This window comes from Variovorax sp. GW458-11-26-14-LB1 (genome assembly GCF_059423965.1).
In genome coordinates this window covers 1-53,389 of the sequence record NZ_JBWKYW010000028.1, presented here as the reverse complement: position 1 = coordinate 53,389, position 53,389 = coordinate 1, and the positions used below count along the sequence as shown (strand labels likewise).

General features: G+C 70.1%; 55 protein-coding genes and 1 pseudogene (1 of these 56 cut by a window edge). 31 read left to right on the top strand and 25 right to left on the bottom strand.

The window, feature by feature from the left end; all coding sequences use genetic code 11:
• The 6 genes in view from AC07YS_RS18905 to AC07YS_RS18880 are tightly spaced (at most 54 nt apart) and all read left to right on the top strand, a layout consistent with a single transcriptional unit that may run on beyond the window.
• Window positions 1–1,006 carry the 3' portion of a Tm-1-like ATP-binding domain-containing protein gene (locus AC07YS_RS18905; RefSeq protein ID WP_495268916.1) on the top strand. 239 nt of this gene lie to the left of the window's left edge, so only the last 1,006 of its 1,245 coding nucleotides appear in the window; the start codon falls outside the window, past its left edge; the stop codon is at window positions 1,004–1,006.
• Window positions 1,003–1,671 (top strand): HAD-IA family hydrolase, encoded by a 669-nt coding sequence (locus AC07YS_RS18900; RefSeq protein ID WP_390347080.1) that lies wholly within the window; start codon window positions 1,003–1,005, stop codon window positions 1,669–1,671. The genes AC07YS_RS18905 and AC07YS_RS18900 overlap by 4 nt, the downstream gene beginning before the upstream one ends.
• 11 nt (window positions 1,672–1,682) lie before the next feature.
• The gene (locus AC07YS_RS18895; protein WP_495268915.1) at window positions 1,683–3,074 is read left to right on the top strand and encodes a transaminase; all 1,392 of its coding nucleotides are present in this window, start codon (window positions 1,683–1,685) and stop codon (window positions 3,072–3,074) included.
• The gene (locus tag AC07YS_RS18890; protein ID WP_369644957.1) at window positions 3,071–3,868 is read left to right on the top strand and encodes an SDR family oxidoreductase; all 798 of its coding nucleotides are present in this window, start codon (window positions 3,071–3,073) and stop codon (window positions 3,866–3,868) included. The genes AC07YS_RS18895 and AC07YS_RS18890 overlap by 4 nt, the downstream gene beginning before the upstream one ends.
• Window positions 3,865–4,635, top strand: a complete 771-nt coding sequence (locus AC07YS_RS18885; RefSeq protein ID WP_495268914.1) for an SDR family NAD(P)-dependent oxidoreductase — start codon at window positions 3,865–3,867, stop codon at window positions 4,633–4,635. Before AC07YS_RS18890 ends, AC07YS_RS18885 begins: the two co-directional genes overlap by 4 nt.
• Window positions 4,636–4,689: 54 nt before the next feature.
• A complete protein-coding gene (locus tag AC07YS_RS18880) occupies window positions 4,690–5,109 on the top strand; it encodes a hypothetical protein (RefSeq protein WP_062479768.1) in 420 nt (139 codons plus the stop codon).
• A 19-nt stretch (window positions 5,110–5,128) separates the two neighbouring features.
• Here AC07YS_RS18880 and AC07YS_RS18875 read toward each other — a convergent pair whose 3' ends face one another.
• Both AC07YS_RS18875 and AC07YS_RS18870 read right to left on the bottom strand, forming a co-directional pair.
• The gene (locus AC07YS_RS18875) at window positions 5,129–6,214 is read right to left on the bottom strand and encodes an ABC transporter substrate-binding protein (RefSeq protein WP_495268913.1); all 1,086 of its coding nucleotides are present in this window, start codon (window positions 6,212–6,214) and stop codon (window positions 5,129–5,131) included.
• Between the two features lie 137 nt (window positions 6,215–6,351).
• On the bottom strand, window positions 6,352–7,842 hold the full coding sequence (locus AC07YS_RS18870) for a DHA2 family efflux MFS transporter permease subunit (protein ID WP_495268912.1): 1,491 nt from the start codon (window positions 7,840–7,842) through the stop codon (window positions 6,352–6,354).
• Window positions 7,843–7,973: 131 nt separating this feature from the next.
• Between AC07YS_RS18870 and AC07YS_RS18865 the strand changes: the two genes are divergently transcribed.
• Window positions 7,974–9,296, top strand: coding sequence for a zinc-binding metallopeptidase family protein (locus AC07YS_RS18865; protein ID WP_495268911.1), 1,323 nt, complete (start codon window positions 7,974–7,976; stop codon window positions 9,294–9,296).
• On the opposite strand, the gene AC07YS_RS18860 is transcribed toward AC07YS_RS18865, so the two are convergent.
• From AC07YS_RS18860 to AC07YS_RS18840, 5 genes are all read right to left on the bottom strand, one after another.
• The gene (locus AC07YS_RS18860; protein WP_495268910.1) at window positions 9,287–9,505 is read right to left on the bottom strand and encodes a cysteine-rich CWC family protein; all 219 of its coding nucleotides are present in this window, start codon (window positions 9,503–9,505) and stop codon (window positions 9,287–9,289) included. The genes AC07YS_RS18865 and AC07YS_RS18860 overlap by 10 nt on opposite strands.
• On the bottom strand, window positions 9,502–10,758 hold the full coding sequence (locus AC07YS_RS18855) for a 6-phosphofructokinase (protein WP_495268909.1): 1,257 nt from the start codon (window positions 10,756–10,758) through the stop codon (window positions 9,502–9,504). The genes AC07YS_RS18860 and AC07YS_RS18855 overlap by 4 nt, the downstream gene beginning before the upstream one ends.
• Window positions 10,759–10,816: 58 nt before the next feature.
• The gene (locus AC07YS_RS18850) at window positions 10,817–11,974 is read right to left on the bottom strand and encodes an acyl-CoA dehydrogenase family protein (protein WP_095743339.1); all 1,158 of its coding nucleotides are present in this window, start codon (window positions 11,972–11,974) and stop codon (window positions 10,817–10,819) included.
• A 7-nt stretch (window positions 11,975–11,981) separates the two neighbouring features.
• On the bottom strand, window positions 11,982–12,800 hold the full coding sequence (locus AC07YS_RS18845) for an enoyl-CoA hydratase-related protein (protein ID WP_495268908.1): 819 nt from the start codon (window positions 12,798–12,800) through the stop codon (window positions 11,982–11,984).
• 165 nt (window positions 12,801–12,965) lie between these two features.
• Window positions 12,966–13,322 carry a DUF2917 domain-containing protein gene (locus AC07YS_RS18840; protein WP_495268907.1) on the bottom strand — a complete coding sequence of 119 codons (357 nt, stop codon included), beginning with the start codon at window positions 13,320–13,322 and terminating at the stop codon, window positions 12,966–12,968.
• Window positions 13,323–13,404: 82 nt separating this feature from the next.
• Between AC07YS_RS18840 and AC07YS_RS18835 the strand changes: the two genes are divergently transcribed.
• Window positions 13,405–14,331 carry a LysR substrate-binding domain-containing protein gene (locus AC07YS_RS18835; RefSeq protein ID WP_495268906.1) on the top strand — a complete coding sequence of 309 codons (927 nt, stop codon included), beginning with the start codon at window positions 13,405–13,407 and terminating at the stop codon, window positions 14,329–14,331.
• A 1-nt stretch (window position 14,332) separates the two neighbouring features.
• Here the strand turns inward: AC07YS_RS18835 and AC07YS_RS18830 are convergent, their stop codons facing one another.
• Window positions 14,333–14,902, bottom strand: coding sequence for a fasciclin domain-containing protein (locus AC07YS_RS18830; RefSeq protein WP_495268905.1), 570 nt, complete (start codon window positions 14,900–14,902; stop codon window positions 14,333–14,335).
• A gap of 396 nt (window positions 14,903–15,298) precedes the next feature.
• Between AC07YS_RS18830 and AC07YS_RS18825 the strand changes: the two genes are divergently transcribed.
• The 3 genes from AC07YS_RS18825 to AC07YS_RS18815 all read left to right on the top strand — a co-directional run bounded on the left by AC07YS_RS18825 (window position 15,299) and on the right by AC07YS_RS18815 (window position 16,811).
• The gene (locus AC07YS_RS18825) at window positions 15,299–15,526 is read left to right on the top strand and encodes a hypothetical protein (protein WP_062479749.1); all 228 of its coding nucleotides are present in this window, start codon (window positions 15,299–15,301) and stop codon (window positions 15,524–15,526) included.
• Window positions 15,519–16,301: a hypothetical protein gene (locus AC07YS_RS18820; protein WP_495268904.1), complete on the top strand. Its 783-nt coding sequence runs from the start codon at window positions 15,519–15,521 to the stop codon at window positions 16,299–16,301. Before AC07YS_RS18825 ends, AC07YS_RS18820 begins: the two co-directional genes overlap by 8 nt.
• 69 nt (window positions 16,302–16,370) lie before the next feature.
• Entirely contained in the window at window positions 16,371–16,811 is a 441-nt protein-coding gene (locus tag AC07YS_RS18815; RefSeq protein WP_495268903.1) for an EamA family transporter, read from the top strand.
• Here AC07YS_RS18815 and AC07YS_RS18810 read toward each other — a convergent pair.
• Both AC07YS_RS18810 and AC07YS_RS18805 read right to left on the bottom strand, forming a co-directional pair.
• Window positions 16,801–18,087 (bottom strand): MFS transporter, encoded by a 1,287-nt coding sequence (locus AC07YS_RS18810; RefSeq protein WP_307697044.1) that lies wholly within the window; start codon window positions 18,085–18,087, stop codon window positions 16,801–16,803. The two genes, AC07YS_RS18815 and AC07YS_RS18810, sit on opposite strands and share 11 nt — an antisense overlap.
• Before the next feature lie 149 nt (window positions 18,088–18,236).
• Window positions 18,237–20,411 (bottom strand): malate synthase G, encoded by a 2,175-nt coding sequence (locus AC07YS_RS18805; RefSeq protein ID WP_070063724.1) that lies wholly within the window; start codon window positions 20,409–20,411, stop codon window positions 18,237–18,239.
• 255 nt (window positions 20,412–20,666) lie between these two features.
• Between AC07YS_RS18805 and hisC the strand changes: the two are divergent.
• A pseudogene (hisC, locus tag AC07YS_RS18800) lies at window positions 20,667–21,650 on the top strand (histidinol-phosphate transaminase); the annotation flags it as partial.
• Window positions 21,651–21,696: 46 nt separating this feature from the next.
• A complete protein-coding gene (locus AC07YS_RS18795) occupies window positions 21,697–22,665 on the top strand; it encodes a Bug family tripartite tricarboxylate transporter substrate binding protein (protein ID WP_495268902.1) in 969 nt (322 codons plus the stop codon).
• 3 nt (window positions 22,666–22,668) lie between these two features.
• Here AC07YS_RS18795 and AC07YS_RS18790 read toward each other — a convergent pair whose 3' ends face one another.
• Window positions 22,669–23,409, bottom strand: a complete 741-nt coding sequence (locus tag AC07YS_RS18790) for an IclR family transcriptional regulator (protein WP_495268901.1) — start codon at window positions 23,407–23,409, stop codon at window positions 22,669–22,671.
• 89 nt (window positions 23,410–23,498) lie between these two features.
• Here AC07YS_RS18790 and AC07YS_RS18785 point away from each other — a divergent pair, with 89 nt between their 5' ends.
• From AC07YS_RS18785 to AC07YS_RS18770, 4 genes are all read left to right on the top strand, one after another.
• On the top strand, window positions 23,499–24,434 hold the full coding sequence (locus AC07YS_RS18785; RefSeq protein ID WP_495268900.1) for a hydroxymethylglutaryl-CoA lyase: 936 nt from the start codon (window positions 23,499–23,501) through the stop codon (window positions 24,432–24,434).
• Window positions 24,427–25,617 (top strand): CaiB/BaiF CoA transferase family protein, encoded by a 1,191-nt coding sequence (locus tag AC07YS_RS18780; protein WP_095743347.1) that lies wholly within the window; start codon window positions 24,427–24,429, stop codon window positions 25,615–25,617. The genes AC07YS_RS18785 and AC07YS_RS18780 overlap by 8 nt, the downstream gene beginning before the upstream one ends.
• A 41-nt stretch (window positions 25,618–25,658) precedes the next feature.
• Complete coding sequence (locus AC07YS_RS18775) at window positions 25,659–26,585, top strand: LysR family transcriptional regulator (protein ID WP_062479733.1); 927 nt, start codon at window positions 25,659–25,661, stop codon at window positions 26,583–26,585.
• Between the two features lie 64 nt (window positions 26,586–26,649).
• On the top strand, window positions 26,650–27,102 hold the full coding sequence (locus tag AC07YS_RS18770) for a DUF2214 family protein (RefSeq protein WP_056584391.1): 453 nt from the start codon (window positions 26,650–26,652) through the stop codon (window positions 27,100–27,102).
• Window positions 27,103–27,187: 85 nt separating this feature from the next.
• On the opposite strand, the gene AC07YS_RS18765 is transcribed toward AC07YS_RS18770, so the two are convergent.
• Window positions 27,188–27,553, bottom strand: coding sequence for a hypothetical protein (locus tag AC07YS_RS18765; RefSeq protein ID WP_095949699.1), 366 nt, complete (start codon window positions 27,551–27,553; stop codon window positions 27,188–27,190).
• A gap of 132 nt (window positions 27,554–27,685) precedes the next feature.
• Here AC07YS_RS18765 and argS point away from each other — a divergent pair, with 132 nt between their 5' ends.
• From argS to AC07YS_RS18730, 7 genes are all read left to right on the top strand, one after another.
• Window positions 27,686–29,371: an arginine--tRNA ligase gene (gene argS, locus AC07YS_RS18760; protein WP_495268899.1), complete on the top strand. Its 1,686-nt coding sequence runs from the start codon at window positions 27,686–27,688 to the stop codon at window positions 29,369–29,371.
• Window positions 29,372–29,385: 14 nt separating this feature from the next.
• Window positions 29,386–30,150: an SPOR domain-containing protein gene (locus AC07YS_RS18755; RefSeq protein WP_095949698.1), complete on the top strand. Its 765-nt coding sequence runs from the start codon at window positions 29,386–29,388 to the stop codon at window positions 30,148–30,150.
• Between the two features lie 155 nt (window positions 30,151–30,305).
• Window positions 30,306–30,950 carry a thiol:disulfide interchange protein DsbA/DsbL gene (locus AC07YS_RS18750; RefSeq protein ID WP_070063733.1) on the top strand — a complete coding sequence of 215 codons (645 nt, stop codon included), beginning with the start codon at window positions 30,306–30,308 and terminating at the stop codon, window positions 30,948–30,950.
• Between the two features lie 122 nt (window positions 30,951–31,072).
• Entirely contained in the window at window positions 31,073–31,792 is a 720-nt protein-coding gene (lptA, locus tag AC07YS_RS18745; protein ID WP_070063776.1) for a lipopolysaccharide transport periplasmic protein LptA, read from the top strand.
• On the top strand, window positions 31,789–32,583 hold the full coding sequence (lptB, locus tag AC07YS_RS18740) for an LPS export ABC transporter ATP-binding protein (RefSeq protein WP_070063734.1): 795 nt from the start codon (window positions 31,789–31,791) through the stop codon (window positions 32,581–32,583). The genes lptA and lptB overlap by 4 nt, the downstream gene beginning before the upstream one ends.
• A gap of 17 nt (window positions 32,584–32,600) precedes the next feature.
• Window positions 32,601–34,196 (top strand): RNA polymerase factor sigma-54, encoded by a 1,596-nt coding sequence (gene rpoN, locus AC07YS_RS18735; protein WP_495268898.1) that lies wholly within the window; start codon window positions 32,601–32,603, stop codon window positions 34,194–34,196.
• Between the two features lie 10 nt (window positions 34,197–34,206).
• Window positions 34,207–35,823, top strand: coding sequence for a phospholipase D family protein (locus AC07YS_RS18730; RefSeq protein WP_495268897.1), 1,617 nt, complete (start codon window positions 34,207–34,209; stop codon window positions 35,821–35,823).
• Window positions 35,824–35,835: 12 nt separating this feature from the next.
• Here AC07YS_RS18730 and AC07YS_RS18725 read toward each other — a convergent pair whose 3' ends face one another.
• From AC07YS_RS18725 to AC07YS_RS18705, 5 genes are all read right to left on the bottom strand, one after another.
• Entirely contained in the window at window positions 35,836–36,483 is a 648-nt protein-coding gene (locus AC07YS_RS18725; RefSeq protein WP_095743356.1) for a LysE family translocator, read from the bottom strand.
• Between the two features lie 25 nt (window positions 36,484–36,508).
• Window positions 36,509–37,141, bottom strand: a complete 633-nt coding sequence (locus tag AC07YS_RS18720) for a YceI family protein (RefSeq protein WP_495268935.1) — start codon at window positions 37,139–37,141, stop codon at window positions 36,509–36,511.
• 38 nt (window positions 37,142–37,179) lie between these two features.
• Window positions 37,180–37,764 (bottom strand): YceI family protein, encoded by a 585-nt coding sequence (locus tag AC07YS_RS18715; RefSeq protein WP_495268896.1) that lies wholly within the window; start codon window positions 37,762–37,764, stop codon window positions 37,180–37,182.
• On the bottom strand, window positions 37,761–38,372 hold the full coding sequence (locus AC07YS_RS18710) for a cytochrome b (protein ID WP_307587630.1): 612 nt from the start codon (window positions 38,370–38,372) through the stop codon (window positions 37,761–37,763). The genes AC07YS_RS18715 and AC07YS_RS18710 overlap by 4 nt, the downstream gene beginning before the upstream one ends.
• 82 nt (window positions 38,373–38,454) lie before the next feature.
• Window positions 38,455–40,293, bottom strand: coding sequence for a sensor histidine kinase (locus AC07YS_RS18705; protein WP_495273734.1), 1,839 nt, complete (start codon window positions 40,291–40,293; stop codon window positions 38,455–38,457).
• 81 nt (window positions 40,294–40,374) lie between these two features.
• On the opposite strand from AC07YS_RS18705, the gene AC07YS_RS18700 reads away from it, so the two are divergent.
• Entirely contained in the window at window positions 40,375–41,628 is a 1,254-nt protein-coding gene (locus AC07YS_RS18700; protein WP_495270217.1) for a THUMP domain-containing class I SAM-dependent RNA methyltransferase, read from the top strand.
• A 1-nt stretch (window position 41,629) separates the two neighbouring features.
• Here the strand turns inward: AC07YS_RS18700 and AC07YS_RS18695 are convergent, their stop codons facing one another.
• Both AC07YS_RS18695 and AC07YS_RS18690 read right to left on the bottom strand, forming a co-directional pair.
• Entirely contained in the window at window positions 41,630–41,944 is a 315-nt protein-coding gene (locus tag AC07YS_RS18695; protein WP_062480310.1) for a DMT family transporter, read from the bottom strand.
• Window positions 41,945–41,958: 14 nt separating this feature from the next.
• Window positions 41,959–42,891, bottom strand: a complete 933-nt coding sequence (locus AC07YS_RS18690; RefSeq protein ID WP_159278741.1) for a DMT family transporter — start codon at window positions 42,889–42,891, stop codon at window positions 41,959–41,961.
• A gap of 121 nt (window positions 42,892–43,012) precedes the next feature.
• On the opposite strand from AC07YS_RS18690, the gene AC07YS_RS18685 reads away from it, so the two are divergent.
• The gene (locus AC07YS_RS18685) at window positions 43,013–43,924 is read left to right on the top strand and encodes a LysR family transcriptional regulator (RefSeq protein ID WP_495270218.1); all 912 of its coding nucleotides are present in this window, start codon (window positions 43,013–43,015) and stop codon (window positions 43,922–43,924) included.
• 59 nt (window positions 43,925–43,983) lie between these two features.
• On the top strand, window positions 43,984–44,409 hold the full coding sequence (locus AC07YS_RS18680; protein WP_495270219.1) for a PIN domain-containing protein: 426 nt from the start codon (window positions 43,984–43,986) through the stop codon (window positions 44,407–44,409).
• Between the two features lie 16 nt (window positions 44,410–44,425).
• On the opposite strand, the gene AC07YS_RS18675 is transcribed toward AC07YS_RS18680, so the two are convergent.
• Both AC07YS_RS18675 and AC07YS_RS18670 read right to left on the bottom strand, forming a co-directional pair.
• Complete coding sequence (locus AC07YS_RS18675) at window positions 44,426–45,331, bottom strand: BUD32 family EKC/KEOPS complex subunit (RefSeq protein ID WP_095743363.1); 906 nt, start codon at window positions 45,329–45,331, stop codon at window positions 44,426–44,428.
• Window positions 45,328–47,028: an FMN-binding glutamate synthase family protein gene (locus tag AC07YS_RS18670; protein WP_495270220.1), complete on the bottom strand. Its 1,701-nt coding sequence runs from the start codon at window positions 47,026–47,028 to the stop codon at window positions 45,328–45,330. Before AC07YS_RS18670 ends, AC07YS_RS18675 begins: the two co-directional genes overlap by 4 nt.
• A gap of 69 nt (window positions 47,029–47,097) precedes the next feature.
• On the opposite strand from AC07YS_RS18670, the gene AC07YS_RS18665 reads away from it, so the two are divergent.
• Both AC07YS_RS18665 and AC07YS_RS18660 read left to right on the top strand, forming a co-directional pair.
• Complete coding sequence (locus AC07YS_RS18665; RefSeq protein ID WP_139702165.1) at window positions 47,098–47,892, top strand: YecA/YgfB family protein; 795 nt, start codon at window positions 47,098–47,100, stop codon at window positions 47,890–47,892.
• 62 nt (window positions 47,893–47,954) lie between these two features.
• A complete protein-coding gene (locus tag AC07YS_RS18660; RefSeq protein WP_495270224.1) occupies window positions 47,955–49,136 on the top strand; it encodes an MFS transporter in 1,182 nt (393 codons plus the stop codon).
• Window positions 49,137–49,241: 105 nt separating this feature from the next.
• On the opposite strand, the gene AC07YS_RS18655 is transcribed toward AC07YS_RS18660, so the two are convergent.
• A complete protein-coding gene (locus AC07YS_RS18655; protein ID WP_354347973.1) occupies window positions 49,242–49,565 on the bottom strand; it encodes a GNAT family N-acetyltransferase in 324 nt (107 codons plus the stop codon).
• Window positions 49,562–50,059, bottom strand: coding sequence for a nuclear transport factor 2 family protein (locus AC07YS_RS18650; protein WP_495270221.1), 498 nt, complete (start codon window positions 50,057–50,059; stop codon window positions 49,562–49,564). The genes AC07YS_RS18655 and AC07YS_RS18650 overlap by 4 nt, the downstream gene beginning before the upstream one ends.
• 194 nt (window positions 50,060–50,253) lie before the next feature.
• Here AC07YS_RS18650 and AC07YS_RS18645 point away from each other — a divergent pair, with 194 nt between their 5' ends.
• Window positions 50,254–51,018: a helix-turn-helix transcriptional regulator gene (locus tag AC07YS_RS18645; RefSeq protein ID WP_307636052.1), complete on the top strand. Its 765-nt coding sequence runs from the start codon at window positions 50,254–50,256 to the stop codon at window positions 51,016–51,018.
• 122 nt (window positions 51,019–51,140) lie between these two features.
• A complete protein-coding gene (locus AC07YS_RS18640) occupies window positions 51,141–52,334 on the top strand; it encodes an Acg family FMN-binding oxidoreductase (RefSeq protein WP_495270222.1) in 1,194 nt (397 codons plus the stop codon).
• 15 nt (window positions 52,335–52,349) lie between these two features.
• Here the strand turns inward: AC07YS_RS18640 and AC07YS_RS18635 are convergent, their stop codons facing one another.
• Together AC07YS_RS18635 and AC07YS_RS18630 are read right to left on the bottom strand one after the other, a co-directional pair.
• The gene (locus AC07YS_RS18635) at window positions 52,350–52,877 is read right to left on the bottom strand and encodes a CinA family protein (RefSeq protein WP_487848723.1); all 528 of its coding nucleotides are present in this window, start codon (window positions 52,875–52,877) and stop codon (window positions 52,350–52,352) included.
• A partial coding sequence (locus AC07YS_RS18630; protein ID WP_495270223.1) for a phosphatidylglycerophosphatase A family protein occupies window positions 52,871–53,389 on the bottom strand: 519 nt, incomplete at its 5' end. The genes AC07YS_RS18635 and AC07YS_RS18630, both read right to left, overlap by 7 nt.

The following is a 53,389-nucleotide window of genomic DNA, read 5'->3' as shown; positions in this document are numbered from 1 at the left end:
GGCGCGTGGCGCCGCGAAACTCGCCGCACGCTGGCAGGCCGAGGGCCGCATCGACGGCCTGCTCGCGCTGGGCGGCACCATGGGCACCGACCTCGCGCTCGACGTGGCGCAGGCGCTGCCGCTGGGCATGCCGAAGGTGCTGGTGTCGACCATCGCCTACTCGCACCTGCTGCCGCCCGAGCGCATCCCGCCCGACCTCATCATGGTGCTGTGGGCCGGCGGGCTCTACGGCCTCAACAGCCTGTGCCGCTCGGCCCTGAGCCAGGCCGCGGGTGCGGTGCTCGGCGCCTGCCGCCAGGCGTGCGTGCCGGCCTTCGAGAAGCCGCTGGTGGGCATGACCTCGCTGGGCTCCAGCGCGCTCACCTACATGAAGACGCTCAAGCCCGCGCTCGAGGCGCGCGGCTACGAAGTCGCCGTGTTCCACACCACCGGCATGGGCGGTCGCGCCTTCGAGGCACTCGCCGCCGAAGGCCGCTTCTGCGCGGTGATGGATTTCAGCCTGCAGGAGCTGGCCAACCAGCTCGGCGGCTCGTGCGTGACGGCCGGGCCTGATCGCCTGCTCGGCGCCGGCCGCGCGGGCACGCCGCAGATCGTCGCCCCCGGCGCCATCGACATGCTCGACTACCCGGCCTGGCAGGCCACGCCCGAAGGCCTGGAAGGCCGGCCCACGCACATCCACAACCGGCTGCTGGCCTCGGCCTTGAGCGCGCCCGCGTTCCGACGTGGCGTGGCCGCCGAGATCGCGCGCCGCCTCGCGCGCGCCGAGGGCGCCACCTGCCTGCTGATGCCGCTGCAAGGCATCGAAGGCTGGGACCGGCCCGGCGAGCCGCTGCACGACCCCGAAGGCCTCGCGGCCTTCACCGAAGCGCTGCGCGGCAGCGTGGACCCGGCGCGGCTCGTCGAGCTCGATGCGCACATCAACGACAGCGCCTTCTGCGACGCCGCATTGCGCGTGTTCGATGCCTGGGTGGCCGACGGCACCGTGCCCGCAGGGAGCCGCGCATGAGCCCCGCCGCGCAAGCCCTCGTGCTCGACTTCGGCGGCGTCATCAGCCGCACGCTGTTCGAGACCCACGCCCTCACCGAAGAGGCGCTGTCGCTGCCGCGCGGCACGCTCACCTGGCGCGGCCCCTTCGATCTTGCGAGCGATCCGCTGTGGCGCGACATGCAGGCCGACAAGCTCTCGGAGCGCGACTACTGGATGGCGCGCACCCGCGAGGTGGGCGCGCTGGTCGGCGAACGCTGGGACCGCATGGAGACCTTCGTGCAGCGCGCACGCGGCGCCGACCCCGAAGCCGCCATCCGCCCCGAGGCGCTCGCGGCCATCGAGGCGGCACGGCGCGCCGGCTGCCGGCTCGCCATCCTGTCGAACGAGCTCGACCTGTTCTACGGCGCGGGCTTTCGCCAGCGCCTGCCCTTCATGAGCGCCTTCGACGTGGTGGTGGACGCCACGCACACCGGCATCCTCAAGCCCGATGCGCGCGCCTACCAGCAGTGCCTGGACCAGCTCGGCCTGCCCGCCGACGCCTGCGTGTTCGTCGACGACCAACTGCGCAACATCGCCGGCGCGCAGCGCGTGGGCCTGCGCACCGTGCACTTCGACGTGATGCATCCGGGCGCGAGCTATGCGCAGGCGCTCTCGATGCTGGGCGTTTCTTCTTCTTCCCTTTGACCGAGTTTGCGATGACCCCGACCTTCGAACCCACCGTGCCGCGCGAGCGCGTGCAGGCCCTGATGCAGGCCGAACAGGCGCGCTACGCGCGCACCCACGCGCGCAGCGGCGAACGCTTTGCGCAGGGCCAGCAGGCCTGGCTCTACGGCGCGCCCTCGCACTGGATGCGCCGCTGGATCGGCGGCTGGCCCCTGTACGTGCAGGACGCGCAGCTGCCTTATGGCGCGCGCTTTGTCGACGTCGACGGCAACGGTTACGCCGACTTCTGCCTGGGCGACACCGGCGGCATGTGCGGCCACGGCCACCCGGCGGTGGTCGAGGCGCTGGCGCGGCAGGCGCGCGTGGGCAGCTCGCTGATGCTGCCGACCGACGACGCGGCCTGGGTCGGTGAAGAGCTGTCGCGCCGCTTCGGCCTGCCGTACTGGAACCTCACGACCTCGGCCTCGGACGCCAACCGCGCCTGCATCCGCCTGGCGCGCATGGTCACGGGCCGGCCGCGCGTGCTGGTGTTCTCGGGCTGCTACCACGGCTCGGTGGAAGAGGCGCACGTGGAGCTGCGGGACGGCGCCGTCGCGATGCGCAACGACATCCACCCCAACGGTTTTCCGCACGACCAGCTGTCGGCCGTGGTCGAGTTCAACGACGTGCCCGCGCTGGAGCGCGCGCTGCGCGCCGGCGACGTGGCCTGCGTGCTGGCCGAGCCGGCCATGACCAACTACGGAATGATCGCGCCCGCGCCCGGCTTCCACGACGCGCTGCGCCGCCTCACGCGCGAGACCGGCACGCTGCTGGTCATCGACGAGACGCACACCATCTCGAGCGGGCCCGGCGGCTACACGCGCGAGCACGGGCTCGAGCCCGACATGTTCGTGATCGGCAAAGCGATTGCCGGCGGCATTCCCGCCGCCGCCTTCGGCCTGAGCGCCGAGACCGCCGAGCGCGTCTGGCAGGTGCTGCCCAAGCTGCACCCGACGAAACGCCAGTCGGCGCACGCCGGCTTCGGCGGCACGCTCGCGGGCAACGCGCTCACCGTGGCCGTGATGCGCGCGGTGCTCTCGCAGGTGCTCACGCCCGAGGCCTTCGATCGCATGCTGGTGCTCGCGCAGCGCCTGGCCGAAGGTGTCAACGCCAGCATCGCCGCGGCGGGATTGCCGTGGCATGCGACGCAGGTCGGCGCGCGCGTGGAGACGCTCTTTTGCGCCGACGCGCCGCGCAACGCGAGCGACGTGCGCCGCACGCGCGACGGCGAGCTCGAAGCGCTGCTGCACCTGTACATGATGAACCGCGGCGTGCTCATCACGCCCTTCCACAACATGATGCTGTGCTGCCCCGGCACCACCGAACGCGAGGTGGACGAGCACAACGCGGCCTTCGCCGAGTTCGTGCGGGAGTGCAAGGGATGAGCACGCCCGATCTCTTCGGCCTGCAGGGCAAGGTCGCACTGATCACCGGCGGCGGGCGCGGCATCGGCGCGGCCATCGCGCAGGTGTTCGCCGAAGCCGGTGCCTCGGTGCTCATCGCCAACCGCACCGGCAGCGCGGGCGAGGCGGTGGCGGCGGAACTGTGTGCGCGTGGCTTCGCGGCGCAGGCGCTGGCCTGCGACATCGGCCGGCGCGACGAAGCCGAGCGCGCGGTGGCCGAGGCCGTGCGCGTGTTCGGCGCGCTCGACATCGTGGTCCACAACGCGGCCGTCAACCCGTGGGCCGCCATCGACGCGATGACCGACGAGCAGCTGGAGCACACGCTGGCCGTCAACCTCAAGGCCTGCTTCTGGCTCACGCAGGCCGCTGTGCCGCACTTGCGCGCGCGCGGCGGCGGGCGGCTGCTCGTCACCTCGTCGGTGACCGGCCCGCGCGTGGCCATGCCGGGCAGCGCGCACTACGCGGCCAGCAAGGCCGGCGTGAACGGTTTCATCCGCACCGCGGCGTTGGAGTACGCGCGCGAGGGCATCACCGTGAACGGCGTGGAGCCGGGCTACATCGCCAAGCAGGGCGGTTCGCTGCTGTCCGACCCGGCCAAGGCCGCGCGCATCGCGCGCCACATCCCGGCCGGCGAACTGGGCCGGCCCGAAGACATCGCCTACGCGATGCGCTTCCTGGCGAGCCCGGCGGCGCGCTACATCACGGGGCAGACGATCGTGGTCGATGGCGGCTCGACGCTGCCTGAAAGCCCCTTTTTCGCGGAGGCATCGGAATGACCGCGCGCCTGCACGGCAAGGCCTGCCTCATCGTTGGTGCAGCGACCGGCATCGGCGCCGCCGTGGCTGCACGTTTCGCGGCCGAGGGCGCGCGCGTTGCGGTGGCCGGCTGGCCGCGCCCGCAGCCGGTGGGCGAGGACCCGGCCTTCGATTGCGACGTGACCGACGACGCGGCGGTGCGCGCCACCGTGGCCGCGGTGCAGGCTGCGTTCGGGCGCATCGATGTGCTGGTGAACTGCGCCGGCATCGTCCGCAACGACGACGCGGCCGACATCGACGACGGCGACTGGCACCGCCTGCACGAGGTCAACCTCGGCGGCACCATGCGCTGCCAGCGCGCGGTGCTGCCCGGCATGGTCGCGCAGGGCGGTGGCGCCATCGTCAACATCGCCTCGGTCGCGGCGTTCAACGCGGGCGCCGGCATGGCCAGCTATGCGTCGAGCAAGGCCGGCGTGGTCGCGCTCACGCGCTCGGCCGCGCAGGCCTACGGGCCGAAGGGCGTGCGCGTGAACGCGTTGTGCCCCGGCTGGGTCGACACGCCCATGAGCCGCCAGGAGATGCGCGACCTGGCCGCCGAACGCTGCATCGACGAGGACGCCGCGCGCGCGCAGACGGTGGCGCGCATCGCGCTGGGCCGCATGGCCACGCCCGAGGAGATGGCCGCCGTGTGCCTGTTCCTGGCCAGCGACGAAGCCTCGTTCGTGACCGGCGTGGCGCTGGTGGCCGATGGCGGGGCGCGGGTGCCGGCGGCCGCACGCGCGGTGTAGGAGACGCGTCGCCCGCCCGGGCGTATGCTTGCGCGCCGCGGAGGGTTTTCAAAGATGCTTCCCATCGTCGTTGCGCTCATGGCGACCGTCATCCTGCTGGTCTGGATGGGGTTCTTCATGATGGGCTCGCTGCCCTTGCTCGTGCTCTCGCACGACACCCCGCTGGACTCGCGCTTCATCCGCGGCCTGTTCAACGTCTACTACGTGGCCGTGGTGCTCACCGCGAGCGCGGCGGCGCTCAGCTATGCGTGGTGCGGCAAGCCCTTCTTCGCGGTCGGCATGGCCTTCATCGCCGGCCTGGCCTTCGCGCTGCGCCGCTGGCTCATCATTCCGCGCATGGACCTGCTGCGCCACACGATCCCGGCCACGGACACGTCGATCGTGCAGTTCCGCAAGCTCCACATCGCGGGCATGGTGCTCAACGTGATGCAGCTGGGCACGGTGGCGTGGGCGCTCACGCAGCTGGGGTTGTGAGCAGAGCCGGCCTCTGTCTCTAGCGCAGGAAGCGCCCTTCCTTCGTCACCCGCACCATCTCGATGAAGCGAGAGCCCGTGTTGCTCGCGCCCGTGAAGTCGATCTCCATGTTGCCGATGCGCAGCTTCATCGCTTTCAGCGTGGCGTGCAGCTTTGCGCGCGTGAGGTCGCGGCCGGTGCGGCGCAGCGCCTCGATCATCACGAGCGCGTTCACATAGCCTTCGTAGCTCAGGTAGCCGATGTCGACTTTGGCGCGCTCGGCCAGCTGGCGGAACTCGCGCGCGGTGGCGTCGACCTCGCTCCAGGGGTAGGGCACGATCTGCGAAATGGCCAGGCCGCTGGTCTTGTCGCCCACGAGCTTGGCGGTGACGTCGCCCGGCACGATCGACATGCCGTAGAACATCTGGCGCCCGCCGGCGGTCCAGGCGCTCTTCATGACCTCGCCGCCGATGCCGCCGCCCAGGTACATGAGCACGGCCTGCGCCTGGCTGTCGGCCAGCGCCTTGCCCGCGGCCTCGTTGGTCGTGCCGTCGCCCTTCACGGGCACCGCCGCCACGGGCTTGAGCTTGAGCGTGTCGAGCGCCGCCTCGACCAGCCGCGCCACTTCGGCGCCGCCGGGGTTGTCCAGGTAGGCCACGGCGATGCGCGAGACGCCGATGGTGCTCAGGTGCTGCACCAGCGCCTGCGCCTCGCGCGCGAAGGTGGCGCGCACGAAATAACCCGCGCCGGCGACCTTCTCGCGCGCCGAATCCGACACGGCATAGCCGCCCACCATCGGCGCGCCGCTCTGGCCCAGCACCTTGGCCGCGGCGGCCGTGGTGCCCGAGCCCACGCAGCCGAAGAAGGCGAAGGCGCGGTGCTCGGCGAGCAGCTTCTCGTAGTTGGCGACGGCCTTCTCGGGCTTGAGCTCGTCGTCGAGCGAGACCAGCTTGAGCTTGCGGCCCGCGAGCCCGCCCTGCGCATTGACTGCGTCGAAGGCCAGCCCGGCACCGGCCATCACGACCTTGATCGGCGCGCCCAGCGGGCCGCTCAGGATGCCGGTGTGGCCGAGCACGATCTCGCCGTCGCTGACGCCGTTCTCGGCGGCCAGGGCGGTGGAAGGCAAGGAAAGGAGGGGGCCGAGTCCGGCCGTCGCCGCGGCCGAGGCGGCGAGAAAACGTCTGCGATGCATGGAACCGATTCCGCTTCTAGATACAACTGATAACAATTGAAAGCGAAAGCGAGTCCCCGCGCCGCCGGGGTTTACCCCCTGTGTTGCGCCGTGTCCTCGCCGGGCGGCTCGCGCAGCTGCCAGGCCGCGCAGACGGCCAGCGCGCACAGGCCGGCCAGCATCAGGAACACCTCGTCGAAGGCGGCCAGCCGCGCGGGCGTGCTCACCGGGTTGGCGAGCGAGTCGCCGTGCGCCGCCAGGCGCCATTCGAGAATGATGGCGCACAGGCTCACGCCCACGGCGCCGCCGAGCATGCGCACGAAGCTGATTGCGCTGGCGCCCTGCGGGATGAGCGGCTTGGCCAGCGGGCGCATCGACCCGAGGTTGAGCGAGGGCAGGATGAAGCCCAGCCCGATGCGCCCGACGATCGCGAACACCACCAGCAGCCACAGCGGGCTGTCCAGCCGCAGCACGGCCATGAGCGCGAACGACACCGCCAGCAGCGCCAGGCCGATGCTCACCAGGAGCCAGGTCGGTTGCTTGTCGGCCAGCCGGCCCACGCCGGCGATGGTGAAGGCCAGCACGATGCCGGCCGGCAGCAGGGTGGTGCCCACGTGCGAGGCCGACAGGTGCAGCCCCACCTGCATGTACACCGGCAGCAGGTAGGTCGATCCGAACAGCGCGGTGCCGTAGATGAAGGCGACCAGGCTGCCCATGGCGAACTGGCGGTAGCGAAAGAGCGCGAGGTTCATGAGCGGCGCGCCGCCCGAGGTCATGAGCCGGCGCTGCCACCACACGAAGGCGGCGAAGGCGACGAGCGCGCCGGCCAGCAGCAGCGCGGCCTGCAGCGGCGAATCGCCGCGCAGCTCGACCAGCCCGTTCAGCAGGCACAGCGTGCCCACGGTGCCCAGCGCCAGCCCGCGCGCATCGAGCCCGCTGCCGCGCGTCGCGGCCACGCCGCCGGGCGCGGTCTTGGGCACGAACTTGTAGGCCAGCCAGATCGAGGCCAGGCAGAAGGGCACCACCATGAAGAAGATCGAGCGCCAGCCGAACAGGTCGACCAGCACGCCGCCGATGCTCGGCCCGATGGCCGGCGCCAGCACCACGCCCATGCCGAAGATGCCGCTGGCGCGCCCCTGCTCGTGCGGCTCGAAGGCGCGCAGGATGATGATGGCCGGAATGGGCTGCACCACGCCCGCCGCCAGCCCTTCGGCCACGCGCGCCAGCAGCACCAGCGGGTAGTGGTTGGCCACGCCGCCCACGATGCCGCCGGCCAGCAGCAGGAGCATGGTGCCGACGTAGGTGCGCCGGTAGCCGTAGCGCGACAGCAGCCAGGGCGTGGTGAGCATCGACACCGTCATCGCCACCATGAAGCCCGAGCTGACCCACTGCGCGCGCTCCTGGCCCAGCGCGAAGTGGTGGCTCATGTCGGGGATCGCCACGTTGACGATGGTCGAGGACATGATGGACGCCATCGTGCCGACCATGACCGACAGCAGCAGGTACCAGCGGTAGCGCTCGCCGTAGCGGGCGCGCAGGGCGCCCATGGAGGGCGGCGTGTCAGGGGGTTGTGGGGAGGTCATGGGGCGGCGCAGGGACGGTCGCGGGTCCGTCGTCCTACAAGCATATCGGTGTTTGCGGCGTCGACCGCGCACGGGCCGGTCGCACAATGCGGCGGCTGTCCCCTGTGCGTCAAGTCTCCAAAGAACAAGCCATGCATCCATCGACCCCCGACTCCGTTCACGACCCGGCCGTGCCCGATGCCACCCCCACGCTCGCGGCCGAACTCGCCGCGCCCACCGTCAGCCGCGCCTACCGCTGCCAGTGCGGGCGCCCCGTGTTCCTGCGCAACAGCGAGTGCCTGGCCTGCCACACGCCGCTGGGCTACGTGATCGACCGGCTCGGCGTGGTGCCGCTGGCGCCGGCCGAAGGCGAGGGCGCGCTGCCCGACACCTTCACCGTCTTCGGCGACCCGCATGGCGCCACCTACCGCCGCTGCGCCAACCTCATGACGCCGGCCGCCTGCAACTGGATGGTGGCGCAGCCGCGCGAGGGCGAGACCATTCCCGCCGACACGCAGGGCCTGGCGCCCGGCTACTGCCTGGCCTGCAGCGTCACGCGCACCATCCCCGACCTGTCGGTGGAGGCCAACGGCGAACTCTGGCGCAAGCTCGAGATGCCCAAGCGCCGCCTGATCTCGCAGCTGCTCGCGCTCGGCCTGCCGGTGGTGAGCCGCCATGCCGACCCGGTGCACGGGCTGGCCTTCGACTTTCTCAGCAACATGCCGGGCGCCCCGCACGTGATGACGGGCCACGAGCACGGCCTGATCACGCTCAACGCCGAGGAGGCCGAAGACGCCGTGCGCGAGCGCATCCGCGCCGAGATGCACGAGCCCTACCGCACGCTGCTGGGGCACTTCCGCCACGAGATCGGCCACTACTACTGGGACCTGCTGGTGCTGCCCACGCGCTGGATCGACGACTTCCGCGTGCTCTTCGGCGACGAGCGCGCCGACTACGGCGCCGCGCTGCAGCAGCACTACGAACAGGGCCCGCCGCCCGACTGGGCGCAGCGCTTCGTCAGCAGCTACGCGAGCATGCACCCATGGGAAGACTGGGCCGAGACCTGGGCCCACTACCTGCACATGGCCGACACGGCCGACACGGCCATGAGCTTCGGCATCGACGCGAGCAACGTGGAACTGCAGAACGATCTCTTCACCGCCGCCGACCTGTGGCAGCCCGAGCATCCCGATGCTGCGAAATTCCTCGACTTCATCAACGGCTGGGTGCTGCTGACCAGCATGCTCAACGAGCTGTCGCGCAGCATGGGCCAGCCCGACTACTACCCCTTCGTGCTGCCGCGCGCGGCGGTGGGCAAGCTGCAGTTCATCCACGGCGTGGTCACCGCGCAGCGCAGCGGCACGGCGCCGACGATGGTGACGGCGGGGGATGTGGCGGAAGCCGCGACGGAAGCTGCCGAGCCTGCACAGGAGCAGTCGCAATCCCAGTCGCAGGGCGACGTCGCTCAGTCCTGAGGCGGCGGCTTTCCTGCGGCGCAGCGCGCGCAGATGCAGGCCTGGCCGCGCAACGCCGGGGGCAGCGTGTCGAGCGGGGCCAGCGAAAAATCGGCGGCCATGCACCAGCAGGGCGGCTGCGCCTGCCCGGTCTCGCGCTCGACCTCCATCGCGCAGCGGTTCGCCTCGCCGCACAGCGGACAGCGCGCGGTGTCGACGACCACCGTCATGCGAGCGCGAAGGCCGACAGCTTCTTCGGCACCGCCACGTTGCGCAGCGTCGCGTACACCGGCAGGCCGTCGCGGTAGGCGGGGTAGTCCTCGCCCGCGATCAGCGGCAGCAGGTAGCGGCGGCACTTCTCGGTGATGCCGTAGCCGTCGTCCGAAATGAAGTCGCGCGGCATCGGCTTCTCGACATTGGCCACCGCCTCGAGCGGCGCCGCGCCCAGCGTGTACGTATAGGGCACGTCGCTCGTGCGTTCGATGGTCGGCATCACCGCGTTGCGGCCTTCGAGCGCCAGCTCGACCGCGCGCTGGCCCAGCTCGTAGGCCTGCTTCACGTCGGTGGCCGAGGCGATGTGGCGTGCCGCGCGCTGCAGGTAGTCGGCCACCGCCCAGTGGAACTTGTGGCCCAGCGCCTCCTTCACCATCTGCGCCACCACCGGCGCCGCGCCGCCCAGTTGCGCATGGCCGAAGGCATCGCGTGCGCCCTGTTCGGCCAGGAAGGTGCCGTCGGGGTGGTGGCAGCCCTCGGACACCACCACCGAGCAGTAGCCGTGCTGCTGCACCATGGCATCGACGCGCGCCAGGAAGCGGGCCGCATCGAACTCGATCTCGGGGAACAGCACCACCACCGGAATGCCATGGTCGGCCACCAGCCCGCCGGCCGCGGCGATCCAGCCCGCGTGGCGGCCCATCACCTCGAGCACGAACACCTTGGTGGAGGTGGCGGCCATCGAGCGCACGTCGAACGAGGCCTCCAGCGTGGACACCGCCACGTACTTCGCTACCGAGCCGAAGCCCGGGCAGCAGTCGGTCAGCGGCAGGTCGTTGTCGATGGTCTTGGGCACGTGGATCGCCTGCAGCGGGTAGCCCATCGACTGCGACAGCTGGCTCACCTTGAAGCAGGTGTCGGCCGAGTCGCCGCCGCCGTTGTAGAAGAAGTAGCTGATGCCGTGCGCCTTGAACACCTCGATCAGGCGCTCGTACTCGCGGCGGTTCTTCTCGAGCGACTTGAGCTTGTAGCGGCACGAGCCGAACGCGCCCGAGGGCGTGGTGCGCAGCGCCGCGATCGCCTCGGCCGGCTCGGCACTGGTGTCGATCAGGTCCTCGGTGAGCGCGCCGAGGATGCCGTTGCGTCCGGCATAGAGCGTGCCGATGCGGTCCGGGTGCTGGCGCGCCGTCTCGATCACGCCGCAGGCCGAGGCGTTGATGACCGAGGTGACGCCGCCCGACTGGGCGTAGAAGGCGTTGAGGATGGGCATGCGCGGCATTCTCCCGCAGCCCTTTCCATGGCGCCAGTGGTGCCAAATGCGGGGCGCTTCAGCGCCCGCCGAGGCCCATCGCGCGCGTGATCACCTCTTTCATGATCTCGTTGGTGCCGCCGTAGATGCGCTGCACGCGCGCGTCGGCGTACGCGCGGGTGATCGGGTACTCCCACATGAAGCCGTAGCCGCCGTGCAGCTGCACGCACTCGTCCATCACCTTGCACTGCAGGTCGCTGGTCCAGTACTTGGCCATGCTCGCGGTGGCGGTGTCGAGCTTCTCGGCCATCAGCAGCTCGATGCACTTGTCGACGAACACCTGCGCCACCTGCACCTCGGTCTGCAGCTCGGCCAGCGTGTAGCGCGTGTTCTGGTAGTTGCCCACGGGCTGGCCGAACACCTTGCGCTCCTTCACGTAGGCCACGGTGTGGTCGATGGCCGCTTGCGACGCGGCCACCGCGCTGATCGCGATCTGCAGCCGCTCCCAGGGCAGCTGCTCCATCAGACAGACGAAGCCGCGGTTGACCTCGCCCAGCAGCGCCTCGGCGGGCAGGCGCACGTCGTTGAAGAACAGCTCCGAGGTGTCCTGCGCCTTCAGGCCCAGCTTCTTCAGGCGCTTGCCCTTCTCGAAGCCCGGCATGCCGCGCTCGACGAGGAACAGGCTCGTGCCCTTCGCGCCCGCGGCCGGGTCGGTCTTTGCGACCACGATCACCAGGTCGGCATGCCAGCCGTTGGTGATGAAGGTCTTGCTGCCGTTGAGCAGGTAGCTGCCGTCGGCCTGGCGGATGGCGCTGGTCTTCACGGCCTGCAGGTCGCTGCCCGCGCCGGGTTCGCTCATGGCGATGGCGCCGACCATCTCGCCGCTGGCGAGCTTGGGCAGGTAGTGCTGTTTCTGCGCCTCGGTGCCGTAGCGCAGGATGTACGGCGCCACGATCTCGTTGTGCAGGCCGAAGCCGATGCCTGTGAAGCCGCGTGCCCACAGCTCCTCGAACTGGATCACCGAGTACAGCAGGTCGGCGCCCGCGCCGCCGTAGGTGTCGGGCAGCGCCATGCACAGGAAGCCGTTCTCGCCGGCCTTGGACCAGACGGCGCGGTCGACGTAGCCCTGCTCTTCCCAGGCGTCGTGGAAGGGCGCGATCTCCTTGTCCATGAAGCGGCGGAAGCTGTCGCGGAAGGCCTCGTGGTCGGCGGTGAAGAGGGTGCGTTCGATGGTCATGGGGACGTCAGCGGGTTTCGAAAACAGGGGGGCGCTTCTGCAGGAAGGCGCTCACGCCTTCACGGAAGCTGGGGCGGTCGATGAGCGCGCGCTGGCGCTCGCTCTCGTAGTGCAACTGTTCCTTCAGCGTGTGGTGCTCCGAGGCGTCGAAGGCCTCGCGCGCTTCGAGTACCGCGTGCGCCGGCAGGCGCGCCAGGCGCTGCGCGATGGCGCGGGCCTCGTCCATCAGCTGCTCGTCGTCGGCGCAGGCCCAGATCAGGCCCCACTGCACGGCGCGCCCGGCGCTCAGGCGCTCGTCCAGCAGTGCCATGCCCATCGCGCGTGCCCGGCCGGCGCGGCGCGGGATGGCCCAGGTGCAGCCCAGGTCGGGCACGATGCCGAGCTTGGGCAGGAACGGGAGGTAGAAGTAGGCGCTGCGTGCCGCGATGGTCACGTCGGCCGCGAGCGCCAGGCCCACGCCCGCACCGGCCGCCGGACCGTTGACGGCGGCCACCACCGGCACCGGCAGCGTGCGCAGCGTCTCGATGAGCGGGTTGCTGAGCTTCTGCATCCACTCGGCGGTCTGGTCGCCGAGCGTCTGGCCGGGCTCGCCGGGCGGCGCCATCGCGCTCAGGTCGGCGCCCACGCAGAAGGCCTTGCCGGCGCCCGTGAGGATCACGGCGCGCACCGTGCGGTCGTCGCGGATGCGTTCGAGCGCGTCGCGCAACTCGACCTGCAGGTCTTTCGCGATCGGGTTCAGCTTGTGCGGCAGGTTCAGCGTGAGCGTAGCGATGCCGTCGGCCTGCTCGCACAGCACGCAGGGTTGGGTTTGTTGCGGCGCGGTCATGCGAGCGCTGCGCCAGAAGTGGTGGTCATGGGCGTGTCCCTTTCAAGGTCAAGAAGGAAAACGGACGCCCAAAGCAAAAAGCCGCCTGTCGTCACGGCGGCACGCGGTGCTGCTCCCTGCGGGGGCGGTCCATGGCATCGAGGTTCGATGCCACGGCGCCCGCGGTCAAGCCGGGGACAACCCGTGCAGTGCCAGTCGCCAAGGCGACCGCACACGAGCCTGTGCGCGCGAGGCCGGGTTCGGCAGCGCGGCGGGCTGCGCGTCCGACACCGAGATGCACGAGGACTCCAGCGCCGACACCAGCACGCGCCGGTGCTCGCTGCTCTCGAAGCGCTCGCCCGGCCCGAGCACGATGTCGCGCGGGTCGCGGTCGAGCGTGATCCACACCGCGCCGCTGCGGCACTCGATGCCCACGCCCGCGCCGTCGGGCACGGCGAAGACGGCGCGGCTGGGCAGGCTCACGTGGAAGCGCGAGCTCGACGAGGAGAAAAAGGTGGAAGGGGACCGGTCGGTGGTGCTCATGGGAACCTCCATTGCATTCGTGATACGAATGAATATAGTGAGCCGAACCCTCTCTTACACGCGGTCATTCGGAACTCGTTGCATGCCTACAGAGAATGCGAAAACCCCTGCCGGCGAGCTCCCGCCGCTCGAGCTGCTGCGCAGCTTCGAGGCCGCCGCGCGCCGGCTCAGCTTCACGCTGGCGGCGGGCGAGCTGCACCTCACGCAGTCGGCCGTGAGCCGGCAGATCCAGCAGCTCGAAGCCAGCCTGGGCGTGCTGCTGTTCGAGCGCCGCCACCGTGCGCTCGCGCTCACCGAGGCCGGCGGCGTGCTGCAGCGCGCCGTCACCGACAGCCTGGAGCGCCTGCGCGACGCCACTGCGCGCGTGCGCGCCAGCGCCGCGCCGCGGCAGGTGTCGATCACCACCACGCCGGGCTTCGCGTCGCTGTGGCTCATTCCGAAACTGGCGCGCTTCACCAGCACGCATCCGCAGGTCGACGTGCGCGTGTCGGCCACGCTCGATGTGCTCGACCTGGACGTGAGCCGCCTCGACCTCGCGGTGCGCTTCGTGCCCATCGGCCGCGGCGTGGGTCCGGCGCTGTTCGAGGAGTCGGTGATCCCGCTGTGCGCGCCGCAGGTGGCCGCGTCGCTGCGCGAGCTGTCCGATTTTTCCAAGCTCACGCTGCTGACCATCGAGTACCCGGACCACAGCGAAGCCCCGACCGCCGACTGGGAGCCGTGGCTCAAGGTGATGGTGCTGGAAGACCTGCGCATGAAGAGCACGCTGCGCTTCTCGCAGTACGCCGATGCGGTGGCCGCCGCGGTGGCGGGGCAGGGCGTGGTGATCGGGCGCCTGCCGCTGCTGCGCGAACTGGTGCGCGACGGCCGGCTCGTGGCGCCGCTCGGCCAGGGCGTGGCATCGCACCGCGGCTACTTCATCGAGATGTCGCGGCGCGCCGCGGGCAACCGCGACGCGCAGGACTTCGCGCAATGGCTGCGCGACGAAGCGGAGGCCGCGCAGCGGGCCTGACTCAACCTGGCAGCAGCACCTTGTTGACGACGTGGATCACGCCGTTCGACTGGTAGACATTGGCGATCGTCACCGCCGCCGTGCCGCCCTTGGCATCGGTCACCCACACCGTGCCGCCGCTCATCGTCGCCGTGAGCGTGCCGCCGCTGGCGGTCTTGAGCATCGCCTTGCCGCCGCCTGCGTTGATCGCGCTCGTCAGCGCCGCGCTGTCCATGCGACCGGGCACCACGTGGTAGGTCAGCACCTTGGTGAGCGTGGCCTTGTTCTCGGGCTTGAGCAGCGTGTCGACCGTGCCGGCCGGCAGCGCCGCGAACGAGGCGTTGGTGGGCGCGAACACCGTGAACGGGCCCGGGCTCTTGAGCGTGGCCACGAGGTCGGCCGCCTTCACCGCGGCGACCAGCGTCGTGTGGTCCTTCGAATTCACTGCGTTGTCGACGATGTCCTTCGTCGGGTACATCGGCGCGCCGCCGACCATCGGGGTGGCAGCATTGCTGCTGGCGTTGCTCATGCCACTGCCGGCGCACGCGCCGAGCAGGACCGACACGCCGAGGGCGATCACGAGTTTTTTCATGGATGTCTCCTGGAAGGAAAGGCTCTGTGGAAACCGCCAACAGCTCGGAGGCGCGATGCGCTTGAGATGCCATACGGCGCGATGTGCGAAGCGGATTCAATCGGCGTGCCCTGTCAGCTTTGCGCCACAGCGCGCCGCGACGGGCTTGCGCACGGCGAAGGCCCTCGCCAGAATCCGCCCTTCCTTTTTCAGCGACAGTTTTTTCCGACACCGCGCACGGCGACGATCAACCTCCCGGGCGAGAACACCATTCAATGAACCGTTCACTGAACACCTGACGCACACCGACCGCCCCGGCCGGATGTGCACCTTCGCATCCGCCGCGGCCGAATCGACAAGGGCCCCGCGCGCAACTGCATTCGCCGGGGCCTTTTTGTTTTTTCGGAGTGTGTGCACATGAGTGCTCAACGAAAGGCCCGCGACGACGACAAGCGTCTGGGCCGGTTCTACTTTGCGGTGCCCGCGTCGGCACCGCGCAATCCCGTGGTGGCCGCGATGGCCCGCCGCGAATCCAGCCAGGGCGCAGGCCGCCACCTGCGCACCCACCGCGCCGAGCGGCGCGCGCAGAAGGTGGCGCTGCAGAAAGCTGCGCGCGACTTCGGGCGGAGGGCCGACGATGCGTGACGACATGGACAAGGTGATCGTCGAGCGTCCGCGCGGCGGCTGGCGCGTGCAGGGCGATGGCCGCCCGTGGCGCAACAGCCCCGAGCGCGGTTCGCACCTGGGCATGAAGCGCGGCCTGCAGCATCCGAAGTGGCTGAGCGAAAACCTCCAGCCGCTCAAGCGCTGGCTGCACAAGCAGGTGCACCGGCCGTGGGACAAGGTGTACGCCGAGCTGTGCAGCGGCATCGATCGCCGCAGCACGGTGCAGGCGCACATCTTCCTGCACGTCGACGACTTCGTGGCGCGCGACGCGGTGCTGTGCGACGGCGAGGTGCGGGTGCGGCCTCACCGCTGGGGAACCCGCGACGGCGTGCCGCTGCACGAAGCGCCGGGCGTCGAGCTGTTCGTGCACCCGGTCACCGGCATCCTGCTGCCGAACCGGCGCCTGCGCGAAGCGCGCGCGGCGCGTCGTGTGGACCGGGCCGCGCGGCGGGGCGACACGCCTTACGCGGTCTACCACGTGATCGACGAGACCACGCAGTGGCACTGCGTCGACGGCTGCTGGTTCGAGGTCGTGCTGGCGAAGTTTCCTGAGCGCGCAAGCGCGACGCAGCCGGAACCCAAGTGCTACGACGTGCTGCGCCGTTGCATGGTCACGCGCTGCGGCGCGGCGCGACGTTCAGCGCCGGGCCTGCCCACGCACTTCGATATGTACGGGCGTCACGATGTCTATGCCGTTGCCAAGCGCCAGCTGAGCCGGCGCGAGGTGAGGGCGCGGTTGGGGGATGCGGCGTGAGCACCGCAGCACGGCTGTTCGCGCGATGATCGGGCGGACTGACATCACCTGCCCCTGAAGGAGCGCGCCATGAGCTTCGCTGCATCATCGAACTGGTTCGTTTGGGCGATCCTGTCGGCCGTCTTCGCCGCGATGACGGCCATCCTCGCCAAGCTGGGCCTGGCCGGCGTCGATGCCGACATGGCGACGCTGGTGCGAACCGTGGTGATCCTCGTCGTGCTCGCGGCCTTCGTGAAGGCCACGGGCAAGTGGAGCAATCCCTTCGAACTGTCGCCGTGCACCTGGGCCTTTCTCGTGCTGTCGGGGCTGGCGACCGGCGCGTCGTGGGTCTGCTACTTCCGCGCGCTCAAGATGGGGAATGCCTCGCAGGTCGCGCCGGTCGACAAGCTCAGCGTGGTGCTCGTGGTGCTGTTCGCCGTGATGTTCCTCGGCGAGCGCCCGTCCGTGCGCGAGTGGGGCGGCGTGGCGATGATCGCGGGCGGAGTGTTGATGCTGGCGATCAAGCGCTAGGCGGTGCCGTCGGGCGCACCAATGCCTTGGCTCTCGGCAGCACCCAGAACGCCAGCGTCCCCGCCGCCAGCATCCCGCTCACCGTGAGGAACACCGCGCGAAACGGCTCGCTGCCCTGGGCCACGGCCCAGGAGGCGGCGACGCCGGTGGTCCATTGCATCAGCGAGACGCCGAGGAACATCGCCATGTTGAGCAGCGCCATTGCGCGGCCCGTGACGGCCGCCGGGTAGGCGTTCTTGGTGTACGCGTACAGCAGCACGCTGTAGCCCGACAGCATGCCGTAGACGATCGGCAGGCCGATGTCGATGGCGCGCGATTGCGTGAGGGCCATGGCGGCGAACATCGCCGCGCCGGCGAAGGCGCAGCGCATCATCCAGCGCGTGCGGCGCGCGCCGCCGGGGTCGAGGCGGCCGAACAGCATGGGGCTGGCCATGCCGGCGACGGTCATCACCAGCGCCACGTTGCCGCTGGCCACGAGCGAGAGGCCGTGGCGGTCGTGCAGCACGGGGCCCAGCCACAGGCCGCGCAGCGTGATGAAGGCCGCATACGACACGCAGGCGAAGCACAGCAGGCCGAGCGTGTGCGGCATGGCGAACAGCGGCAGCAGGTCGCGCACGGCCTGGCGCAGCGACTGGCGCTCGGGTGCGGGTTCGTCCGATGCGATCGTTGTTGTCGTCGTGCGTGCGGGCTCGTGCACGCGCCAGAAGATGACGATCCACGAGAGCACGGCGAAGGCGGTCAGCGCGGCATAGCCGGCGCGCCACGAGGCGGCTTCGATCAGCAGCGCCAGCGGCGTGCCGGTGAACAGGATGCCCATGCCCGCGAGGCTCATCACCAGCCCCGACATGGCGGTGAAGCGCGCGGCGTCGAAGTGCCGCGCGATGAACACGGTGCAGGCCAGGAAGGCCGGCGCGCAGCCCACGCCGATCAGCGCCTGCCCCAGCAGCAGCGCGCCGAAGCCCGGCGCCACGGTGCACAGCGCGGCGCCCGCGATGGCCAGCGGAAAGGCGGTGAGCACGGTGCGGCGCACGCCGAAGTGGTCGATCGACACGCCCATCGCGAGCTGCATGATGCCGAAGGTGAAATGGAAGGTGCCGGCCCACGTGCCCAACGCCTGCGGCGTGAGGCCGAAGTGCTGCGTGAGCGGCGTGGCCATCATGGCGCCGACGGTGCGAAAGGCCTGGCTCAGCGCGAAGGCGGTGGCCAGTGCGACCAGCATGGCCGCGGCCGAGGTCGACCCGCGGGTCGGGGGCGGCGAAGCCGCGTGCTTGTTCATCGAAAGAGACGGAGACCGGAGAGAGAAGAGGGCGTCGTCGATGCTACCGGCATGTCGCGCCCCATGCAGAACGGCGCCCGAGGGCGCCGTTCGTTGCGTGTCTCCGAGGCGTCAGTACCGGCGGTGGCCGGCACTGCGCAAGGCGCGCGTCAGGCCGCGGCCTTGACCTTCAGGCGCCAGGCGTGCAGCAGCGGCTCGGTGTAGCCGCTGGGCTGCTCGATGCCCTTGAACACGAGGTCTTGCGCGGCCTTGTAGGCGGCCGAGGTGTCGAAGTGGCCGGCCATCGGCTGGTACAGCGCGTCGCCGGCGTTCTGCTCGTCGACCACCTTGGCCATGCGCTGGAAGGCCTCGTCGACCTGCGCCTTGGTGACCACGCCGTGCAGCAGCCAGTTGGCGATGTGCTGGCTCGAGATGCGCAGCGTGGCGCGGTCTTCCATGAGGCCGACGTTGTGGATGTCGGGCACCTTCGAGCAGCCCACGCCCTGGTCGACCCAGCGCACCACGTAGCCCAGGATGCCCTGCACGTTGTTGTCGATTTCCTGCTGCTTCTCGGCGTCGGTCCACTTGGCCTGCGCAGCGATCGGCACCTGCAGCAGCGCGTTCAGGATGTTCTCGCGCTCGCCGTCGGCGTCGATCTTTTCCAGCTCTTGCTGCACCGCGGTCACGCTGACCTGGTGGTAGTGCAGCGCGTGCAGCGTGGCGGCGGTGGGCGAGGGCACCCAGGCGGTGTTGGCGCCGGCCTTGGGGTGGGCGATCTTCTGCTCGAGCATGGCGGCCATCAGGTCGGGCATGGCCCACATGCCCTTGCCGATCTGCGCCTTGCCGCGCAGGCCGCAGTTCAGGCCGACGAGCACGTTGTTCTTCTCGTAGGCGCCGATCCAGGCGCTGGACTTCATGTCGCCCTTGCGGATCATCGGGCCGCCCTGCATGGCGGTGTGCATCTCGTCGCCGGTGCGGTCCAGGAAGCCGGTGTTGATGAAGGCCACGCGCGCGGCGGCTTCGGCGATGCAGGCCTGCAGGTTCACGCTGGTGCGGCGCTCCTCGTCCATGATGCCGAGCTTGACGGTGTTGGCGGGCAGGCCGAGCAGCTGCTCGACGCGGCCGAACAGCTCGCTGGCGAAGGCGACTTCGGCCGGGCCGTGCATCTTGGGCTTGACGATGTAGATGCTGCCGGTGCGCGAGTTGCCCTTGCGCTTGACGTCGATCATCGCGATGGTGGTGGTGACCACGGCGTCCAGGATGCCTTCGGGGATTTCCTTGCCGCCTTCGTACAGGATGGCCGGGTTGGTCATCAGGTGGCCCACGTTGCGCAGGAACATGAGCGAGCGGCCGTGCAGCTTCAGCGGCTGGCCGTTGGCGCCCGTGTACTCGCGGTCGGCATTCAGGCCGCGCGTGAAGGTCTTGCCGCCCTTGGCGACTTCTTCGGTCAGCGTGCCCTGCACGATGCCCAGCCAGTTGGCGTACGCGACGACCTTGTCGGCCGCGTCGACCACGGCCACCGAGTCTTCCAGGTCGAGGATGGTCGAGAGCGCGGCTTCGAGCACGAGGTCGCTCACGCCGGCCGCATCGCTCTTGCCGATGGCGGTGCTGCGGTCGATGCGGATGTCCAGGTGGATGCCGTTGTGCTTGAGCAGCACCGACGACGGCGCGGCGGCGTCGCCCTGGTAGCCGACGAACTGCGATGCGTCGGCCAGGCCGGTGGTGCTGCCCTGCAGTGCGACGACCAGCTGGCCGTCCTTCACGCTGTAGCCGGTGGCGTTCTTGTGCGAGCCGTTGGCCAAAGGCGCGGCCTGGTCGAGCACGTTGCGCGCGAACTCGATGACCTTGGCGCCGCGCACGGGGTTGTAGCCCTTGCCCTTTTCGGCACCGCCGGTTTCGGGAATGGCGTCGGTGCCGTACAGCGCGTCGTACAGCGAACCCCAGCGCGCGTTGGCGGCGTTCAGGGCGTAGCGCGCGTTCAGGATCGGCACCACCAGCTGCGGGCCGGCCTGCAGCGCGAGTTCGGAGTCGACGTTGGCCGTGGTGGCCTTCACGCCCTTGGGCTGCGGCAGCAGGTAGCCGATCTTTTCCAGGAAGGCGCGGTAGGCCGGCATGTCGGCGATCGGGCCGGGGTTCTTCTTGTGCCAGGCGTCGAGTTCGCTCTGCAGGCGGTCGCGCTCGGCGAGCAGGGCGACGTTCTTGGGCGCCAGGTCATGGACGATGGCGTCGAAGCCCTTCCAGAACACGTCGCTGGCCACGCCGCTGGCGGGCAGGACCTTCTCTTCGACGAAGCGGTGCAGTTCGGTCGCGACCTGGAGTCGGTGGGCGGTGGTGCGGTCGGTCATGTGTTTCTCCTTGGGGAACGCAATGCAAAAAACAGGAAATCGGGGGCGGCGCAGCAGTGGGGCGCACTTGCCCCAGGTGAAGCCATGGGAGAACTGTATTCGATACTTTGCGGGCGAGTAAGAGCCGAAAGTGAGATTTATCTGTGACAAAAATGAAGGTAATCGACCCAGGCCCCAGCCTCGCTTCAAAGGGTAGGCCCTGAGGCCGGGCCGGTGGCAGCTGTATATATTTAACTTCTTAAATAATCAGCTCCCGCCGCAATGATCCTCCTGGCTTCCAACGAAAACCCGCTCGGCATGCCCGAGTCGGCCCGCCGCGCCGCCGCCGCCGCCCTCGAAGGCGCGGGCAACTACCCCGACAGCAACGGCACCGCGCTCAAGCAGGCGCTGGCCGCCCGGCTCGACGTGCCGCCCGAGTGGCTCACGCTGGGCAGCGGGTCGAGCGAGATCCTCGAGCTCGCAGCGCAGGTCAGCCTCAAGCCGGGCGAGAGCGTCGTCTATTCGCAGTACGGCTTCATCGTCTATGCGGCGGCCACGGCGCACGCCCATGCGCGCGCCACCGTCGTGCCTTCGCGTGACTTCGGCCACGACCTGGACGCGATGCGCGCCGCCATCGGCGACGACACGAAGCTGGTCTTCGTGGCCAATCCGAACAACCCGACCGGCACCTTCATCGATGCTGCGCCGCTGCGCGAGTTTCTGCAATCGGTGCCCGCGCACGTGACGGTGCTGCTCGACGAGGCCTACACCGAGTACCTGTCGCCCGCGCAGCGCTACGACAGCATCGAATGGGTGCGCCGCCTGCCCAACCTGATCGTGGCGCGCACTTTTTCCAAGGCCTTCGGCCTGGCGGGGATGCGCATCGGCTACGGCGTGTCGCAGCCGGCGCTCACGGCGCGCCTGAACGCGCACCGCCCGCGCTTCAACGTGACGACGCCGGCCCAGGCCGCGGCCGTGGCGGCGCTGGGCGACGCCGACTTCCTGGCGCGCACCTACGAACTCAACACCGCCGGGCGCGAGCAGCTTGCCGCGGGCTTCGCCGCGCTGGGCCTGCCGCACGTGCCGTCGTCGGGCAACTTCGTGATGGTGCAGGTCGGCGATGCGCCCGCCGTGCACGCGCGCCTGCTGGCCGCCGGCATCGAGGTCTCGCTGCTCGGCCCCTACGGCCTCCCGCAATGGCTGCGCGTGAGCGTCGGCCTGCCGGCGCAGAACGAGGCGCTGCTGGCCGCGCTGCGCTGAAGACCCCACGCACACCGAAGAACAACCACCCCGAGGAGACCGCCCCATGCAACGCCGCCAGTTCGCAGCGCAGGCCGCTGCCGTCATCACCGCCACGGCGCTCGCGCCGATGGCGTTCGCGCAGGAGCGCACGGTGCGCATCCTGATCGGCTTTCCGCCGGGCGGGTCGGCCGACGTGGTCGCGCGGATCCTGGCCGACAAGATGCGCGTGTCGCTCGGACAGAACGTCATCGTCGACAACAAGCCCGGCGCGGCCGGCCGGCTGGCGCTGGCCGAGCTCAAGCGCTCGCCGCCGGACGGCAGCGTGCTGATCTTCTCGCCCAGCGGCGCGATGGTGATCCACCCGTGGCTGTATTCGAACCTCGGCTACGACACGGTGAAGGACTTCACGCCGATCTCGCTCGGCAGCACCTTCGACTTCGCGGTGACGGCCGGACCGGGCGCGCCGGCGGGCGACCTGAAGGCGGTGATGGCCTGGATGAAGGCCAACCCGGGCAAGGCCAACTACGCGACCTCGGGTGCCGGCACGGTGCCGCACTTCGCGGGCCAGCTGCTGGCGCAGGCCTCGGGCGTGCCGATGACGCACGTCGCCTACCGCGGCGGCGCGCCGGCCGCGCAGGACCTCATCGGCGGACAGGTGCCGCTGATGGTGGACACCGCCTCGGAAACCATCGAGCACCACCGTGCGGGCAAGGTCCGCATCCTCGCGGTGACGGGCGAAAAGCGCAGCCGCGCGCTGCCCGACGTGCCGACGCTGAAGGAAGCGGGCATCAACGTGACGGCCGATGCCTTCTTCGGCTTGTATGGCCCGCCGGGCATGTCGCCCGAGCTGGTCGCGCGCATCGACAAGGCCGTGGCCGACGCGCTGCGCCTGCCCGATGTGCAGGAAAAGATCTACGCGCTGGGCCTCGTGCCGGCGCATGCGGGGCCGGCGGAGCTGGCGACGATCCAGGCGATGCACCTGAAGCGGTGGGAGCTACCGATCAAGAACTCGGGCTTCAAAGCGGAGTCCTGATGCTCACACCTGCCCGCTGAGCGCCTGCGCCGCCGCGCGCACGGGCTCGATGTAGCCCTCTTCATAGCGGTGCGTCGGCATCGTCAGCGTGACCGCCGCGGCGAGGCCGCCATCCGCGTGGAACACCGGCGCCGAGATGCCCGCCAGCTCGGCCGTGCGGTCGCCCACCAGCGCGCAATAACCCTGCGCGCGGATCGCGTCGTACAGCTTGCGTTCCTTCGTGCCGCGCGGCCGTTCGGCCTCGGGCCCGAAGGCGATCAGCACGCGCGCGCCCGCGCCCCGGTCGTTGGGCAGCAGGTCGCCCGCGCGCACGTGGTCACGCACCACATGCGAGGAATCGATGCGGAACTGGCACAGCCGCACCCAGCTGTCGCCCTGGTCCTGCCGCACGTGGTACGCCGCGCTCTCGCCGGTGGCGGCGGCGAGCGTGCGCAGCACCGGCAGCACGAGGCGGTCGAGCGATTGCGACGCGGCGTACAGCCCGTGCAGTCGCGCGATCTCCAGCCCCAGCGCATAGCGCCCGTCGTCCTGCCGGCGGATCAGCCGCGCGTGTTCGAGCGAGGCCAGCAGGCGCAGCACCGTGCTCTTGTAGAGCTGCGTGCGCTCGGCGAACTGCGCGAGCGACAGCGCCTCGTCGCCGGGCCGGAAGGCCGACAGCAGGCTCAGCGCGCGGTCGACCGCGGCGGCGCCGCCGGGGGCGGCGTTGAGGTCGGACACCGATTCGGTCTGGGCTTTGCGGGGCATGGCGTGGCTTGACAGTCGGCGGGCTTGCCGATTTAATTCTGTTTAACAGAATATAGTTCTGCAAGATAGAACAGTCAAGAAAGCACCCGATGACCTCCCCCGACGTTCTCATCAGCGAGGTCGGTCCGCGCGACGGCCTGCAGTCCGTGAAGGCCACCATGCCCACGGCCGACAAGCTGCGCTGGATCGATGCGCTGCATGCCGCCGGCCTGCGCGAGATCGAGGTCGCCTCGTTCGTGCCCGCGAAGCTGCTGCCGCAGATGGCCGACGCCGCCGAGGTGGTGCGCCACGCGGTCACGTTGCCCGGCCTCGTGGTGATGGCGCTGGTGCCCAACCGCAAGGGCGCGCAGGCCGCGCTCGAGGCGGGCGTGCACAAGCTCACGATGCCGGTGTCGGCCAGCGTGGCGCATTCGCTGGCCAACGTGCGCAAGACGCCGACCGAGATGGTCGAGGAGGTGCGTGCCATCGCCGAGCTGCGCGGCGCCCTCGCGCCGCAGGTGAAGCTCGAAGCCGGCATCTCCACCGCCTTCGGCTGCACGCTGCAGGGGCTGGTGCCGGAAGACGACGTGATCCGCCTGGCCGTGCAGTGCGTCGAGGCCGGCGCGCAGGAGGTCGGCCTGTCGGACACCGTGGGCTACGCCAACCCCGCGCAGGTGCGCCGCCTCTTCAAGCGGCTGCGCGCCGAACTCGGCGTGCACGCGGGCGCGGCCCACATGCACAACACGCGCGGCCTGGGCATCGCCAACTGCCTGGCCGCGTGGGACGAGGGCGTGCGCACCTTCGACGCCTCGCTCGGCGGCCTCGGCGGCTGCCCGTATGCGCCGGGCGCGTCGGGCAATGCGGTCACCGAAGACCTCGTCTTCATGTTCGAGGCCATGGGCGTGCGCACCGGCATCGACATCGACACACTCATCGCGGCGCGCGCGCCGCTCATGGCCGGCCTGCCCGGCGAGCCGGTCTACGGCATGACGCCCGAAGCCGGCCTGCCCAAGGGCTTTGTCCAGGAAACCCTCCCTCATGTCTGAAGCCAATCCCTTGCCCTACGCGGGCGTGCGCGTCGTCGAGTTCACCCACATGGTCATGGGCCCGACCTGCGGCCTGCTGCTGGCCGACCTGGGCGCCGAAGTCATCAAGGTCGAGCCCATTGAGGGCGACAACACGCGCCGCCTGCTGGGCTCGGGCGCGGGTTTCTTCCCGACCTTCAACCGCAACAAGAAGAGCATCGCGCTCGACCTGAAGAAGCCCGAGGGCGTGGAGGCCGCGCTGCGCCTCATCGCCACCGCCGACATCGTGAGCGAGAACTTCAAGCCCGGCACGATGAAGAAGCTGGGGCTCGACTACGACACGCTCGCCAAGCTCAACCCGCGCCTCATCTACGTGAGCCACAAGGGCTTCCTGCCCGGCCCCTACGACCACCGCACCGCGCTCGACGAGGTGGTGCAGATGATGGGCGGCCTGGCCTACATGACCGGCCGCGCCGGCGACCCGCTGCGCGCGGGCACCAGCGTGAACGACATCATGGGCGGCATGTTCGGCGCCATCGGTGCCATGGCCGCGCTGCGCCAGCGCGATCTCACCGGCAAGGGCTGCGAGGTGCAGTCGGCGCTGTTCGAGAACAACGTGTTCCTCGTCGCGCAGCACATGATGCAGTTCGCCGCCACAGGCAAGGCGGCCGATCCGATGCCCAGCCGCATCTCGGCCTGGGCCGTGTACGACGTGTTCACGGTGAAGGACGGCGAGCAGATCTTTCTTGCGGCTGTGAGCGACAAGCAGTGGGCGATCTTCTGCAAGGCCTTCGGCCTCGAGGAGATGCTGGCCGACCCGCGCCTGAAGACCAACAACGACCGCGTGCGCGCACGCGAGTGGATGATGCCGATCCTGCGCTCGCACCTCGCCAACCACAGCGCGGCTGAACTGAGCGCGGTGTTCGAGCAGAACGAGCTGCCCTTCGCGCCCATCACCAAGCCGCAAGAATTGTTCGACGACCCGCACCTCAACGCCACCGGCGGCCTCGCGCCCGTGCGCATGAACGACGGCCACATGGCCAAGGTGCCGCTTGCGCCGTTCACGCTGGGCGGCGAACGCCCCGGCATCCGCCTGCAGCCGCCGCACATCGGCGAGCACAGTGCGGCGCTGCTGAAGGAAGTGGGCTACAGCGACGGCGACATCGCCGCGCTGCGGGCGCAGGGCGTCACGGCCGGCGACTGAGCCCCTGCTCCATGCGCGGCGGGCGATATAGTTCCCGCGCCATGGACCGCCTCAAGCAGCTCGAATCCTTTGTCTCGGTCGCGACCCGCGGCAGCCTCACCGCGGCGGCCAAGGCGGAAGGCGTGGCGCCCGCGATCATGGGCCGTCGCATCGACGCGCTCGAAGAACGCCTGGGCGTCAAGCTGCTGGTGCGCACCACGCGCCGCATCGCGCTCACGCACGAAGGCAGCGCCTTTCTCGAAGACTGCCAGCGCCTGCTGACCGAGTTCGCGAACGCCGAGGCCAGCGTGAGCGCCGGCGGCGTGAAGGCCAGCGGCCACCTGCGCGTGACCGCGCCGGCCGGCTTCGGCCGCCGCCACGTCGCGCCGCTGGTGCCGCGCTTTCATGCGCTGCATCCCGAGGTGACGATCTCGCTGAACCTCAGCGACCGCGTGGTCGACGTCACGGGCGAGAGCTTCGACTGCGCCGTGCGCGTGGGCGACCTGCCCGACTCGTCGCTCGTGAGCGTGCGCCTGGCAGACAACCGCCGCCGCTGCGTCGCCACGCCCGAGTTCCTGCGCCGCCACGGCGCGCCCAAGCATCCGGGCGAGCTGTCGCGCTTTGCCTGCCTCACGCTGTCGAGCGACGCCTCGCAGACGCGCGGCTGGGCCTTTCGCATTACCAGCGAGGAGGGCGTGCAGGAACTCATCCATCTGCGCCCCAGCGGCCCGCTCGATTGTTCCGACGGCCAGGTGCTGCATGACTGGTGCCTGGCGGGCCACGGCATCGCCTGGCGCAGCACCTGGGAGGTCGAGGCCGAGATCGACGCCGGCCTGCTCGTGCCCCTGCTCGACGACTTTGCCGCACCGCCCAACGGCATCTATGCGGTGTTCACAGGCACCAAGCACCTGCCGCTGCGCGTGCGACTGTGGCTTGATTTCCTCAAAGCGCAGTACGGGCAGCCGGAATTCTGGGGCGGGCGGTCCTGAAATCGTGACCGGGCGGCACAATGCTTTTTGCATTTGCTTGCAACCCCGATGAAGAAAGTTTCCGATGACCCTCGAAGCCATCCTCGCCTACCTGCATCTGTTGGCCATCCTCACGATGGTCGTGTTCATCTCCAGTGAAGCCGCGCTGTGCCGCGTGCAATGGCTCAATGCCGCCGTGGTCGAACGGCTGGCCAAGGTCGACATGGTCTACGGCATCGCCGCGATCGCCGTGCTGGCCACGGGCATCGCGCGCACCTGGTGGGGCGTGAAGGGCACGGCCTGGTACTGGACCAACCCGCTGCTGCACGTGAAGCTCACGCTGTTCATCATCGTGGGCGTGCTGTCGATCTTCCCGACGCTGACCTACTTCCGCTGGCGCAAGACGCTGCGCGCCACGGGCAAGCTGCCGGCAGAGGCCGACATCCTGAAGACGCGCAAGCTGGTGATGATCCAGGCGCACCTGATCGCGCTGATCCCGCTGGTGGCAGTGTTCCTGGCGCGCGGCTTCGGCAAGTAATCAACACAAAAGACAAAAGAAAAGGCCCGCATGAGCGGGCCCTTCGGGAGTAACAAATGTCAGCGCCACACGGCGCCGCGCCGGATCAGGCCTTGGCCGCGTCGGCTTCGCACTTCTTCATGAAGCTGTTCTTGGCGGCACCGGCCAGGGCCTTGCCGTTCTTGTCGAGGGCCTTGGCGGCGCAGGCGGGTCCGGCGGCGGCCTTGGTGCACTTCTTCATGAAGCTGTTCTTGGCGGCGCCGGCCAGGGGCTTGCCGTTCTTGTCGATGGCCTTGGCATCGCAGCTGGCGCCACCGGCCGGTGCGGCCGCGGCGGCAGGGGCTGCCGCAGGTGCGGCGGCGGCAGCGGGGGCCACGACCGGGGCGGGTGCCTTGTCCTGCGCGTAGGCGCTGAACGACAGGCAGGCGCCGAGCGCGACGGTGGAGGCGACCAGGGAAAGGAGCTTCTTCATGGTGGATATGTCCTTGCAAGGTTGGGTTGTGACAGACGCCCCGCCTCGGGGCCGACCATCCTAACGGGCGACATCGCCCATCGGATGACGATCGTTAACTGGGTCCGGGTTTGCCCCCGGTAAAATTCACAGATGCTATTGGTCAAACAGGAGCTGCTCGCGGCGCTCGCGAACACGCTCGAAACCCTCTCTCCCGGCGCCGGCGCCAAAGCCGCGTTCGAGTCGCCCAAGGTGGCGGCGCACGGCGATTTCGCCAGCACCGCTGCCATGCAGCTCGCCAAGCCGCTGGGGCGCAAGCCCCGCGAACTGGCCGAGGAACTGAGCGCTGCGCTGCTCGCCACCCCCGCTTTCAGCCAATGGGTCGAGGCCATCGAGATCGCCGGCCCCGGCTTCCTCAACATCCGCCTGAAGGCTGCCGCCAAGCAGCAGATCGTGCGCGAGGTGCTGGCCGCCGGCGAAGCCTTCGGCCAGCAGCCCGCCACCGGCGAAAAGGTGTTGGTCGAGTTCGTCTCGGCCAACCCGACCGGTCCGCTGCACGTCGGCCACGGCCGCCAGGCCGCGCTGGGCGACGCCATCTGCAACCTGCAGGCCTCGCAGGGCCAGAGCGTGTGGCGCGAGTTCTATTACAACGACGCCGGCGTGCAGATCCAGACGCTGGCCAACAGCACGCAGCTGCGCGCCAAGGGCTTCAAGCCCGGTGACCCCGAGTGGCCCAGCGGCGAAAAAGCCCCGGCCTACAACGGCGACTACATCGCCGATATCGCCGAGGACTTCAAGGCGAAGAAGACCGTCAAGTCGGACGACCGCGAGTACACCGCCAGCGGCGACATCGACGACCTGGACAGCATCCGTGAGTTCGCCGTGGCCTACCTGCGCCGCGAGCAGGACCTCGATCTGCAGGCCTTCCGCGTGCGCTTCGACAACTACTACCTCGAGTCCAGCCTCTACACGAGCGGGCGCGTCGAAGCCGCCGTGGCCAAGCTCGTGGCCGCCGGCAAGACCTACGAACAGGATGGCGCGCTGTGGCTGAAGTCGACCGACTACGGCGACGACAAAGACCGCGTGATGAAGAAGCAGGACGGCACGTACACCTACTTCGTGCCCGACGTCGCGTATCACATCGCCAAGTGGGAACGGGGCTTTCACAAGGTCGTGAACATCCAGGGCACCGACCACCACGGCACCATCGCGCGCGTGCGCGCCGGCCTGCAGGCCGCGGGCGAAGGCATTCCCGAGGGCTACCCCGACTACGTGCTGCACACCATGGTGCGCGTCATGAAGGGCGGCGAAGAGGTCAAGATCAGCAAGCGCGCCGGCAGCTACGTCACGCTGCGCGACCTGATCGAGTGGACCAGCACCGATGCCGTGCGCTTCTTCCTGCTCAGCCGCAAGCCCGACACCGAGTTCCTTTTCGACATCGATCTGGCGTTGGCGCAAAACAACGACAACCCGGTCTACTACGTGCAGATGGCGCACGCGCGCATCTGCAAGATGCTGCGCGACTGGGCCGGCGACGTGGCATCTCTGAGCACGGTGGACCTGTCCTCGCTGGAGGCCCCGCAAGCGCAGACGCTGATGCTGCAACTGGCCAAGTACCCGGGCATGTTGACGGCCGCTGCCAAGGATTTCGCGCCCCACGACGTAACTTTCTACCTGCGCGAGTTGGCCGCCAATCTGCACAGCTACTATGACGCCGAGCGTGTGCTGGTCGACGACGAAACGTTGAAGAAAGCGCGCCTGGCACTCGTCGCCGCTTGCGCGCAGGTGCTGCACAATGGCCTCGCGATCCTCGGCGTTAGTGCGCCGAGCAAGATGTGAATCACCCTCTGAACATGAAGAAGACAAGCAGACAACGCGGCAACATCGTCATCGGGCTGATCATTGGCCTGGTGCTCGGTCTGGGCGTCGCCCTGGGCATCGCGGTCTACGTCACCAAGGTGCCGATCCCGTTCGTCAACAAGACGCAACGCGGCGGTGCCGAGCAGGACGAAGCCGAAGCCCGCAAGAACCGCGACTGGGACCCGAACGCGCCGCTGGCCGGCAAGGCCGGCGCGCCCAAGCCGGCCGCCACGCCGCCGGCCGCCACGGCCACCGGCCCGGTGAACCCGATCACCGGCGCGCCCGCCACCGTGGCCCCCGGCACGCCGCCCGTCGCCACCGCGCCGGTCACCGCCCCGGCCCCCGTGGTGGTGGCGCCCAAGCCGGCGCGCCCCGCGCCGGTGCCGGCCGAAGCCAACGCCTTGCCGCCGTCGAACGATCCGCTGGGCGACCTGGCCCGCGCCCGCGCAGGCGGCAGCACGACCACCGCGTCCGCCGCGCCGAGCCACACGGCCGCCGCGCCGTCGTCGTCGGGTGCCGACCCCTTCATGTACTTCGTGCAGGCCGGCGCCTTCCGCACCACCGACGACGCCGAGGCGCAGCGCGCCAAGCTGTCGCTCATGGGCGTCGAGGCCAAGGTCACCGAGCGCGAGCAGGCTGGTCGCACGGTCTACCGCGTGCGCGCGGGCCCGTTCAACAAAAAGGACGACGCCGACCGGCTGAAGGAACGGCTCGACGGCGGCGGTCTCGAATCGGCGCTGGTGCGCGTGCAGCGCTGACCGACGCCTTTCTTGAACAGCCTTTAAGCTCTCGCCCGCGCGGCATCTGCCGCACGCTGTTTTTGTCAATTCCAGCGCCTCGGTCGCGCCGTCCACGGGGAACTCCCGGCGGCGCGCCGGCTCTGTACTGCGGTACCCACAGGAGAACCTTTTCCATGAAACGTCGTGACTTTTCGCTGGCCGCCACTTCGATCGGGCTGCTTTCGCTGGCTGCCGTTCCGGCACACGCCCAGCGCGCCCCCAAGGCCGGCACCGATTTCCTCGTGCTCGACAAGCGCGTGCCCGTCGATGCACCCGCCGGCAAGGTTGAGGTGGTCGAGTTCTTCTCGTACAACTGCCCGCATTGCAACGACTTCGAGCCCTCGCTCGAAGCCTGGGTCAAGGCAGCCCCGAAGGAAGTGGCCTTCCGCCGCATCCCGGTGCCCTTCGTGGGCAACGACGTCGAAGCCAAGCAGCGCCTGTACTTCACGCTCGAAGCCATGGGCAAGCTGGAGGAATACCACCCGAAGGTGTTCGCCGCCATCCACGCGCAGCGCCAGAACCTGAACGGCGACGCCAACATCCAGGCCTGGGCCGAGCGTGCCGGCCTCGACGGCGCCAAGTTCAAGGAAACCTTTGCGTCCTTCGGCGTGGCCAGCAAGGCCCGCCGTGCGGCGCAACAGACCGAGGCCTACAAGGTCGCCGGCGTGCCGGCCCTGGCCGTGGCGGGCCGCTGGTATGTCGATGGCGAAACCGCCGGCAGCATGTCCAAGGTGCTGCAGGTCGCGACCTTCCTCATCGGCGAAGCCAAGAAGGGCTGACCGACCCGACGACCTGGTTTCTTGGTCGAATGCAAGGCCCGCTTCGGCGGGCTTTTTCATTGGCGGCGGTGGGCAATTGCCATCCCACGCATACAATGTTTCAGAGCAAGTTTCGTGCCTTTATGACATTGCCCTCCATCCCCACATTCCCCACCCTTCGTCGCCTCGGCCGCCTGGCTTTCGGTGCGCTGTTGCTGGCCGGTGCCGCCTCGGGCGCCCTGGCCGAAACCGCCGACCGCACCAAGCCGATGAACATCGAGTCCGACTCGATGCGCTACGACGACCTGAAACAGACCAGCGTGTTCACCGGCAACGTGCTGGTCACGAAGGGCACGATCATCATCCGCGGCGCGCGGCTGGACGTGCGCCAGGACGCCGAGGGCTACCAGTACGGCGTGGTCACGGCGGCGCCCGGCAAGCTGGCTTACTACAAGCAGAAGCGCAACGCCGGCGACGAGTGGATCGAGGGCGAGTCGGAAGTCATCGAGTACGACAGCCGCGCCGACAACGTCAAGTTCATCCGCCGTGCCGTCATGCGCCGGCTGATCGGCGCCACGGCCAACGACGAGAGCAGCGGCGCGCTGATCGTCTACGACCAGAGCAACGACACCTACACCGTCAACGGTTCCCTCGTGCCGCCGAACGCCGGCGTCTCGGCGGGCGGCGGCGGCCGCGTGAAGGCCATCCTCACGCCGAAGGCCACGCCAGCCCCGGCGGCGCCCGGCTCCGCACCGGCAGCGGGCGGCAAGAAGCCCGCGGCCCCGGCACCCACCCCCGCGCCCGGCGCCGGGCTGCGCCCGAGCACCACGCTGGGCGGCACCGAAGGGGAAGGGCGCAAGTGATCGAAACCGCAGGAACCCAGACCGCCGACGGCATTCCGGGCAGCCGCCTCGTGGCGCGCGGCCTCAAGAAGAGCTACGGCAGCCGCACGGTCGTGAAAGACGTCTCGCTCGATGTGCAAAAGGGCGAGGTCGTCGGACTGCTCGGCCCCAACGGCGCGGGCAAGACCACCTCGTTCTACATGATCGTCGGGCTGGTGCGCGCCGACGCCGGCGAGATCACCATCGACGGCGAGCCCATCGCCCACATGCCCATTCACCGCCGCGCGCGCATGGGCCTGAGCTACCTGCCGCAGGAGGCCTCGATCTTCCGCAAGCTCACGGTCGAGGAAAACGTGCGTGCCGTGCTCGAGCTGCAGCGCGAGCCCGACGCCAACGGCCGCATGATGCCGCTGACCAAGCAGCACACCGAAGAGCGCCTGGCCGACCTGCTGGCCGACCTGCGCGTGGACCACCTGCGCGATTCGCCCGCGCTCGCGCTGTCGGGCGGCGAGCGCCGCCGCGTCGAGATCGCGCGCGCGCTGGCCACGCAGCCGCGCTTCATCCTGCTGGACGAGCCCTTCGCCGGCATCGACCCGATCGCGGTGATCGAGATCCAGCGGATCATCAGCTTCCTGAAAGAGCGCGGCATCGGCGTGCTCATCACCGACCACAACGTGCGTGAGACGCTGGGCATCTGCGATCACGCGTTCATCATCAGCGACGGGCACGTGCTGGCACAAGGCACACCCTCGGAGATCGTCGACAACGCCGAGGTACGCAGGGTGTACCTGGGCGAGCACTTCCGCATGTAAGGGAGGGTCGCGTCTCCATGAAGCAAGGGCTGTCCCTTCGCGTCTCGCAGCATCTGGCGCTGACGCCACAGCTGCAGCAGTCCATTCGCCTGCTCCAGCTCTCCACGCTCGAACTGAGCCAGGAAGTGGAGCAGATGCTGGACGAGAACCCGTTCCTCGAACGCACCGCGGAAGAAGCGGCGCGCGAGGAGTTCGGGCTGGACACGGCCGACGCGCCGGTGCCGCGCGACGACGCGGGCGAGGGCGAGGCCGAGGCCGAGTTCACGCCGTCCGCCGCCAGCACTTCCTCCACGTCCAGCGACACCACCACCTCGACCCCCGACACCGACGGCCCCGCCGCCGAGATCGCCGAGCGTGAGCCCGACTGGGAAGGCGACGGCACCGTCGACATGGCGCCCGACGACAGCGAGTGGGGCAGCGATGCGCCCGCGCGCCAGAACAACCTGGGCGACGACGAGCGGGCCGATGCCACCGAACTCGCGCGCAGCCAGGAATCGCTGCAGTCCTTCCTGCACCGCCAGGCGCTGAGCCTGCGGCTCAATGAAAACGACTGCGCCGCGCTGCGCTTCCTGATCGAGTCGCTCAACGACGACGGCTACCTCGAAGACTCGCTGCCCGCGCTGGCTTCGGGCCTGGCGGGCGACGACAACGACCAGTTCGACGACCTCGTGCACCACTTCCAGGTGGCGCTGGGCCTGCTGCAGAGCCTGGAGCCGGTGGGCGTCGGCGCGCGCGACCTCGGCGAATGCCTGAGCATCCAGCTGAAGGCGCTCGCCAGCGAAGACGAGACCGAGGCCGAAGCGCTCATCCGCAAGACCGCCATCGCGATCTGCAAGCAGCCCATGGAGCTGCTCGCGCGGCGCGACTTCAAGCGCCTGGCCACGCTCACGCGCACCAACGAAGAGCTGGTGCGCTCGGCGCTGCAGATCATTGCGCGCCTGGAGCCCAAGCCGGGCCGCCGCTTTGTCGACGTCGAACGCAACATCGTCATCCCCGACGTGATCGTCACCAAGACCGGGCGCGGCACCAACGTGAAGTTCCGCGTCATGCTCAACCCCGAGGTCATGCCGCGCCTGCGCGTGCACGACATCTACGCCGGCGCGCTCAAGTCGCACAAGGGCGAGGGCAGCCAGGCGCTGTCGCAGCGGCTGCAGGAGGCGCGCTGGTTCATCAAGAACATCCAGCAGCGCTTCGACACCATCCTGCGCGTGAGCAACGCCATCGTCGAGCGCCAGAAGAGCTACTTCGTGCACGGCGAGCTGGCGATGCGCCCGCTGGTGCTGCGCGAGATCGCCGACGAGCTGGGCCTGCACGAGTCGACCATCTCGCGCGTGACCACCGCCAAGTACATGGCCACGCCCTTCGGCACGGTCGAGCTGAAGTACTTCTTCGGCTCGGCGTTGGGCACCGAGACCGGTGGCAATGCGTCGAGCACCGCGGTGCGCGCGCTGATCAAGCAGTTCGTGAGTTCCGAGAGCATCAAGAAGCCGCTGTCCGACAGCCAGATTTCCGAGATGCTGAAAGAGCAGGGCATCGAGTGCGCGCGCCGCACCGTCGCCAAGTACCGCGAAGCCTTGCGCATCGCACCGGCCAACCTGCGCAAGGCTCTGTAGAAAGCCCACGATGACCCGTCGCCTGCTGTCGCGCTGGGGGCATTGGGTGGTCGCCCTCGTGGCTGCATCGCTGTTCGCCGGTTGTGCCACCTTGCCCGACGAGGCGCCGCGTCCGCCTACCAAAGCGATGGCCGTCTCGGCCGACACCGCGCTCGGCAAGATCGCGCTGGCCTCGCAGCCCGACCCCGACCTCAGCGGCTTTCGCCTGATGCCCGGCGGCGACTTCGCCTTCGACACGCGGCTGCAGCTGGCGCGCCGCGCGCAGCGCACGCTCGACGTGCAGTACTACCAGATCGAGAACGACGAGACCGGCCGCTACCTGTTGCGCACCCTGCGCGATGCGGCCCAGCGCGGCGTGCGCGTGCGCCTGTTGATGGACGACCTGTACACGTCCGGCGAAGACGAGCTGCTGCTCGGCCTGGCCGCCACGCCGAACGTGGAGCTGCGCCTGTTCAACCCGTTCCCGGCCGGGCGTGGCAGCCTGCTCAAGCGCTTCACCGCATCGCTGTTCGACTTCAGCCGCGTCAACCGCCGCATGCACAACAAGCTCTTCATCGCCGACGGCGCGATGGCCGTGGCGGGCGGGCGCAACATCGGCAACCAGTACTTCCGCCGCACCACTGGCCCGAACTTCATCGACCTCGACACCTTCGTCACGGGCGCGCTGATCCCGCGCCTGGGCGTGCTGTTCGACCAGTACTGGAACAGCCCGCACGTGCGCCCGATCGGCGCGGTCGTGCACACCGACCTGCCGCGCGAGGAACTGCAGCGCCGCTTCGACGCCGCCACCGGCCCCGACACCACGCCGCCGCCGCCCAAACCCGCGCCCAACGACCTGCTCGGCTACAGCCCGGTGGCCGACGACCTCGACGCCGGCAAGCTCGGCCTGATCTGGACCACCGCCGAGGCGTATGCCGATTCACCCGACCGCGTGATCGGCAAGACTGCGTCGTACGGCGGCGTGCCGCTGCTCGACGTGGACAGCGTGCGCTACAACGTGGTCGAGCAGATGCGCCGCGCGCGCAGCGAGGTGACGCTGGTCTCGCCCTACCTGATCCCGGGCGCGTCGGGGCTGGAGGTGATGCGCGAGATCCGCGGGCGCAACGTGAAGATCAGCGTGGTCACCAACTCGCTCGCCGCCACCGACGAGCCGCTCGTGCACACCGCCTACCGCCGCTACCGCGCCGACATGCTGGCGCTGGGCGCCGAGCTGCACGAGCTGAGTTCCGCGCGCACGCGGCGCAGCGTGCGCCTCGGCCTGTTCGGCACGTCGGTGGGCCGGCTGCACGCCAAGTCGGCGGTGATCGACCAGCGCATCCTGTTCGTCGGCTCGATGAATTTCGATCCGCGCTCCGAGGTCCACAACACCGAGATCGGTCTGTTCATCCGCAGCCCAGAGATGGCGCAGCAGACCCTGAAGCTGCTCGACGTGCTCAAGCAGCAGGGCGCCTACCGGCTGCGCTTTGCCGAAGGTGGTGATGCGGGCGCAGTCGGCTCGCGGCGCATCGAATGGGTCAGCGAGGAAGGCGGCAAGACCACCGTGCTGCACGAAGAGCCCGACTCGGGCTTCTGGGACCGCACGATGCTCGAACTGCTGGCGCCGCTCACGCCCGAGAGCCTGTTGTAGCGGCTTGGTTGGCTAGGTGCCGCGCACGGCCGACCACACCAGCCGCAGGCCCAGCAGGCCCATCACGCCGCCGGCGGCGCGGTCGATCCAGGTCTTGTAGCGCAGGTAGGCCGCGCGCGGCGCGGCCGAGGACAGCGCCAGCGCGACGATCGCGTACCAGCCCGTCTCGATGCAGAAGATCACGGCCGGCACTGCGAGCGCCAGCACCAGCGGCACCTCGCGCGGCAGGAAGGCCGCGAAGATGCTCGCGTACACCACCGCCGTCTTCGGGTTGCTGATCTGCGTGGCCAGGCCGAGCAGGAAGGTGCGTCCGCTGCGGCCCTGGCTCCGGGGCGAGGCGTCCGTGTCGGGCGTGATCGCGAGCGGCTGCCGCGCGCCGCGCCAGATGCGAAAGCCCAGGTAGATCAGGTAGGCACCGCCGAAGGCCTTGATCGCGAGGTACAGCGCCGGCACCGCGAGGAACGCTGCCTGCAGCCCGGCCAGCGCCGCGATGGAGAACGCCAGCCCGCCAGCGCCCATGCCCAGCGCCGCAGCGAGTCCGTCGCTGCGCGAGGCCACGGCGGTGCGCGCCACCATGACGAAGCTCGGGCCCGGGCTCATCGCGCCCACGGCCATGGCGCCGGCGATGCCGAGCAGGGACAGAAGGTGGGCGTCGGTCATGGGAAGGCTCCGGTGGGGAATGGGTTCATTGCACGTTCACGGCTTCGACCTGCACCAGCAGCTTCACCTTGTTCTCGAAGCCGAAGTTCAGGCCCCAGGTGATGCCCCAGTCGCTGCGCTGCACGGTGGCCTCGAAGTCGCCGCCGCAGACCTGGCGGTTGATCAGCGGGTTCAGGTAGCAGTTGAAGCGCACGGCCTTCAGCGTCACCGGCTTGGTCTGGCCCATGAGCGTGAGCGTGCCGGGCACGTCGGTCACCTTGTCGCCGCTGAAGTCGATGCGCTCGGCCACGAAGCGGCCGGTGGGGAATTCGGCCACGTTGAAGAAGTCCTTGCTCTGCACGTGGCGGTTGAGCAGGTCGACGCCGGTGTTGATGGAGCTGATGTCCATCGTGATGTCGACCTTGCCGCTGGCGCCGGTGCCGTCGATCTGCACCGAACCGTCCTTGGTGCTGAAGCGGCCGCGGTTGGTGGTGGTGCCGTAGTGGCCCATCTCGTACATGACGAAGGTGTGGGTCGGGTCGATCACGTAGCTCGCGTTTTTGGCCGGCCCGCCCGCGGGCTTGGCGGCCAGCGGCGGCGCGGTGTATTCCTGGGCCGTGGTGGCCAGCGGCAGGGCCGCGCCCGCGCAAAGGGCCGCGGCGAAGAAGAGCTTGTTCATGGCAAAGGAAGAAGGATGCATGGGAAATGAAATCGTCGTCACAGCGGCCCGAGGCCCGCGAGCGTCAGTTTGAAGCGCACCTGCACCTCGTTGCCGACCACCGAGGTGTCGGTCCATTCGCCGTCGCCCACCTTGTAGTCGAGCCGCTGGATCGTGAGGGTGCCCGTGGCGACCGAATAGGCGCCGCCCGACGACACGATGCTCACGGGCACCGTCACGTACTTGCTGACGCCCTTGATGGTGAGCTTGCCGGCCATCTCGAAACGGCCCTCGCCCAGCGCCTTGATGGCGCTCGAGCGGAAGCTGGCCTGCGGGAAATGCGCGGTGTCGAACCAGGTCGGCTTGGGCAGCTCGGCATCGCTCATGGGCACGCCGAAGCCGGCGCTGGCGGTGTCGATCTGCAGCACGACCGAGCCGCCCTCGGGCTTCTTCGGGTCGAAGGCGACCTGCGCGTCGAAGCGCTTGAAGCTGCCTTCCACCGGCACGCCCATCTGCTTGCTGACGAAGGCGATCTGGCTCTTCTCGGGCACCAGCTTCGCGGTGGTGGCCGGCATGGGCTCGGCCGCGGCGTGCAGCGCGAGGCTGAGGAGGGCGGCGGTGCCCCACGAAAGACGGGTCGTCATCCGGCGGATTCCTTGCGTGGCGCGGGCCACATGCGTTGCAACAGACCGTCGTGGTCGATCCAGTGGTGCTTGAGCGCCGCCGCCACGTGCAGCAGCGTGACGCCGGCCAGCAGGAAGGCGCTGCGCTGGTGCAGCGGCTTGAGCACGGCCTCGGCGAAGTCCTTGTCGACCGCGACCAGGTCGGGCAGCGGCAGCAGGCCGAACCACACGACCGGCACGCCCATGCCCGAGCTGTAGGCCCAGCCGAACAGTGGGACCGCGAAGAACAGCAGGTACATCAGCGCATGGCTGATGCGGTGGGCGGCCCGCTGCCAGGCCGGCATGGCCGCCAGCACCCGCGCCGACAGCGGCGGCGGGCGGTGCGTGAGGCGCCACAGCAGCCGCAGCGCCGACAGCAGGAGGATGGTGATGCCGGCCCACTTGTGCCAGCTGTAGAGCTTCAGGCGCTGGGGCGAGAAGGGCAGGCCCGTCATGTAGAGCCCGACGCCGAGCGAACCGACGATCATCGCCGCGAGCAGCCAGTGCAGGGCCATCGCGACCCGCCCGTAGCGGGGCTCGCGCAGGGCGGCGGCGCCAACGGCAGGGGCGGAAAGTGGTTCGACGGGCATCGGGGCAGGGGCGGCGGCGGCCTGTGCGCGGAGCATAGCTCGGAAGCGATGACACCGCAGCGGGGCCGGCCCGCGCCGAGCGCTACGACGGCGACGGCGGTTGTTGCTGCTGCTGCTGCTGCTGCTGCTGGGCCCGCAGCAGCACGCGCCGCAGCGCGTCCGGCTGCACCGGCTTGCGCAGCGCGTGCCAGCCGCGCGCGGCGGCCAGCTGCTGCGTGGCTTCGGTGATGTCAGCCGAGATCAGCGCGATCGTCAGCGCGGGCTTGCGCTGCGCCAGTCGCTCGGCCAGCGCGATGCCGTTGAACGCACCGGGCAGGCGGATGTCGCACAGCGCCGCGTCGAGCGCGTCCAGGTCGGCCAGCGCGAGCGCCTCGGCGGCGCTGGCGTAGATGCGCGGCGCCACGTGCCAGTGCCGCAGCAGCGCCGAGAGGCTGTCGGCCACCACGATGTTGTCTTCGACCACCAGCACGGCGAGCCCGGGGCGCAGCACGGCATCGGCGTCGGGCTCGTCCATCGCCACCTGGGGCGCAGGGGCCGGCACCGCCGCCGCGCCGGGGCGGGCCGCCGGCAGCTCGAAGCTGAAGACCGAGCCCTTGCCCGGCGCCGAACGCAGCGCGACCTCGATGCCCAGCTGCCCCGCCAGCCGCCGCACGATCGCCAGCCCCAGGCCGTGGCCGTGCTGCAGGTTGCGCTCCACGTTGCCGACCTGCTCGAAGTCGTCGAACACACGCGTCTGCGATTCGGCCGCGATGCCGATGCCGCTGTCGCGCACCTCGACGCGCCAGGCGCGCCCGGTGTCGGTGCCGGGCCGGCGGCGCGCCCGCACGGCCAGCAGCACGCGCCCGCGCGGCGTGAACTTGAGGGCGTTGTCCAGCAGGTTGGAGAGCACGCGGCGCAGCGCCACCGCGTCGGTCCAGGCCACCGCATCGGCCGGGCAGCGCACCGCGACGCGGCCTTCGCCGGCCTGGCGCGCCAGCTCGTTCAGCAGCGGCGCCAGCGCCACCGCCGCCGGGCGCAGCGGATCGACCGCGGCCTCGATGCGGCCGATCTCGAGCAGCTGGTTGGTCAGGCCCTCGAGCGCCTGCTGCGCGCGCGAGAGCGAGGCCACCGTGTGCTGTACCGCCGCGCTGTCGGTGCCGTGCTGCAGCTGCTGGCGCAGCACCTCGGCCTGCAGCCCGATGGCCATCACCGGCTGGCGCAGGTCGTGGTTGGCCGCCGAGAAGAAACGCAGCCGCTCGGCCTGGGCCTGCTCGGAGGCGCGCAGGCCGGCCAGCGCCTGTTCGCGCAGCGTGCGCTCGTTCAGGCGCAGGCCGATGTTCTCCTCGAGCTGGCGCGAATGGTCGGCCACCAGCTTCCACATCATCGCGGTCAGGCCGATGCCGATCACCGCGACCGCCATCATCACCGGCGCCCCGAGCCACAGGCCCGTGACGATCACCGGCGCCAGCAGCAGCGTGATGGCCAGCTGCGTGGCCGGCGTGTAGAACGACACCGAGAACGCCGACGACAGCGTCATGCCCATGAGGATGAGGCCCAGCAGCAGTTGCAGGTCGGGCCGCTCGGGGTTGAACAGCAGCACGCCGGCCAGGCCGTGCGCCAGCTCCCAGATGGCCGTGCGCAGCGTGTGCTGGCGCTGCGCGGCGCGCAGGGTGGCGGGGGTGAAGGGCTCGGGCAGGCGCTGCGGAAAGAAGCCGCGCATCACCGTGACCCCGGTGACCAGCGCCAGCCAGACCAGCGCGCGCAGCGGCGAGAACTGCCAGGCGAACAGCGCCGCCACGCCGCAGTTGAGCAGGTACTGCACCAGCAGCACCGGCCCGAGCGGGCGGATCGACAACCGCAGCACTTCGCACTGGATCGCGAAGCGGTGGTCGCCGTCGCGGGCGTCTGCCGGGGGGGCCGCGGAGGCGGGGGTGGGCGTCATGGGCAAATCGACTATATAGAGAAGGCCCCAGCCCCGGCGACAATGGGGGCCCTTAGCGGGCTTCCCGATGGCCGACTTTCCGTGAACGATCTCTCATTTTTCCTGCCTTGCGCCGCCGGCGTCGAGGAATTCCTTGCCCAGGAGGTGCATGCCCTGACCGGCCGTGCCGGGCAGGACCTGCTCACCCTGCGCGGTGGCGTGCGCGTGCGCGCCGACTGGCGCGACGGCCTCAAGCTCAACCTGCACAGCCGGCTCGCGCAGCGCGTGCTGGTCGAACTGGCCCATGGGCCGTACCGCAACGAGAACGACCTGTACGCCATCGCCAACGGCGTGGCCTGGGAGATCTGGTTCACGCCCAAGCAGACCTTCAAGATCGAGACCACGGCCCAGCACAGCCCGCTGCAGAGCCTGAACTTCGCCACCCTGCGCATCAAGGACGCCGTGGCCGACCGCTTCCGCGCCAAGGCCAACGGCGTGCGCCCGAGCATCGAGACCCAGTGGCCCGACTGCCGCATCTTTGCGCACCTGACCACCGACAGCTGCACGCTGTACATCGACACCTCGGGCGAGCCGCTGTTCAAGCGCGGCTGGCGCCAGGACAAGGGCGACGCCCCGCTGAAGGAAACCCTGGCCGCCGCCATGCTGGCCGCCAGCGGCTGGTGGAACCCCGAGACCGGCGAGGTCGCCAAGGCCCCGCTGTACGACCCCTGCTGCGGCAGCGGCACCATCGCCATCGAGGCCGCGCAGATCGCCAGCGGCATCGCGGCGGGCTCGCTGCGGCGCTTCGGCTTCGAGAAGCTGCTGCCGTTCCAGGCGCATGTCTGGGCCGCCATCAAGAATGAAGCCGCCAACGCGCAGCATGCGAGCGCCATCGCCGTCTTCGGCTCCGACGTGTCGCACCGCATGGTCGACTTTGCCGAGCGCAACGCCGAACGCGCGGGCGTGGCCGGCGCCATCGAGTTCCGCGGTGGCGACGCCCTGCAGCGCATGCCGCCGGCCGAGGGCGGCGTGATCATGCTCAACCCGCCGTACGGCGAGCGCATCGAGGTCGGCGGCGTGGCCCGCTTCGGCGCCCGCGAAGCCGCCCAGACCTCGGGCGATGGCGAAGGCGGCGATGGCGGCGACTTCTTTCCGCAGCTCGCCACCCATTGGAAGAAGAACTACGCGGGCTGGACCGCCTGGGTGCTCACGCCCGACCTGAAGCTGCCCAAGCAGATGCGCCTGAAGGAGTCGCGCCGCGTGCCGATGTGGAACGGCCCCATCGAATGCCGGCTGTTCCGCTTCGACATGGTGCGGGGCTCGAACCGCGCCGCGCCGCAAGACGCGCCCACCTGAACTAACTCTGCAGCTTCAGGCCCGCGATCCCCAGGAAGATCAGCGCGATGCACACCAGCCGCAGCGGCGCCGCGCTTTCCTGGAAAAAGAAGATGCCGATCAGCGTGACGCCGATGGCGCCGATGCCGGTCCAGATCGCGTAGGCCGTCCCGACCGGCAGCGTCTTCATCGCGGCGGTGAGCAGCACGATGCTCGCCAGCGCGGCGCCCAGGCCCAGTGCACCGGCGCCGGGGCGCTCCCAGCCCGCCGCGGCCTTCAGCGCGAGGGCCATCACGATCTCCACCAGTCCGGCGGCAAGCAGAAGAAACCAGGCCATGGCGTTCGCTCCCTTCACAGCAGCTTGATGATGGCCACGCCGAGCAGCAGCACGGCCACGCCCGCCATGCGCAGGCCCGACACCGGGCGCTGCGGCAGCCGGAACCAGCCGTAGCGGTCGACGAACACCGACGCCACCTGCTGCCCCGCCACCGTCAGCCCGACCGCGGCCGCGGCGCCGATGGCCGGGATCGCCGTGAACACCGTCGTCACATAGGCCGCGCCCGCAAAACCGCCGAGCCAGCCCCACCACGGCATGCCGCGCAGCGCGGTGCCTTGCGGTGCCGTGGCCGCGGGCGCACGCCGGAACAGCGTGACGAGCAGCAGCGCCAGGGCCATCGCCAGCGTCGCCACGAAGAAGCTCACCGCGCCCACCGCGAAGGGTGCGCCCAGGTCCTGCCGCAGCAGGCCGTTGACCACGCCCTGCACCGGCAGCACCGCGCCGGCCAGCAGCGCCAGCACGATCCAGCCGGCCTTGCCCGCCAGCGCCTGGCGCAGGCTGCCGGCCTGCCCGGCGACGATGGCCCCGGCCCCGAGCAGCACCGCCAGCGTGCCGCCGGCCATGGCCGGTGTCAGTGCCTTCGGCGCCACGCCGAGCAGGCCGAAGGTGTCGAGCGCGAACGAGGCCAGCATCTGCCCCGCGATGAACAGGCCGACCGCCACCACCGCGCCCAGGCGCGGAAACAGCAGGATGGTCGAGACCACGTAGAAGGCGCTGGCCGTGCCGCCGATCACGTGCCACCACGGCACGCCCGGCAGGCCGGCCAGCGCCGTCAGCGTGCCCGTGGCGAGCGCCACCGCCAGCAGGGCCAGCGTGCCGACCGACAGCTGCAAGGTCGTGGCGGTGAACGGGCTGCCCGTGGCCTTGGAGAGCTGGGCGTTGGCGCCGGCCTGCACCGCGAGCAGGCCCCCGGCGACGAGCGAGGCGGGAATGAAAAACGCGTCCATGGTGGTTCGACCTCCGTGTGGTGTGGATGTGGGGCAGGCGAATCGCGGCCCCCTGCGGACGACTGTAGGATCGGCACGTTTGCAAAGCCATTCGAAAAAATCGCATCCGGGGTATGCATAAATGCAGGACACAGACTGGGACGACTTTCGCGTGTTCCTGGCCGTCGGCCAGGCCGGCTCGCTCTCCGGCGCCGCGCGCCAGCTGGGCGTGAACCACTCCACCGTGCTGCGGCGCCTGGGCGCGCTCGAGGCGCGCATGGCGGTGCGCCTGTTCGACCGCCTGCCCGCCGGCTACGCGATGACGCTGGCCGGCGAGGCGCTGCGCGAGCGCCTGCAGGGCGTGGGCGAGCAGATCGACGCCGCGCAGCGCCACCTCATGGGGCTCGACCTGCGGCTGACCGGCGTCATCCGCATCACCAGCACCGACACCTTCATGGCCGGTCTGCTCGGGCCGATCCTGGCGGACTTCCGGGCACTGCACCCGGGCATCGAGCTGCAGGTGGTGATGAACAACCTCTTCCTGAGCCTCACCAAGCGCGAGGCCGACGTGGCGATCCGCCCGACCAACGCCCCGCCGGACCACCTGGTCGGGCGCCGGGCCGGGCGCCTGCAGACGGCGGTGTACGCGTCGAAGGCCTACCTCGCGAAGCACCCGGCGACGACCCCGCTGGCTGCGCACGACTGGGTCGCGCCCGACGAAGGCCTGTCGCACCTGCTGCAGGCCAGGTGGCTGCGCGAGCAGGTGCCGCCGGCGCGGATCGCGGCGCGCGTCGACAGCCTCGTGGGCATGACGCAGCTCGTGAAGCGCGGCCTGGGCCTGGGCATGCTCCTGTGCATGCTGGCCGACGCGGAAGACGAGCTGGTGCAGGTCGAGCCGCCGAGGGAGGCGCTGGACACGCAGGTCTGGGTGCTGACGCATCCCGACCTGAAGGAGGTGGCGCGGATCAAGGCCTTCACCGACTTCGCCTACGCGCGGCTCGTTGCCGACGCGAAGGTGCTGGCGATGCCTGCGGGGCGGCCGACGGCGCGCTAGCTGGCGGCCGTGGCGCCCGCATGGTGCAACATCGGCGCTCGACCGTTTTCACGCCCCCCATGACCTTGCCAGCCTCCGACCTCGTCGTCATCGACACCAACATCGCCCTCGATCTGCTGGTTTTCGAAGACCCGGTCTGGGCGCCGCTGGTCGACGACCTCGCGCGCGGCGCGCTGCGCTGGCTGGCCACGCCCGCGATGCGCAGCGAACTGGAACGCGTGCTGGGCTACCCGCTGATCGCCCGGCGCATGGCGCAGCGGGAGCTGACGATTCCGATGGTGCTCGCGGATTTCGATGCGCGCGTGCAGCTGGTGACCGAGGTGCCGGCGCGCGCGCCCTGCGTGTGCAGCGACCCGGACGACCAGGTGTTCATCGACCTGTCCGTGGCGCACGGGGCGCAGCTGTTCAGCAAGGACAAGGCGGTGCTGTCGATGAAGAAGCGGCTGGCGCTGCGCGGAGTGGCGGTGCGCTCGGCGCTGGCGTAGGCCACGCCGGTCCGTCTCAGGCCTTGTTCAGCTCGTACCACTGCCCCAGCAGGCGCGCGACGGCCCGCACGCGCTGCGTGTCCCGCCCCCAGCGCCGGCTGGCCGGCAGCTTCTGCGCCCACTTCATGCGCCGCGCCGCATTCGCGATGCGCTCGCGCACTTCCTCGTTCACGCCGCTCAGCGCCGCATGCCAGTGCTGGCCCGCGGCCTGCGGCGCGGCGGCCTCGAGCATCATGGCCGTGGAGTGCAGGTAGCTCAGCCAGTCGCGGGCCTGGCATTCGGCCAGGGTCATGACCTCGGAGGGGTCGTCCTCGAAATCGATGTAGCCGATCACGCCGTCGGGGCACTGCACGAGGTTGCGGTCGAAGGCCTGACTCAGGTGCTGGCCGCACAGGTGCACGGCGGCGATGGCGGCCAGGCCCTCGCGCCACACGGCGAGCAGGGCGGCCGGGCCGGCGGCGGCGGCCTGGTCGATGCGCTCCTGCAGCACCACGGTGGCACGGCCGCTTTCGCCAAGATCGGAAATCAGCAGCCCGTCGGCCTGCTGCGCCAGCACGATCGGCACGCGCAGGCCCGCGGCGGCCAGTTGCTTCAGGCGCCGTGCCTCGGTGGCGATGGCGGCCTCGCCGCCCGGGTTGGGCACGGGCTTGATCACGTCGAGGCCGGCCAGCCGCGCGGCCAGCGCCATCACGCGGTAGCCCCACTTGCCGTGGCGCGGGCCGGCCTTCTTGAGCCAGACGCGCTCGCTGCCGAAGCGGTGGCTGGCCACGTTCTTGGCCTGCCTGGGCAGGGTGACGCGCAGGAACTCGGCGTAGTCGCCGGGCGCCGAACCCGGGGCGTCGTCGAGCGGCGCGGGCGCCGATGCGGCGCCCCGTTGGCTGTACAGGCGCGTCGCGGCGCCTCCTCGTCTCAGTGGATTCATGCGGCCATGGCGAAGCCCGGCGCCAGCAGCCCGTGCGGGCCCTGCGTCACGGGCTGGAAACTCTGTGCACTGGCCAGCGGCCAGTAGGTGCGGAAAACGGTGTGCTGGTTGTCCAGCGGCCCGAGCAGCGCGCCGGGCTGCACCTGCATCACCAGGTTGCTCAGCAGGCGCACCTCGGTGTCGGAGATGCGGCGCACGATGTGGTGCGCGGTGATCTGCTGCGGGTGGTCCAGGCCCGCGGCCTGCACCAGCTCCTGCAGCGCATGCAGCGTGCTGCGGTGGAAGTTGCGCACGCGGTCGGCCTTGGTCGGCACCACCAGCGCCTGCTGGCGCACCGGGTCCTGCGTGGTCACGCCGGTGGGGCAGTGGCCGGTGTGGCAGCTCTGGGCCTGGATGCAGCCCAGCGCCATCATGAAACCGCGCGCCGCGTTGCACCAGTCGGCGCCCAGCGCCATCATGCGCGCCACGTCGAAGGCGGTGATCACCTTGGCCGCGCAACCGATCTTGATGCGGTGGCGCAGGTTCACGCCGATCAGCGTGTTGTGCACCAGCAGCAGGCCTTCCTGCAGCGGCGCGCCCACGTGGTCGCTGAACTCGACCGGCGCCGCGCCCGTGCCGCCCTCGGCGCCGTCGACCACGATGAAGTCGGGCGTGATGCCCGTGGCCTGCATCGCCTTGACGATGCCGAACCATTCCCACGGGTGGCCCAGGCAGAACTTGAAGCCGGTCGGCTTGCCGCCCGACAGCTCGCGCAGCTTCGCGACGAAATGCATCATCTCGGTCGGCGTGGAGAACGCGCTGTGCGACGAGGGCGAGACGCAGTCCACGCCCACCGGCACGCCGCGCGCCGCCGCGATCTCGGGCGTGACCTTGGCCGCCGGCAGCACGCCGCCGTGGCCGGGCTTGGCGCCCTGGCTGAGCTTGATCTCGATCATCTTCACCTGCGGATCGCGCGCGTTGGCGGTGAAGCGCTCGGCGTTGAAGGTGCCGTCGTCGTTGCGGCAGCCGAAGTAGCCCGAGCCGATTTCCCAGATCAGGTCGCCGCCGTGCACGCGGTGGTGCTGCGAGATCGAGCCCTCGCCGGTGTCGTGCGCAAAGCCGCCCATCTGCGCGCCCTGGTTGAGCGCGAGGATGGCGTTGGCCGACAAGGCGCCGAAGCTCATCGCCGAAATATTGAAAACGCTCGCGCTGTAGGGCTGCGTGCAGACCTGCGCCGGGTTCGCACCGGCCGGCTGCGGCGTGCCGCCGATCACGATGCGGAAATCGTGCCCGGTCAGCTTCGTGGGCTGCATCGAGTGGTTGATCCACTCGTAGCCCGCGGCCGACACGTTCAGCTGCGTGCCGAAGGGCCGGTTGTCGGGCTCGCCCTTGGCGCGCTGGTACACCAGCGAGCGCTGGGCGCGCGAGAAGGGCGCGGCCTCGGCGTCGCTCTCGATGAAGTACTGGCGGATCTCGGGGCGGATGAATTCGAGCAGAAAGCGCAGGTGCCCGATGACCGGGTAGTTGCGCAGGATGGCGTGGCGCGCCTGGCGCAGGTCGTGCACACCGGTGCCGGTGAGCACCGCGAAAGCGGCCACGCCGATCCACGCGAGCCACAGGTGCGGCGAGGCCAGAACCAGTGCCAGGCAGGCGACCAGACCCAGCACACACAGGACGAACGCGCTGTAGCGTGCGGGAAACGGAATAATCGTGGGCATAGTCATCAGATGTCGGCTGGAGCCTGCTGCATCATAGAGGGCTGCCCCCAACCTGCCATGACTGCTGCCATGACGACCACACCCGACACCCCCGATACCCCTGACACCGCCCTGGCCGCCTCCTCGCAAGCCCTGGGGCCCGACGATTTCGACGCCCTCGACAGCGCGCTCGACGCCATGCGCGAGCACGACGAGGAAATTCCCCAGTGGGAGTTCTGCGAAGGCTTCATGGCCGCGCTGATCTGCACGCGCCGCCCCATCGACCCCACCGAATACTGGCCCGTGCTGCTGGGCGACCACTTCGTGCCGGCCCAGCACATGGAGTTCGTCTGGAACTGGAAACGCCGCTGGCGCGAGATCGAGGAAGGCTTGGACGCTCCGGTCGAATCGCTCGAAGACGAGCGCAGCTGGCAGCCCGAAGTGCTCGACACCCGCGGCGCCATCGCCTCGCTGCCCGAGGAAGAGCGTGCCGAGATGGCCGCCGAAGAGATTCCCTCCTTCGCCCAGGTCTGGGCGCTGGGCTTCATGTATGCGGTCGAGAACTGGCCCGAAGACTGGGCCGCGCCGCGCGACAAGGAAGCCGCGCAGATGCTCGACGACGCGCTCGACAACATCGTCGCGCTGACCGAGGACGACACCGCCAAGCCCACGCTGTCGATGTACGACGAGAACGGCCCGCCCAGCGTGAGCCAGCAGCGCCTGGACGACTTCGGCGCCGCGATCTGGGCGGTGTACGACCTGCGCCAGCTCTGGAAGAGCCTGGGCCCGAAGGTCGAGACGATCCGCAAGGAAGCCGAACCCGGCCGCAACGATCCGTGCCCTTGCGGCAGTGGAAAAAAGTACAAGAAGTGCCACGGGGCATGAGTGCCGTCGCGCCGACGCAGCGTCCTGCCGCGCAACCCCTGACGCCGCAGGCGGCATGGGTCATGGTCCTCGCGCTCTGCGCCGGGGTCGCGCTCAGTCAGGCGTTTCGCACCGTTGGCGCCATCATGGCGAGCCCGCTGCAAGCGGACTTCCACCTTTCGGCTCAAGCCCTCGGGATCTTCTCGGGGGCTTTTCACTTTGCGTTCGGCGCGATGCAGCTCTTCATGGGCATCGGCATCGACCTGCACGGCGTGCGCCGCACCGTGCTCGTGGCCTTCCCGGTCGCGATCGCGGGCGCGCTGCTGTCGGCTGTGTCGCCGAACTACCTTGTGCTGGTGGCCGGGCAGGCGCTGATCGGCGTCGGCTGCGCGCCGGCCTTCCTCGTGTGCACCGTGTTCATCGCGCGGCACTTTCCGGCCGCGCGTTTCGCGACCGTGTCGGGCATGGTGCTGGCCATCGGCGGCCTGGGCATGCTGGCCACCGGCACGCCGCTCGCGTGGTTGGTGCAGGCGTATTCGTGGCGCGCGGGCTTCCTGGTGCTCGCGCTGGCGTCCGCATTGGCCTGGCTTGCCATCTGGCGCTGGGTGCACGAGCCTGCGTCGGCCGTGCCGCAGGTGAAAGAGTCGATTCCCGAAGCCGTGCGCCAGTTCGGCGCGCTGTTCGCCATGCCGCACACGCTGGGCATCATGGTGCTGGGTGCGGTGACGTATGCGGCCTTCATCTCGCTGCGCGGGCTGTGGCTGGGGCCGCTGATGATGGAGCGCCACGGCTACTCGCTGGTGCAAAGCGGCAACGTCGCGCTCGCGGTGTCGGTGATCGCGCTGTTCGGCTCGCCGCTGTTCGGCCGCTTCGACCGCGACGGCGCCGCACGCCGCCGCTGGATCGTGGCCTGCGGCCTTCTCTACGCCGGCCTGTTCGCGCTCATCGCCGTGGTGCATTCCGCCTGGCTCGACATCGCGGGCATGGTGCTCATCGGCGTGCTCTCGGGCTTCATCGTCTGGCAGTACGCCGACGTGCGCGTGGCCTACCCGGCCGCGCTCACGGGCCGCGCGATGGCCGTCTTCACCATGGCGATGTTCCTGGGCGTCGCGTTCATGCAGTGGGGCACGGGCGTGGCCGCCTCGGTGGCCGCGGCGCATGGCGGCGATCCGCTGACCGCCGTGCTGGCGGTCATTGCCGCGTTGCTGGTGATCGGCATCGCCGCCTTCGCGTGGCTGCCCGCTCCCAAATCTACCGCTGCCTGATCGTGGAACACCGAGGAACCGGCTTTGCCGGGCCTCAGGTGTTGCCCCCGGTAGGGGGTTGGCGAAGCGACACGAAGTGCGCGCAGCCTGGGGGCGAGCCTGGTTCTAGATCTTGAAGGCGCGTTGAATGTCCGGCCGCACCAGGTCGGCGTACTCGCGGTGCTTGCGGATGTAGCCCGCGATGAACTGGCACACCGGAATCACATGCCGCCCGTTGGCGCGCGCCTCGTCGAGCACGTGCCTCGCAATGCCTGAGCCCACGCCCTTGCCCTCGTGCTCGGGCAGCACCTCGGTGTGCGTGAACATGATCGCGTCGGTCAGCAGGTTGTACTCGGCATAGGCCGCGAGCTTGCCGTCGAGCGCGGCTTCGTAGCGGTGCTGCGCTTCGTTGTTCGTGAAGGTGAGGGCGGTCGAAGAAGAAGTGGTCATGAGGGTTGGCGTGCAAGAAAAGTGGCGAGGTTGGCGGCGGCGGTGGCGCGCACCTTGTTGCGCAGCATCGGCGTCCAGCCCAGCAGCAGGCCCGGCGTGCCCAGCGCCTGCCGCGACCAGGTCCAGAACGGGAAGCTGTCGCGGTGCGTGGCGATCAGGCCCTCGGACGTGAAGGTGAAGCGCGCGTCGATGCTGTTGTCGACCAGCCGGCCAGTGGCGCTGAAGCGGTAGTGCGCGTCCCAGTGCGCGCTGCCCGTGCGGCCGTCGGCCTGCACGTCGCGCCAGCTCAGGCGCCACACGTCGGCACCCTTGGCCTTCGTGGCGTCGCAGAGCATGCGCCACATGCCGCCGATCTCGCGCCGGCCGCGCAGCGAAAAGGCCTCGTCGTCGAACACCGCGTCGGGCGCGTAGCAGGCGGCCATGGTGGCGGCGTCGAGTTGCGAGAACGCGCTGTAGAAGCGCTCGATGGTCGGGGCGTGGGTGGCAGCGGTCATGGGGCCTCGGGATGGGTGGTCCCGGATCATCGCCGGGATGCGGCGCGCAAGGAAGCGCATGGGTGATTCCGGGTGTCCCGCATTAACATGCGCCCCGATGCCGGTCCTTGCAGGGCCGGCGCCCTGGCGGTGGCGCAGAAAAACCAGAACCACAGTCGCTGCGCCCGCCGCACACAACCCAAGGGGACGCATCCATGGCCGAGGTGATCAACGACTGGCAGTTCGTCGAGGCCGTCATGGCCGCCCGTACGCTCGAGGAGGTCGCGCAGGTCAACCGCCGCGCGATGCGGGCGATGGGCTTCAACCACGGCGCCTACGTGCTCAAGCGCCCGGTGCCCGCGCCCCGTGCCGACACCCCCGCGCAGGACGCGCTGGTGTTCTTCCACGACCTGCCCCCGGCGTGGGCCCGCACCCGCTACGAGTCGCTGCGCAGCAGCGCCGGCGAGCAGGCCGACGCCCGCGTGCAGCATGTGCGCGCCGGCATGCCGGCCACCGCATGGAGCTGGCTCGGGCAGGTGAGCCACACGCGTGCCGACATCGGGCAGCGTGCCCGCGGCCTGCTGCGCAGCGCCGGCGAGCACGGGCTGAAGGCGGGGCTGACCGTGCCGCTGTGGACGCCCGGCATCGACTGGGCCTTCATGACCCTGACCACCGACGCCACCGCCGACCTGCGCGAACTGCGTGCGACGTTGGCGCCGATGAACTACTTCGCCTCCTGCCTGCATTCGACCGTGCGCCGGCTGCAGGGTGACGCGAAGGTGCCGGTGCTGAGTGCGCGCCAGCGCGAGGTGCTGCACTGGGTGGCGGTCGGCAAATCGACCTGGGAGATCTCCGAGATCCTGTGCGTCAGCGAGCGCACCGTGTACTTCCATCTCGTAGGCGCCGCCCGCAAGCTCGACACGCAGGGCCGCACCGCCACCTGCGCGCGGGCCCTGGCGCTGGGCCTCCTCACGCCCTGAGCCGGCCCGACCTACCCCTGTCGGAAACGACAGGGGGCTGCGTGGCGCCGCGCGGCGCGGTGCTGCAATCGGCCACGGGCAGGCCGTGTGTCACGCGCCCGATGCTTCAACCGATCGAGCCCATGAGAGAACGCAGAAATTTCGTGCGCCTGCTGGGCGGCGGCCTCGCGGTGGCGGCGGGCGCCACGGCCCTGGCCACCTGGTGGCTGCACGCCGACGTGCCGGCCGCCGCCTTCGAGATCTGGAACGGCCCGGGCGACGAGCCCGATGTGCGCAAGCGCGCCGTCGCCTATGCCGTCACCGCGCCCACGGCCTACAACGGCCAGCCGTGGCGGGTCGACCTGCGCGAGCCTGACGCCATCGTGCTGCACGCCGACCGCGCCCGCGTGCAGCCCGCCACCGACCCCTTCGGTCGCCAGCTCATGATCGGCCACGGCGCGTTCATCGAGCTGCTGGTGATGGCGCTGGCCCAGCAGGGCGTGCAGGCGCGCGTGCAGCTGTGGCCGCAGGGCGAACTGGTGGGCGATACGCCGCAGCAGTGGCCCGACCTGCCGGTGGCGCGGCTCACGCTGTCGCGCGGCGGCACGCCCGATCCGCTGTTCGCGCAGGTGCTGCGGCGGCGCACGCCCAAGCAGCGCTTCGACACCGGCCGCAGGGTGTCGGCCGACATGCTGCAGGGGCTCACCGCGGCCGTGGCTTCGGCTTCAAGCGGGGGCGTGCAATCGGCCGGCACGGTCGACATGGCCCGCGTGCTGCCGCTGCGCAAGCTGTGCGCGGCGGCGGCGCGCGTGGAGCTGGTCACGCCCCACACCGCGCGCGAGAACCTGCGCCTGCTGCGCATCGGGCCGCAGGAAATCCTGGCGCACCGCGACGGCTTCTCGCTCAACGACCCGGCGCTGCGCATGGCGGTCGCGCTGGGGCGCTTCGACCGCGAGGTGCCGGCCGCCGAAGACAGCCTCTCCTTCCGGCAGACGCTGCGGATGTTCGAGGACCAGGCCCACACGGCGATGGGCTTCGTCTGGATCAGCACCGGCGGCAACAGCCGCAGCGAGCAGATCGCCGCGGGCCGGGCCTACGTGCGCCAGCAGCTGCGCGCCACCGACCTGGGCCTGGGCATGCAGCCCATGAGCCAGCCGCTCGAGGAATTTCCGGAGATGGCGCCGCACCACGCGGCGGCGCACGACATGCTGATCGGCGCCGCGCCGTCGCGCCATGCGCGCAGCCCGACCGTGCAGATGATGTGCCGCCTGGGCTTTCCGACGGCGCCGGTGCCGCCCGCGCCGCGCCGGCCGGTCGGCGATTTCATGCAGGCCTGAACAGCCCGCGTGCGATCAGCGCGCCAGCAGCTGGACCAGCGTCTGCAGCGCGTAGTGCACCGTCGCCGCGCGCACCGTAGCGCGGTCGCCGTCGAAGCGGCGGCGCTCGGTGCGCACCTGCCCGTCGACCGACCAGCCGAACCACACGGTGCCCACCGGCTTGTCGGGCGAGCCGCCCGCGGGCCCGGCCACGCCGGTCACGGCCACCGCCGCGCGCGCCGGTGCGCCGCGGGCAATGGCGCCTTCGGCCATCGCGCGCGCCACGGGCTCGCTCACGGCGCCGTGGGCCTCGATGAGTGCGGCGTCCACGCCCAGCATCTCGGTCTTGGCGGCGTTCGAGTAGGTGACGAAGCCGCGCTCGAACCACACGCTGGAGCCCGCCAGGTCGGTGCAGGCGCCGGCGATCAGGCCGCCGGTGCAGCTTTCGGCGGTGGCCATCATCCAGCCCCGGGCCTGCAGCCGCTCGGCCAGCGTGGCGACGAGCGCGGGGACGTCCTGTTCAGCCAAGGCCGGGGAAGCGGAAGGTTGCATCGGGTTCACCATGCGCGCCACAGCGCAATGACCAGCAGCGTGCAGAAGGCCGCCACGAGGTCGTCCAGAAGAATGCCGAAGCCCGCGCGCCACCACTGCACCCGCGCGGGGTCGTGCGGCTTGAAGGCGGCGTCGGCCCAGCCCACCGGGCCGGGCTTGGCGGCGTCGAAATAACGGAACAGCGCAAAGGCCACGACCTGCGCCCACAGGCCGGCCGGCGTCACCAGCCAGAGCACGAGCCAGAAGGCGACGACTTCGTCCCACACGATGGCGCCGGGGTCGGACACGTTCATGTTCCGCGCGGCCACCGTGCAGGCCCACCAGCCGATCGGCAGGCCGGCGAGGATGATCCAGCCGATGGTCGCGGGCGTGAACCACAGTTGCATCACCACGAACGCGGCCCAGGCCCACAGCGTGCCCACGGTGCCCGGCGCGAAGGGCGACAGCCCCGAGCCGAAGCCCAGCGCGATGAAGTGCGCGGGGTGCGAGAGCAGGAAACGCAGGGTGGGGCGACGCATCGGGGG

What these genes read in the sequence shown, in the direction of transcription:
- rpoN (WP_495268898.1), top strand. Translation starts at nt 32,601, where the DNA reads ATGAAGCAAGGGCTGTCCCTTCGCGTCTCGCAGCATCTGGCGCTGACG.
- AC07YS_RS18725 (WP_095743356.1), bottom strand. Translation starts at nt 36,483, where the DNA reads ATGACCGACGCCCACCTTCTGTCCCTGCTCGGCATCGCCGGCGCCATG.
- AC07YS_RS18640 (WP_495270222.1), top strand. Translation starts at nt 51,141, where the DNA reads ATGAGAGAACGCAGAAATTTCGTGCGCCTGCTGGGCGGCGGCCTCGCG.
- AC07YS_RS18750 (WP_070063733.1), top strand. Translation starts at nt 30,306, where the DNA reads ATGAAACGTCGTGACTTTTCGCTGGCCGCCACTTCGATCGGGCTGCTT.
- AC07YS_RS18755 (WP_095949698.1), top strand. Translation starts at nt 29,386, where the DNA reads ATGAAGAAGACAAGCAGACAACGCGGCAACATCGTCATCGGGCTGATC.
- AC07YS_RS18695 (WP_062480310.1), bottom strand. Translation starts at nt 41,944, where the DNA reads ATGGCCTGGTTTCTTCTGCTTGCCGCCGGACTGGTGGAGATCGTGATG.
- AC07YS_RS18810 (WP_307697044.1), bottom strand. Translation starts at nt 18,087, where the DNA reads ATGAACAAGCACGCGGCTTCGCCGCCCCCGACCCGCGGGTCGACCTCG.
- AC07YS_RS18885 (WP_495268914.1), top strand. Translation starts at nt 3,865, where the DNA reads ATGACCGCGCGCCTGCACGGCAAGGCCTGCCTCATCGTTGGTGCAGCG.
- AC07YS_RS18650 (WP_495270221.1), bottom strand. Translation starts at nt 50,059, where the DNA reads ATGACCGCTGCCACCCACGCCCCGACCATCGAGCGCTTCTACAGCGCG.
- AC07YS_RS18685 (WP_495270218.1), top strand. Translation starts at nt 43,013, where the DNA reads ATGCAGGACACAGACTGGGACGACTTTCGCGTGTTCCTGGCCGTCGGC.
- AC07YS_RS18680 (WP_495270219.1), top strand. Translation starts at nt 43,984, where the DNA reads ATGACCTTGCCAGCCTCCGACCTCGTCGTCATCGACACCAACATCGCC.
- AC07YS_RS18850 (WP_095743339.1), bottom strand. Translation starts at nt 11,974, where the DNA reads ATGACCATCGAACGCACCCTCTTCACCGCCGACCACGAGGCCTTCCGC.
- AC07YS_RS18880 (WP_062479768.1), top strand. Translation starts at nt 4,690, where the DNA reads ATGCTTCCCATCGTCGTTGCGCTCATGGCGACCGTCATCCTGCTGGTC.
- AC07YS_RS18790 (WP_495268901.1), bottom strand. Translation starts at nt 23,409, where the DNA reads ATGCCCCGCAAAGCCCAGACCGAATCGGTGTCCGACCTCAACGCCGCC.
- AC07YS_RS18730 (WP_495268897.1), top strand. Translation starts at nt 34,207, where the DNA reads ATGACCCGTCGCCTGCTGTCGCGCTGGGGGCATTGGGTGGTCGCCCTC.
- AC07YS_RS18840 (WP_495268907.1), bottom strand. Translation starts at nt 13,322, where the DNA reads ATGAGCACCACCGACCGGTCCCCTTCCACCTTTTTCTCCTCGTCGAGC.
- AC07YS_RS18780 (WP_095743347.1), top strand. Translation starts at nt 24,427, where the DNA reads ATGTCTGAAGCCAATCCCTTGCCCTACGCGGGCGTGCGCGTCGTCGAG.
- AC07YS_RS18895 (WP_495268915.1), top strand. Translation starts at nt 1,683, where the DNA reads ATGACCCCGACCTTCGAACCCACCGTGCCGCGCGAGCGCGTGCAGGCC.
- lptA (WP_070063776.1), top strand. Translation starts at nt 31,073, where the DNA reads ATGACATTGCCCTCCATCCCCACATTCCCCACCCTTCGTCGCCTCGGC.
- AC07YS_RS18870 (WP_495268912.1), bottom strand. Translation starts at nt 7,842, where the DNA reads ATGACCTCCCCACAACCCCCTGACACGCCGCCCTCCATGGGCGCCCTG.
- argS (WP_495268899.1), top strand. Translation starts at nt 27,686, where the DNA reads ATGCTATTGGTCAAACAGGAGCTGCTCGCGGCGCTCGCGAACACGCTC.
- AC07YS_RS18675 (WP_095743363.1), bottom strand. Translation starts at nt 45,331, where the DNA reads ATGAATCCACTGAGACGAGGAGGCGCCGCGACGCGCCTGTACAGCCAA.
- AC07YS_RS18705 (WP_495273734.1), bottom strand. Translation starts at nt 40,293, where the DNA reads ATGACGCCCACCCCCGCCTCCGCGGCCCCCCCGGCAGACGCCCGCGAC.
- AC07YS_RS18795 (WP_495268902.1), top strand. Translation starts at nt 21,697, where the DNA reads ATGCAACGCCGCCAGTTCGCAGCGCAGGCCGCTGCCGTCATCACCGCC.
- AC07YS_RS18670 (WP_495270220.1), bottom strand. Translation starts at nt 47,028, where the DNA reads ATGCCCACGATTATTCCGTTTCCCGCACGCTACAGCGCGTTCGTCCTG.
- AC07YS_RS18720 (WP_495268935.1), bottom strand. Translation starts at nt 37,141, where the DNA reads ATGAACAAGCTCTTCTTCGCCGCGGCCCTTTGCGCGGGCGCGGCCCTG.
- AC07YS_RS18660 (WP_495270224.1), top strand. Translation starts at nt 47,955, where the DNA reads ATGGTCCTCGCGCTCTGCGCCGGGGTCGCGCTCAGTCAGGCGTTTCGC.
- AC07YS_RS18900 (WP_390347080.1), top strand. Translation starts at nt 1,003, where the DNA reads ATGAGCCCCGCCGCGCAAGCCCTCGTGCTCGACTTCGGCGGCGTCATC.
- AC07YS_RS18835 (WP_495268906.1), top strand. Translation starts at nt 13,405, where the DNA reads ATGCCTACAGAGAATGCGAAAACCCCTGCCGGCGAGCTCCCGCCGCTC.
- AC07YS_RS18770 (WP_056584391.1), top strand. Translation starts at nt 26,650, where the DNA reads ATGACCCTCGAAGCCATCCTCGCCTACCTGCATCTGTTGGCCATCCTC.
- AC07YS_RS18855 (WP_495268909.1), bottom strand. Translation starts at nt 10,758, where the DNA reads ATGCCCATCCTCAACGCCTTCTACGCCCAGTCGGGCGGCGTCACCTCG.
- AC07YS_RS18815 (WP_495268903.1), top strand. Translation starts at nt 16,371, where the DNA reads ATGAGCTTCGCTGCATCATCGAACTGGTTCGTTTGGGCGATCCTGTCG.
- AC07YS_RS18710 (WP_307587630.1), bottom strand. Translation starts at nt 38,372, where the DNA reads ATGCCCGTCGAACCACTTTCCGCCCCTGCCGTTGGCGCCGCCGCCCTG.
- AC07YS_RS18635 (WP_487848723.1), bottom strand. Translation starts at nt 52,877, where the DNA reads ATGGTGAACCCGATGCAACCTTCCGCTTCCCCGGCCTTGGCTGAACAG.
- AC07YS_RS18860 (WP_495268910.1), bottom strand. Translation starts at nt 9,505, where the DNA reads ATGACGGTGGTCGTCGACACCGCGCGCTGTCCGCTGTGCGGCGAGGCG.
- AC07YS_RS18825 (WP_062479749.1), top strand. Translation starts at nt 15,299, where the DNA reads ATGAGTGCTCAACGAAAGGCCCGCGACGACGACAAGCGTCTGGGCCGG.
- AC07YS_RS18820 (WP_495268904.1), top strand. Translation starts at nt 15,519, where the DNA reads ATGCGTGACGACATGGACAAGGTGATCGTCGAGCGTCCGCGCGGCGGC.
- AC07YS_RS18665 (WP_139702165.1), top strand. Translation starts at nt 47,098, where the DNA reads ATGACGACCACACCCGACACCCCCGATACCCCTGACACCGCCCTGGCC.
- AC07YS_RS18785 (WP_495268900.1), top strand. Translation starts at nt 23,499, where the DNA reads ATGACCTCCCCCGACGTTCTCATCAGCGAGGTCGGTCCGCGCGACGGC.
- AC07YS_RS18805 (WP_070063724.1), bottom strand. Translation starts at nt 20,411, where the DNA reads ATGACCGACCGCACCACCGCCCACCGACTCCAGGTCGCGACCGAACTG.
- AC07YS_RS18765 (WP_095949699.1), bottom strand. Translation starts at nt 27,553, where the DNA reads ATGAAGAAGCTCCTTTCCCTGGTCGCCTCCACCGTCGCGCTCGGCGCC.
- AC07YS_RS18655 (WP_354347973.1), bottom strand. Translation starts at nt 49,565, where the DNA reads ATGACCACTTCTTCTTCGACCGCCCTCACCTTCACGAACAACGAAGCG.
- AC07YS_RS18715 (WP_495268896.1), bottom strand. Translation starts at nt 37,764, where the DNA reads ATGACGACCCGTCTTTCGTGGGGCACCGCCGCCCTCCTCAGCCTCGCG.
- AC07YS_RS18690 (WP_159278741.1), bottom strand. Translation starts at nt 42,891, where the DNA reads ATGGACGCGTTTTTCATTCCCGCCTCGCTCGTCGCCGGGGGCCTGCTC.
- AC07YS_RS18845 (WP_495268908.1), bottom strand. Translation starts at nt 12,800, where the DNA reads ATGACCGCGCCGCAACAAACCCAACCCTGCGTGCTGTGCGAGCAGGCC.
- AC07YS_RS18830 (WP_495268905.1), bottom strand. Translation starts at nt 14,902, where the DNA reads ATGAAAAAACTCGTGATCGCCCTCGGCGTGTCGGTCCTGCTCGGCGCG.
- AC07YS_RS18645 (WP_307636052.1), top strand. Translation starts at nt 50,254, where the DNA reads ATGGCCGAGGTGATCAACGACTGGCAGTTCGTCGAGGCCGTCATGGCC.
- AC07YS_RS18865 (WP_495268911.1), top strand. Translation starts at nt 7,974, where the DNA reads ATGCATCCATCGACCCCCGACTCCGTTCACGACCCGGCCGTGCCCGAT.
- AC07YS_RS18890 (WP_369644957.1), top strand. Translation starts at nt 3,071, where the DNA reads ATGAGCACGCCCGATCTCTTCGGCCTGCAGGGCAAGGTCGCACTGATC.
- AC07YS_RS18775 (WP_062479733.1), top strand. Translation starts at nt 25,659, where the DNA reads ATGGACCGCCTCAAGCAGCTCGAATCCTTTGTCTCGGTCGCGACCCGC.